Genomic DNA, 57671 nt, shown 5'->3' on the forward strand with positions numbered 1-57671 from the left:
ACCAACAAACCCGTTGCTTGAGAACCGTCAACTGAATAACAACACCACAGCTGCGGTGAAAACCGCAGAGCACATGTTGTAACCACCAGATTTCCCCACCCCCGGCAACAGGCGGTGGCGGAGCAAGGGTTACGGCGGTCATAGCGTGGGGGAAACGCCCGGTCCCATCCCGAACCCGGAAGCTAAGACCCACAGCGCCGATGGTACTGCACCCGGGAGGGTGTGGGAGAGTAGGTCACCGCCGGAACAYCATTAACGGTCGAGGACCCCCAACCACGTTGGGGGTCCTCCCGCATTTAACCCACAAAACAAAAGAATCCGGGTTATAGGACAAAACGTGAGTACATACCGGTGTGTCACGAGCGTCGTGCCGGGAATCTGAGCTGCCTGGCCTCTGAGGTACTGGGCTCGAGCGCCCGTGGTCTCGTCCGCCGGATGCCGTCCCGGGGCACTTTGACATGGACACGCCGCGGTTACCGGACCCAGGGGCCGGAATCGTGTCGAAAGGCGCCCCTGTGGGCGAGCGGCGGTGATCGGAATGGGCCTAGGCTGCGCGGGTAGGGCATCACCGTGCAAATGGCTCGGCTCTAAGCCTCCGCCAGAACATCATGGAGATCCAGGACCCCCAACCGCGTCGCCGGCGTCTTCCGGCCAGGCCCAAATACAGGGTCTCGGCCACCAGCGCTGCCCGCCGGCCGCCGGGACGGAGAGAATAGCGGCCGAGGGTTGTGAGACTTGCCACCGCGGGTCCGATAGACCTGCTGCCGTTAGCCGGTGGCGGGTTGCTCGCCTAGAATTGATGGAGATGTACGGACTTCGAAGCGCTTGATTTCGGGTTGCGTAGGAAACGAAACACGGAACAGAGCGGCTGCGAATGCGCCAGTGGTCAGCTCGCAACAGGAGGATCCCAGCATGGCTGATCACAACGATGGCAACCGCGGCGGCAAAGCCCGAGACAACTCCGGCGGAGCCCCTTTCCGCGGCACGAGCAACTCGGGCGGCGATCCTCGCGGGTTCCGTTCCAGGGAAGACCGTGAAGGCAAGCCCTACAGTGATCGTGCTCCGCGTGAGGGTGGCGGCCAGCGCAGCTACGGCAGCGGGGACCGTGACCGCAAGCCTTACAGTGGTGGTGATCGTAAGCCGTACGCCGGTGGCGAGCGTAAGCCCTATGGTGATCGCGGCCCGCGTGAGGGCGGGGATCAGCGTGGTTTCGGGGGCAGTGAGCGTAAGCCGTACAGCGGCGGCGCCGGCGGTGAGCGTAAGCCTTACGGTGATCGTGCCCCGCGTGAAGGTGGAGGCCAGCGCAGCTTCGGTGGCGATAGCCGTCCGTCTTATGGCGATCGTAAGCCGTACAGCGGTGGTGGCGATCGTAAGCCGTATAGCGGTGGTGGCGATCGTGACCGTAAGCCCTATGGTGATCGCGGCCCGCGTGAGGGCGGGGATCAGCGTGGTTTCGGGGGCAGTGAGCGTAAGCCGTACAGCGGCGGCGCCGGCGGTGAGCGTAAGCCTTACGGTGATCGTGCCCCGCGTGAAGGTGGAGGCCAGCGCAGCTTCGGTGGCGATAGCCGTCCGTCTTATGGCGATCGTAAGCCGTACAGCGGTGGCGAGCGTAAGCCCTATGGTGATCGTGCTCCGCGTGAGGGTGGCGGCCAGCGCAGTTTCGGCGGCGGCGACCGTGACCGCAAGCCCTACGGCGCCGGCGATAACCGCAAGCCGTTCGGCAGCCGCGAGGACCGTCCCGCACGCAGCTTCGACCGTGGCGAGTCGGGTCCGCGCCAGTATGGTCGCGACCGTCCCGAGGACCGTCCGGTACGCGTACCCAACGCGCGCGATCTCCGCAGCGCCAACCGTCCCGACCGGGAGCGTTCACCCCAGATCGACGAGGACGTCACGGGCAAGGAACTTGACCGTGCCACCCAGCACCAGATCAAGACCCTCGAAGGCACCAGCGCCGAATGGGTGGCCCGCCACCTTGTCATGGCCGGACGGCTCCTTGACGAGGAACCTGAGCTTGCCTTCCAGCATGCCCTGGCAGCGAGCCGCCGCGGTGGACGCCTTGCGTCCGTCCGCGAAGCTGTCGGCCTGACCGCCTACGCGGCCGGCCACTATGGTGAAGCCCTCCGGGAATTCCGCACCTACCGCCGGATCAGTGGCTCCAACATGCACCTGCCGGTCATGGCCGACTGCGAGCGGGGCCTCGGCCGCCCGGACCGTGCCCTGGACATGGCCCGATCCGAGGAAGCCAAGGATCTCGACGCCCCGGGCAAGGTGGAATTGGCGATCGTGGCAGCCGGTGCCCGCACCGACCTCGGGCAGTTCGACGCCGCGGTTTCCGAACTGGAGATCCCGCTGCTGGACATCAACCGGGCCTTTTCCTACAGCCCCCGGCTGTTCCGCGCGTACGCTGATGCGCTGACGGCAGCCGGCCGTGCGGCTGAGGCCGAGAAGTGGCAGCGCCAGGCCGTCGTGGCCGAAAACGCACTGGGCCTTGGGGAGGACGAGGACCCTGACATCATCGACCTCGGCTGGGACGAGGAAGAGGAAGCCCGTGAGGAGAACCGGCAGCGCCGGCTCCGTGAGCAGGAGAACGCCGACACGCACGCCGGCACCGAAGAGCGCGCCCCGCGTGCCGCCGGTGCTGCTGCCGCCGCGGAAACCACCGGCGCCGCAGCTGAGGCGACCGGCCTGAATGCGACCGACGGCAGCGCCATCGACCACAGCGCCATCGACCACAGCGTTATCGACCATAACGCCGACGACGCCGAAGGGGACTACTTCGAGTCCGACGACGCCGAGTCCGACCAGGATTCGGTGGAAGCCGACGTGCTGAGTGAATCAGAAGTGCTCGATAACGCCGGCGGCGAACCGGAGGCCCAAGAGGCCGAAGCGGATCAGGAACTCCTGGACGACTCCGAGGCCGCCCGGCATGACCGGGCCGAGGACTAGCCGCATGGGCGACACCGCACTGATCGCCACGTTTGATGCCCTGCTCTCCGACCTCGACGGCGTGGTGTACGCCGGCCCCCATGCCATCCCCGGGGCCGTGGAATCGCTGCGCCGGCTCGCCGGCGTCGGCGTCGGGCTGGGCTACGTCACCAACAACGCCTCCCGCTCCCCGGCGCAGGTAGCGCAACACCTGCGCGACCTCGGCGCGCCTGCCGAGGACCACCAGGTGGTGAGTTCCTCGCAGGCGGCGGCGGCGCTGCTGGCCTCGATGCTGCCTGCCGGGTCGCACGTGCTGATCACCGGCAGCGCCGCGCTGGCCCAGGAAATTGAGCTGGTGGGCCTGGTTCCCGTCCGCGGCGCGGAGGACAACCCGGTCGCCGTCGTGCAGGGCTTCAGCCCGGACATCGGGTGGAAAGACCTCGCGGAGGCGTCGTACGTCGTGGCCGGCGGCGCCCTCTGGGTGGCGACCAACACGGACTGGTCCATTCCCCAGGCGCGCGGCATTGCCCCGGGGAACGGGACGCTTGTGGCGGCCGTTGCGGCCGCGACCGGCAAGACCCCGATCGTGGCGGGCAAGCCCGAGGCACCGCTGTTCCACACGGCCGCCAAGCGGCTGTCCGCCGACCGGCCGCTGGTCGTCGGTGACCGCCTGGACACCGACATCCTGGGCGGCAACAACGCCGGCTTCGCCACGGTGGCTGTGCTGACCGGCGTGGACACCAGGGAATCGATCCTCGCCGCCCGGTCCATGGAGCGCCCGGATTTCCTCATCAATGACCTCACCGGCCTGTACGCGCCGTACCCTGCCGTGGAGCACGACGCCGGGCGGTACAGCAGCGGCACTGCCTCGGCAATCGTGCGCGGGCAGTCCGTCCACATCAGCGGCGACCCCGCCGACCTCGATTCATGGCGTGCCGCCTGTTCGGCCTGGTGGGCCGCGAACCCCGAGACCACCAGCGCGCTGGCCCCGGTCCTCGAGTGGCTCGATCACTAGGCTGGACCTATGACCGAGCTGAACCCAGAGCTGAACCCACATCCAAACCAGGATCCAACCCACGAGCCTCACGAGGCGGCTGAGGCTGGCGCCCCGGCAGAGGCCGGCGTCGCCTGGCCCGATCTGTCGTTGCAGCACGTCCAGGACCCGGCCGTCAGTGCCGTGCTGGACCGCCTCGCGGCCGTGCGGCAGGCGCCGGTGTCCGGACACGGCGAAGTCTATGCCGGCATGCACGATGCCCTGCTGGAGGCCCTGAACGAGGACGTGGCCGGCCACGCCGGCGCGGCACGCCGCATCCATGCAGCAGGGGACGGGGGAGCGTGAGCCGGCTGGACCAGGCACTTGTCAGCCGGGGGCTGGCACGGTCCCGGACGCATGCCGCCCGGCTCATCTCCGAGGGCAAGGTGAGCTCCGGCGGCGAGATCCTCGCCAAGGCCTCACAGCAAATCCCGGATGACGCGGCGCTGGACGTGCGGGCCTCCGCAGAGGACGGCTACGTAAGCCGGGCCGGGCACAAGCTGGCCGGCGCGCTGGATGCCTTTCCCGCCGTCGAAGTCGCCGGCAAACGATGCCTCGACGCCGGTGCCTCGACCGGCGGGTTCACGGATGTGCTGCTGCGGCGCGGAGCCGCCCACGTGGTGGCCGTAGACGTCGGGCACGGCCAGCTGGTCCCGGAAATCCGGCACGACCCGCGCGTTGCCGTCCACGAGGGTCTCAATGTCCGGTACATGACGCCAGGGGAAATCGGTGGACCGGCCGCTTTGACGGTGGCTGACCTGTCCTTCATCTCGCTGACCCTGGTGGTGGTACCGCTCGCCGCCTGCACGGTGCCCGGTGGTGACCTTGTCCTCATGGTCAAACCGCAATTCGAGATCGGCAAGGACCGGCTGGGCCGGACCGGCGTGGTCACCTCGGAGCGGGAGCGCAGGCTCGCCGTGACCAAGGTGGCTGCCGCCGCCGTGGACGCGGGCCTCGAATTGCGGGGCCTCGCCCAAAGCCCGCTGCCGGGACAGGACGGCAATGTCGAATACTTCCTGTGGATAAAACGCGCGATGTCGGAAGTCCCGCCTAAGATCGAGGAGCGGGACGCAGCCGTTGCTGCGTTGCTCGGAACAATCTGGCCGAACCACTAGAACCACCAGAAGGCGGAACCCGATGAGCAGGCGTGTCCTCATCCTTGCCCACACAGGGCGCGAGGAATCCCTCAAGGCTGCCTGGGAGGCGTGCGCCCTGCTGCATGAGTCCGGCCTGGTCCCGGTGCTGCAGGAAAACGAGCTCGGGGACATGGTCCGGTTCTTCGGCCGGCTCGACCACCCCGTGGAGGTACTGCACGACCACGTGAAGCTGCCCGAGGTGGAACTCGTCATGGTGCTGGGCGGGGACGGCACCATCCTCCGCGCGGCCGAGCTGGTCCGGGAAGTCGACGTGCCGCTGCTCGGAGTGAATCTGGGCCATGTGGGGTTCCTTGCCGAAAGTGAGCGGGCCGACCTCGCCCAGACAGTCGAGTGGATCGCCAGCCGTGACTACACGGTGGAGGAGCGCATGACGATCGACGTCCAGGTCTGGGTCCGCGGGCAGAAGATCTGGCACACCTGGGCCCTCAACGAGGCGGCGATCGAAAAGGGCAACCGGGAACGGATGCTGGAGGTGGTCACGGAAGTCGACGAACGCCCCCTGACCTCCTTCGGTTGCGACGGCGTGGTCCTGGCCACGCCCACCGGATCCACGGCGTACGCGTTTTCCGCCGGCGGCCCCGTCGTGTGGCCCGAAGTGGAGGCCCTGCTGATCGTGCCGATCAGCGCCCATGCCCTCTTCGCGAAGCCGCTCGTGGTCTCTCCCCGGTCCCGGCTCGCCGTCGAGATCCTGAACCGTACCGACGCCCAGGGCGTCCTGTGGTGCGACGGCCGCCGCTCGGTGGACCTGCCGCCCGGCGCGCGCGTAGAAGTGACCCGCTCCGCCACGCCCGTCCGGCTGGCCAGGACACACCAGACCCCCTTCTCCGGCCGGCTCGTGCGCAAGTTCCAGCTCCCCATCCAGGGCTGGCGCGGCCCCATGCCGCAGGCCAAGGCCATCCACACCGGACCCGTCCCGATCATCCGCACGCCCCGCCCCATGCCGCCGCTGCCCTCGCCGCACGACGCAGGACCCGGCGACGGGCCCGATCCATCGCCAGATCCCTCAACCGAGAAGTGAACCATGCTTGAAGAACTGCGAATCCGCGATCTCGGCGTCATCACCGACGCCACCCTGCCGCTGGGCCCGGGCCTCAGCGTCGTGACCGGTGAAACCGGAGCCGGCAAGACCATGGTGGTCACCGCCGTCGGACTGCTCCTCGGTGCCAGGTCCGACGCCGGAGCGGTCCGCAGCGGCGCGAAGAGCGCCTCCGCGGAGGCGGTGCTGAAGCTCGACGCCGGGCACTCCGCCATCGCCCGGTCCCGCGAGGCCGGCGCCGACGTCGAGGAGTTCGACGGCGGTGCTGAACTGCTGCTTGCCCGCAGCGTCGGAGCGGACGGCCGCAGCCGCGCCTATCTGGGCGGACGGGCCGCGCCTGTCGGCGTGCTCGCCGAAATCGGCGAAACCCTTGTGGTGGTGCATGGCCAGTCGGACCAGATCCGGCTCAAGAGCCCGGTGGCGCAACGCGGCGCCCTGGACAAATTCGCGGGCGACAGCCTCGCGGGAACGCTGGCCGCCTACCAGGACCTCTACGCCCACTGGCACGCCAGCCAGGCCGAGTTGGACTCCCTGCGCAGCGCCGCCCGTGAACGCCTCCGCGAGGCCGAGTCGCTGCAGGTTGCCCTCACCGAGATCGACGCCGTGGACCCCCAGCCGGGGGAGGACGACGCCCTGAAGGCCGAGGCAGTGAAGCTGGCCAACGTCGAGGAACTGCGGATCGCGGCCAGTACCGCCCACCAGGCGCTCATCGCCGAGGACTTTGGCGAAGATGCCGACGCCACCACACTGGTGGACGCCGCCAAGCGCACCCTGGAGCACGTTGCCGAACACGACGAGGAGCTGGGCTCAGCCGCGGCGCGTCTGGCCGAGGTCGGCTTCCTGCTCAACGACATCGCCGCGGAGCTCGCCAGCTACCAGGCCGCCCTGGACACGGAGGGCCCGGAACGGCTGGCAGAGATCGAGGACCGCCGGGCCGCGCTGGCCAAGCTTGTGCGCAAGTACGCGCCGAGCATCGACGAGGTGCTGGTCTGGGCCGAGGAGGCCCGGACCCGGTACGAGGAACTGCAGGACGACTCCACCCGGATCGAATCGCTGGAAGCCGAGGTGGCCCGGGCCGGGGCCGAGCTCAAGAAGAAGGCCTCCGCGATCACCAAGGCGCGCACCAAGGCCGCGAAGGACCTCTCCGCCCGGGTCAGTGTGGAGCTGAAGGCGCTGGCCATGGCCGATGCCACCCTGGTCATCAACCTCGAGCCCGCCGGCCAGCTGGGACCGTTCGGGGCAGATGACATCTCGTTCCTGCTGCAGCCGCACTCGGGTGCGCCGGCCCGGCCGYTGGGCAAGGGCGCCTCGGGCGGTGAACTCTCCCGCGTCATGCTCGCCATCGAGGTGGTCCTGGCCGCCGTCGATCCCGTCCCGACGTTCGTCTTCGACGAGGTCGACGCCGGCGTGGGCGGCCGGGCCGCCGTCGAGATCGGCCGCCGGCTGGCGATGCTGGCACGGCACGTCCAGGTCCTTGTGGTGACCCACCTGCCGCAGGTGGCCGCGTTCGCGGACCAGCACATCAGGGTCACCAAGACCTCCGTGCGGGGCGCCGACGGCGCTACCGCCACGGGATTCACCTCCAGCGACGTGCAGCTGCTGGATGAGGCCGAGCGCGTCCGCGAGCTGGCCCGCATGCTCGCCGGCCAGGAGGACTCGGAGTCGGCGCAGGCCCACGCCCAGGAGTTGCTGGACGACGCCAAACTCCTGCCGCAAATCTAGGCGGGGTCGCCGGGACTTCCGCACGGAGTTCCGCAGGTGCCGCTGCTAGGACAACAATCACATCGGGATCCCGCCAGGGAGCCCGTGGAAGGCCGAATTGATGATAAGCTCAAACTCCGTGGTGCAGCGATCAAACTCTCGTGTAAATTCCCGGTTCCCGGGCTCGTCCAAGACGACCAAACACATCTTCGTCACCGGTGGTGTAGCGTCCTCGCTCGGTAAGGGACTGACGGCTTCGAGCCTCGGCCACCTCCTGCGGGCACGCGGTCTGTCTGTAACAATGCAAAAGCTCGATCCCTATCTGAACGTGGATCCGGGCACGATGAATCCCTTCCAGCACGGCGAAGTCTTCGTTACCGACGACGGCGCCGAGACGGACTTGGACATCGGCCACTATGAGCGCTTCCTCGATGAAAACCTCGAAGGATCGGCCAACGTCACAACCGGCCAGGTCTACTCGACGGTCATCGCCAAGGAGCGCCGCGGCGAATACCTCGGCGACACCGTCCAGGTCATCCCGCACATCACCGATGAGATCAAGCGGCGCATGCGGCTGCCCGCCGAGGGCAAGAACGCCCCGGATGTCATCATCACCGAAATCGGCGGCACGGTGGGGGACATCGAGTCCCAGCCGTTCCTCGAATCCGCCCGCCAGGTCCGCCAGGACATCGGCCGCGGCAACGTCTTCTTCCTCCACGTTTCCCTCGTGCCGTACATCGGCCCCTCGCAGGAGCTGAAGACCAAGCCGACGCAGCACTCCGTTGCCGCGCTGCGCTCCATCGGCATCCAGCCGGAGGCAATCGTGATCCGTTCGGACCGCGAAGTCCCGCAGCCCATGCGCGACAAGATCGGCCGCATGTGCGACGTCGACATCGACGCCGTGATCGGCTGCCCGGACGCCCCGAGCATCTACGACATCCCGAAGACCCTGCACTCCCAGGGCCTGGATTCATACATCGTCCGCGCCCTGGACCTGCCGTTCAAGGATGTGGACTGGACCAGCTGGGACAAGCTGCTCGACGCCGTCCACAACCCGAAGCACGAAGTTGAGATCGCGCTCGTGGGCAAGTACATCGACCTGCCGGACGCCTACCTCTCCGTCACCGAGGCCCTGCGCGCCGGCGGCTTCGCCAACGACACCAAGGTCAAGATCCGCTGGGTCCCCTCGGACGAATGCGAAACCCGCGAGGGCGCTGTGCAGTCCCTGGCCGGCGTCGACGCCATCTGCGTTCCGGGCGGCTTCGGCATCCGCGGCCTCGAAGGCAAACTTGGCGCCCTGAAGTATGCCCGCGAAWCCAAGCTCCCGGTCCTGGGCCTGTGCCTGGGCCTGCAGTGCATGGTSATCGARTACGCCCGCAACGTGGTTGGCCTCGAAGGCGCGTCCTCGTCCGAGTTCGAGCCGGATTCCAAGTACCCGGTCATCGCCACGATGGAAGAGCAGCTGGACATCGTTGACGGCAAGGGCGACCTCGGCGGCACCATGCGCCTGGGCCTGTACGAGGCCAAGCTGGACGAAGGATCCGTCGTCGCCGAAACCTACGGCGCCACGAATGTCAGCGAACGYCACCGGCACCGCTACGAGGTCAACAACAAGTACCGCGAGCAGATYGCCGCCMRGGGCCTGRKSTTCTCCGGAACSTCGCCCGACGGCAAGCTGGTCGAGTWYGTGGARCTTCCCCGCGAMGTCCACCCGTACTACGTGGCCACSCAGGCGCACCCCGAGCTCAGCTCSCGGCCCACGCGCCCGCACCCGCTGTTCGCGGGCCTGATCAAGGCCGCCCTGGGCCACCAGCAGGTCGCCGACTCTGCGCCCGCTGCCACCATCAGCGCCAGCGCCAAGACGGACAGTGCGAAGGCCGATGCCCCGGCCGCTGCGCCCAAGCCCTCGTCGGCAGCAGTGTCCAAGTAATTTCCAACTGAATCAAAGGACGGCGCGATGCCCGGTATGTCTGAGACCCCCAATGCTGCACGGCAGGTTTCGGATGAGCCGAGCCCGCGCCGTCTTTTGTCTTCCCGGAAGGTTTACGAAGGCAGGATCTGGGACGTCGTCAGCGACAGTTTCCAGCTCAACGACGACGGCGACACCCTGGTCCGGGACTACATCGACCATCCCGGCGCGGTGGCCATTCTCCCCATGAACGACGCCGGCGACGTGCTGCTGCTGCGGCAGTACCGGCACCCCGTCGGCATGGATCTCTGGGAGATTCCCGCCGGGCTGCTGGACGTCGAGGGGGAGGACTTCGTCATCGGCGCCGCCCGCGAACTGGCCGAGGAAGCGGACCTCGTGGCGGACCGCTGGAACGTACTGGCGGACTTCTTCAACTCCCCGGGATCCTCCAGCGAAGCCATCCGCATCTACCTGGCCCGCGGCCTGAGCGAGGTGCCGGGACATGAGCGGCACGTGCGCACCGACGAGGAAGCCGAAATCGAACTGCACTGGACCCCGCTGGACGAGGCCGTGCAGGCGGTGCTTGACGGCCGACTGCACAACCCGTCCGCCGTCGTCGGCGTGCTGGCAGCGGCTGCCGCCCGCGCCGACAACTTCGAAAGCCTCCGCCCGGCCGACGCGCCCTGGCCCGCCCATCCCAGCCAGCGCCGATGACCGACGCGCTGATCGCCGAACCCCCAAGGCTGGATCCGGCGGCCCCTGCGCAACTTCCGGACCCTGCGCAATTTCCGGACCCCGCACCGGCGCCCGCGCAACCTCCGGCCCCGGCGGCGTCAGCCGCTCCCGAACGCCCGCCCGCGCGGCCGCTCACCGCGATTGACCGCGCAGTGACTGACTACCTGCAGCACATGAGCGTGGAACGCGGACTCGCGGCAAACACCCTCGCGGCCTACCGGCGTGACCTGGCCCGGTACGCGAGCCACCTCGCCCGGTCGGGACGCCAGCGCCCGTCGGAGGTCATCCGCCACGACGTCACCGGATTCGTCCAGGCGCTCTCCGACGGCTCCGACGGCGGCTCCTCCCTGGGCGTCCGGTCCGCGGCGCGCACCGTCGTGGCCGTGCGCGGCCTCCACAAATTCTGGGCGCTCGAAGGCGTCACACCCACCGACCCCGCCAGCGATGTACACCCGCCCATGCCCGGCAAACGTCTGCCGAAAGCCATCAGCGTCGGCGAGGTCACCAGGATCCTCGAGGCGGCCGGCACGGACACGGCAACCGGCCTGCGGGACCGTGCGCTGCTCGAGTTCCTCTATTCCACCGGTGCCCGCATCAGCGAAGCCGTGGGCCTGGATGTTGACGACATCTCTCTGCAGACCTCCCGGGAGGCAGGTGAAGGCGGTGGCCCGGCAATCGTCCGGCTCTTCGGCAAGGGCTCAAAGGAACGCCTCGTCCCGCTGGGATCCTATGGGGCGCGCGCCCTGGACGCCTACCTGGTCCGCGGGCGGCCCCTGCTGGCCGCCAAGGGCAAGGGCACCCCGGCGCTGTTCCTGAACGCCCGCGGCGGCAGGATCAGCCGGCAAAGCGCCTGGACCATCCTGAAGGCTGCGGCGGACAAAGCCAACATCACCAAAGACGTGTCACCGCACACCCTGCGGCACTCCTTCGCCACCCACCTGCTGGAGGGCGGCGCCGACGTGCGCGTGGTCCAGGAACTGCTGGGACACGCCTCAGTGACCACCACACAGGTCTACACGCAGGTGACGGCCGATACGCTGCGGGAGATCTATGCCGCCGCGCACCCCCGCGCCCTGGGCTAAATCCGCGCCGAGGCACGCCTGCGGCGTGGCACCGCCGGCCCCGGGGGCTGGCGCTAGGGTGGATTCATGAACTCGACAGCTGTCACTCTGTGCTTCCTGCTACGCGACGGAGCTGCCGGCACGCAGGTCCTCCTCGGTACAAAGAAGACCGGGTTCGGAGTCGGAAAGATCGTGGGGCTGGGCGGCCACGTGGAACCGGGGGAGTCCGACGCCGAGGCCGCCTGCCGCGAAGTCTTTGAGGAAGCCGGAATCGTGGTCACAGAAGACGACCTCCGCGTTGCCGGGCTGATCGAATTCGTCTTTCCCGCTCGGCCGGAATGGAACATGTCCACGAGCCTTTTCACCACGCGCCGCTGGTCTGGCGAACCCGTCGAAAGCCAGGAAATGATCCCGGAATGGTTCCAGGTCGCGGCCCTGCCGCTGGCGCGCATGTGGCAGGATGCCGAGCACTGGCTGCCGCTGGCTTTGGGGGAAGGCACGGTGGAAGCCGTCATCACCCTGAACGATGACAACGAGACCGTGGCCTCTGCGGAATATTCTTTGCGGGGCGTGTAACCCCTAGCGGGCGGCCGGAAACAATACAGTTATCCAGCAGTTTCGGACACAACATACTTGGGGGATGCGTGCTTTCGGAGCGCGAACTGGCATTTATCGCCATTCACAAAGACAGTTACCCACTGGTCTACAAATTTGTGCGGCGGCGGGTGGAATCAGCCGAGCTGGCGGAGGAACTCGCCGCGGACGTATTCCGCGTGGTCTGGCAGAAATGGGATGACGCACCACGGACGGATACGGCGTGGCTTCTGACAGTGGCCCGCAATCTGATCGGGAACGCATACCGGAGCCGGGACCGTCAGCAGGCGCTGCAGGACAAGCTGCGCTCCGCGGCCGTTGTCCGGTTCGGTGACGACTCGGACAACGTGGCGGTCCAGGACGCCTTGGCCGGTTTGCGCGAAAAGGACCAGGACATACTCCAGCTCGCCTACTGGGATGAATTGAGTATCGCTGACATCGCGGGCGTGCTGCAGTGCAGCGAGTCCGCCGCCAAGGTCCGGCTGCACCGGGCCCGGGCCGCTTTTCGCAAGCAAATGCCGGTCAGTGCTGACACCATGACACAGAAGATGGGTGCCTGAGATGGATCCGATCAAGAACATGATTTCCGCGGTGGACCCCGTGCACAACGATCCGTCCGTGCCCGACGGCGAGGCAGCACTGCGGCGGATGCTCGCCGAGCCCGGCGAATTTAGCGATCGCCTGCCGCTCAATGTCTCCTCCCTCGCGGACCGGAAGCACCGGCGGGCCAGGCTGGCCGGCGTGCTGACGCTGACCGCGGCGGCGGTCACCGCCGGCGTACTGGTCGCAACGAACCTGGGGGCACTGACCACCGCCCCCGAGCCGGCGGGCACCGTTGCTCCCACGGCGGTTGCGTTCCCGACGGCTTCCGCGACCACCTCAGAGACCGTGACGCCGTCGGCGACACCGACACCCCCGGCAATATCCGCTCCGGCGGCCTGGACTACCTTCACTGACGCGACCGGCCAGGCCACGTTTGAACTCCCCGCCAGTTGGACCGTCTCCCAGACGCCGAAAACAATTAATGGTGGCTTCTTCAACACCGTTGAGGTGAGGAATTCAGAGGGCAAGAAGATATCAACCCTGGGCCTGGTCTACGACGGAGCGGGAGGACCCGTGTGCCCGGTTCCCAAGCCGTTTTCCACCCTCGACTCGGTGGTTCTCGATATCCCGCAAAAGGCGAACAAGCTCAAGGAAAGTCCCCGGGGCCCGTCGGCGTTTGTTTTTCGGATCATCCAAGGTGACAAAGTCTATGGATCCGTGGCGCTGACTGACATGGATCTGGCTCCGGACACCACCACGTGCGCGTTGTACAACAGCATCTTGGGCCCGGACGACGTGCCTTTCGCACAGTTCGGGGATGCCCTGTGGCTCACCGCTGACGGTGAGGACGCGCCTCTGACCTTTGCTTCCGTTGCCGAGGCCAAGGGGTACATGCAGACACAGGAGTACCAGGACATCAAGCGCATGCTCGTTTCGCTTTCGTTGACGCCAACATCAACGCGTTTCACGAGCGCAGCAGCAGATGCCTCGTTCAATCTGCCCGTCGGATGGACCGCAAAGGACGTGCCTGCAGGCACCCCGGACGTTCCCGCCTCGGGAATCCAGGTCTCAGACGAGACCGGCAAGAAGGTAGCGAGCTTCTACTACGGTGCGGGCGCCGGCCTCGGAGGGGCGTGCGGTCCGGAGAAGTACAAGGCGACCGAACTGGACACAGCGTCGACGTCCCTTACTGAACAATGGGCCTTCGATGCCGGAGTCCGGTTCTCCTACCGGGTGCTTGACCAGACTTCGATCGGGAAGGGCTTCAGCTACCAGGTTGGTCTGGTGGACAAGTCCAGCGGCCAACTGACGGACAGTTGCCTCATGTATTCCGTGGTGAGCGGGGCGCCCAGGGGCTCACTGATCTTCGCCGACAGGGCTTCCAAGGGTCCTGGCGAGCCAGTGTTCAAAAGCCTCACGGAGGCTAAGGCCTACATGGGGACACCCGAGTACAAAAAGCTCAAGAACATGGTTGTCAGCCTCAGGATGCCGGCATAAGGCTTTCGAGAAGCGGCGGGGTGGCCACCTTGTGCAGGGGGACCAGCCCGCCGTCACCCGATCAGCCAGGACGGTCCGTTTGACAAGCAGTGCACCGGGGTTGCCGGTAGCCTGCGGGAACCATCCGCACACACAACTTCAAGCACCAACAGCACAACGGGGGAATCACATGGAATCGACCAACCACAGGATCACTGGAGGAGCTGCTTTCAGCCTTGAGGAAACCGCGCCGCATTCCCCCGCGAAGCCCTCCAAAAGCTTCCCCGGGCGCCGGAAGGCCGCGGTGGCGGCCCTAGCCACGGCCCTACTGCTCGGCTCCACAGCCTGCGGCCCCTCCGGGTCACCGGCCGCCGGACAGGGCGGCGCAGCCGCGCCGTCGGCCACCGCAACGGCAACGGAAACAGCCACTGCGACGCCGTCTGCGACGGCGGGGTCGTCGTCGGCAGTCGCCACGACACCGGCGGCGCCGGCAACGGAGAAATGGCAGACTTACACGAGCACAAACGGGAAAGTGAGCTTCGACTATCCTGCCGGATGGACTTTAGCAACGCCGGCAGGCCTTGGCGCGGCGCCGAACATCGACGTCGACGTGTCGGACGCCTCGGGCATGGTGGTGGCGTCACTCCACTACGGACCGTCCGGTGCCGGGCTCGGCGGCGCCTGCCAGAACCCCGTACCTTACAGCGTCCTGGACTCGATGGAGTTGTCGTTGCCGCACAACACTGCCGCCGCTGACACCATCACGCCCCACTTTGCCTTCCGTGCCCTTCTGGAAGCGGGCCGCGTCACCGCTTCGTACGGCATCGCGGGCAGTGCAGCCGGCAAGGACGGAAAGTCCTGCATGTTCTACAACGTGGTCAGTGGTCCGGCAGAGTCGCCCTTCTACTACTTTGCCGACGCCGTCCAGGTCAACAGCGGCGGCACTGAACAGAACGGAAACCGTCAGGGCGCCAAGACCTTCCCCTCGCTGGAAGCTGCGAAGGCCTACATGCAGACCCCGGAGTACGTGAACGCGAAGCGCATGATCACCTCGCTGAAAATCAAGGCCGGCTAGGCGAAACGCCGCAGGCTCAGCGCCGCAGGCACTACACGGCAGGCGCAAGACCGCAGGCAGTACAAACGCGGGCAGAAATTACGCGCACAGACCAACGCGGACCGGTCACTTTTTTTGGGGGGGTGACCGGTCCGCGTTTTCTTTGCTTGGTGCCGGGCTGATGTGCGGCAGAGCCTGCTAAGCCAGGTGCCGTTCCTCGACGCCGTTGTACTCGCTCAACGGGCGGATCAGGGAGTTCGCATCCAGCTGCTCCATGATGTGCGCTGTCCAGCCGGTGATGCGGCTGGCGACGAACAGGGGAGTGAAGGTGGCGGTGTCGAAGCCCATGAGGTGGTAGGTGGGGCCGGTTGGATAGTCGAGGTTCGGTTTGATCCCCTTCGCCTCGTCCATCGCGGTCTCAAGCCCGTTGTATAGGCCCAACAGTTCGGGGCGGCCATAATGGGCGATCATCTTGTCCAGCGCCGACTTCATGGTGGGCACGCGGGAGTCGCCGTGCTTGTAGACGCGGTGGCCGAAGCCCATGACCTTCTTCTTCTGGGCCAGGGCGTCCTCCATCCAGGCCTTCGCCCGGACGTGGGCGTCCTCCAATGACTCCTCCGGCCTGATGCCGATCTCGTCGAAGGTGTGCATGACGGCCTCATTGGCTCCACCGTGAAGCGAGCCCTTGAGGGCGCCGATGGCGCCCGTCACGGCCGAGTGCAGGTCCGACAGCGTGGACGTGATAACCCGGGCCGTGAAGGTGGAGGCATTGAAGGAGTGCTCGGCGTACAAGATCATGGAAACGTTAAACGCGTCGACTACTTCCGGGACGGCCTCCTCGCCGAAGGTCATCCAGAGGAAGTTGGCGTCGTAGCCCAGATCCTCGCGGGGTTCCACCACGTCCTGGCCGCGCCGGCGCCGCTGGTCGTAGGCCACCACGGCCGGCATTGCCGCGAACAGATCAATGGCCTTTGCCAGATTGCCCTCGCGCGAGGAGTCATTCTCGAGCGGGTGCCGTGCACCCATGACCGAGGCCGCCGTCCGGCAGACATCCATGGGATGCGATGTGGTGGGCAGGGCGTCGATTACCTGTTTGATCACCGGATCCAGCGCGCGGCCGGCACGCTCCCTGGCGGTGAACTCCGCCAGCTGGTCCGTGGTGGGCAGCTCGCCGTTCCAGAGCAGGTACGCGACTTCCTCGAAGCTGCACTTGGCGGCCAGTTCCTGCACCGGATAGCCGCGATACAGCAATGAATTGGTGTCCGGGTTGACCTTGGAGACCGCTGTGTAGTCAACTACGACACCGGCGAGGCCTTTTTTGATGTCCTGTTCAGCCATGCTGAAACTCCTTTGTCTCTGACTCCTGTACCGGCACGAGCCGGTGGTTCTGTGTGGGCTTACTTACCGGGGATCTGGAAATTGAACACTCCAGTGTCAAAACGGTTGTAAGCCTCATAGTCAACAAGATCGTACAAACGCGCACGGGTCAGCATGCTTCCAACCTGTGCCTCCTGAGTTCCGTCGGCCTTAATCGATTCCAGAGTACGCTCCGCAGCGCCCATGGCACTACGGAGCAGCGTCACCGGATAGATGACCATATTGACCCCGACGCCGGCCAGCTCTTCCACGGTGAACAGGGCGCTCTGGCCGAATTCGGTCATGTTGGCCAGGATCGGGACGTCGACGGCGTCGCGGATGGCCTGGAACTCACTCAGATCCTTCATAGCCTCGGGGAAAATCGCGTCCGCACCGGCCTCCACGAGCGCCTTGGCGCGCTCCTGTGCGGCCTCGAGCCCGTCGGTGGCACGGATGTCCGTCCGGGCCATGATCAGGAAGTTCGGGTCGCGCCGGGCGTCGGCCGCGGCCCGGATCCGCTTGGTGGCGGTGTCCAGGTCCACCACGTTCTTACCGTCGAGGTGGCCGCAGCGCTTGGGGTTGAACTGGTCCTCGATGTGGCAGCCGGCCAGGCCGGCGTTCTCGAGTTCCTGGACCGAACGGGCCACGTTCATGGGCTCGCCGAAGCCCGTATCGGCGTCGACGATTGCCGGCAGGTCCGTCATCCGGGCGATCTGCCCGGCGCGGGTGGCCACCTCGGTGAGGGTGGTCAGCCCGATGTCCGGCAGCCCCAGGTCGTTGGCCAGGACCGCGCCGGAAATGTACACCCCGGCGAAGCCCTTCTCCTCGATCAGCCGGGCCGAGAGCGGGTTGAACGCGCCGGGGAACTGCTGGATCGTGCCGGATGCGAGGAGTTCGCGGAACCGGACCCGCTTCTGCTCCGGAGTGACCTTCGAGTACAGCATCAGAAAAGTCCCTTCGGTGCGGCGGCGAGGTCGATCACGCCGTCGGCAGCCTTGATGTTCAGCTGGTCCAGCTCGCCGGCGCCGAGCTCGGGGAGCCGGGCGGCCGCGGCGAGGAAGCGCTCGATTTCCGCGCCGCCCACCAGACCGGCGGCGAGGGTGCGGAACTTGTTGACGTACTGCTCCCGCGCGAACGGCCGGGCGCCCAGCGGGTGGGCGTCGGCCACGGCGATGTCATCGGTGATGACGGTGCCGTCCTTGAGCGTGATCTCCACGGTGCCGCCGAAAGCCTTCTCCGCGATGTCCAGGGAGTGGTAGCGCCGGGTCCATTCCGGATCCTCCACCGTGGTGACCTTGTGCCAGAGTTCCACGGTGTCCGTACGGCCGGCGCGTTCCGGGGCGTAGGAGTCCACGTGGTGCCAGGTGCCGTCCTGCAGGGCGACGGTGAAAATGTACGGGATGGAGTGGTCCAGGGTTTCCCGGCTGGCCGTGGGATCGTACTTCTGCGGATCGTTGGCGCCGGAGCCGATCACGTAGTGCGTGTGGTGGCTGGTCTTGATCAGCACGGAATCGACGTTGGCCGGGTCCGTGACCTCGGGGTGTTCGCCGTGGAGCTTGCGGGCCAGGTCGATCCAGGCCTGCGCCTGGTATTCGGCCGAGTGCTCCTTGGTGTAGGTGTCCATGATGGCGCGCTTGGCCTCGCCGGGCGTCGGCAGCGGCACCTCGTAGGAGGCGTCCGGGCCGTCCAGCATCCAGGCGATCACGCCGTCTTCGCCTTCGTAGATCGGCACCGGGGAGGTCTGCCCGCGCATGGCACGGTCCGCGGATTCGACGGCCATCTTGCCGGCGAACGCGGGGGCGTGGGCCTTCCAGGTGGAGATCTCGCCCTTGCGGGACTGCCGGGTGGCGGTGGTGGTGTGCAGCGCCTGGCCGACGGACTGGAAGATGGTCTCGACGTCGAGGCCCAGCAGGGTGCCGATGCCGGCGGCGGCGGAGGGGCCGAGGTGCGCCACGTGGTCGATCTTGTGCTTGTGCAGGCAGATGGCCTTGACCAGGTTGACCTGGATCTCGTAGCCGGTGGCGATGCCGCGGATCAGGTCCTGGCCGTCGGAGCCGACGTGCTGGGCCACGGCCAGGATCGGGGGAATGTTGTCTCCCGGGTGCGAGTAGTCCGCGGCCAGGAAGGTGTCGTGGTAGTCGAGTTCGCGGACCGCGACGCCGTTGGCCCAGGCAGCCCATTCGGGGGAGACGCGTTCCTCGATGCCGAAGACCTTGGCGCCCTTGCCGCCGGTGCTGGGGCCATGGGTCAGCGCCTGCGCCCGGGCCGCGACGATCGGGGCACGGTTCAGCGACGCGATCGCCACCGAGGCGTTATCGATGATCCGGTTGATCACCATATCGGTGACCTCATCGGTGACGGCTACGGGATCGGCGGCGACCTTGGCGATCTTGTAGGCGAGCTGGTCCTCGCGGCCCAGGTTTTCCTCGCTCTTGTAGACGCGGACGTGGTGTTCCTTAACCATGGTGCTCCTTTTGCTGAGGTGTATGCGTGGCTTTGACGTGGGAAAGGCTGCGGTGCAGGTGAAGCGTGGTGGCGGCCTCCGCCAGCCGCGGATTGCCGGCGGCGATCGCCTCGGCGATCGCGGCGTGCTCGGCGGCGGCGGCGGTGAGCCGATCGGCGTCGTCGGCGGCCAGGCGCCGGACGCGCACGAGATGGACGCGGAGGCTGCGCATGGCCTGGGCGAGGTAGGAGTTGGAGATGGCGGCGTCGATGGCCGTGTCCAGCCGTCCCACCAGAGAGTAGTAGTCGTGCAGGGCCGGATCCTGCCCGCCGATCAGTTCCGGGGCCCGGAGCAGTTCGCGCCGGAGCGCATCGAAGACCGCCGGATCGCCGCGCTCCGCGGCGAGGGCGGCGGCCTTGCCTTCGAGGGTTTCGCGCAGTTCGAACAGTTCGTCGATGTCGTCCAGGGAAATGTCGGTCACGACGACGCCGCGGCCGCCCGTCGTCGTCAGTCCCTCGGCTGTGAGCCGGCTCAGGGCCTCCCGCAGCGGCGTGCGTGAAATGCCCAGCCGCTCGGACTGCTCCACTTCCGCGAGCACGGTTCCGGGCAGGAGGCGCCACTCGATGATGTCCTCGCGCAGGGCCTCGTAGGCCTTGTCGCTGGCGCGCATCCTGCCTCCTTCAGTGGTGGCCTTATCGGGTGGAACATCAACAGTGTATACACGGAGAGCCACTTTGCCCAGCAATGGCCGCCTGAATCTAGGAAATTGGTTATCTGTGTATACATGGCTCTTGTCCGCCCAGTCCGCCCCGGTCTACCATGGGCAGCAACACAACGTCGTGGACAGGATGAATGCCATGGATACCAAGAGCTATCGGGCCGCCTACGAACGCAGCCTGAATCACCCCGACGAGTTCTGGCTGGAGGCCGCTCGCGGGATCTCCTGGTCGAAGCCGCCGCGGCGGGCCCTCGATCCCGGCCGGGCGCCGCTCTATGACTGGTTTCCCGACGGTGTCCTGAACACGTCCTACAACGCCCTGGACCGGCACGTCGCCGAAGGCCGGGGTGGGCAGGACGCCCTCATTTACGACTCCGCCATGCTGGGCACCCGGCAGAGCTACACGTATGCGGAACTGACGGAGCTCGTGGCCCGGTTCGCCGGTGTGCTGCGCCGCAGCGGGGTCGGCAAGGGCGACCGCGTGGTGATCTACATGCCGATGATCCCCGAGGCCGCGATCGCGATGTTGGCCACCGCGCGGCTCGGCGCCGTGCACTCGGTGGTTTTCGGCGGCTTCGCTCCCAAGGAGCTCGCCGCCCGGATCCGGGACGCCGCCCCGGCGGCGGTGGTGACGGCGACCGGCGGCATCGAGCCCTCGCGCCGGATCGAATACCTGCCCGCCGTCGCCGAGGCCCTCGACCTGGCTGATGCCCCCGGGACCCCGGTGTTGGTCAAGGCCCGGGACGGCTTCACCGCCACGGTGGAGTCCATGGCGGCCGACCACTCCGGGTGGCTCGACTGGGACACCGAGATGGCCTCCGCCGCGCCGGCCGCGCCGGTGGACGTCAAGGCGACGGATCCCCTGTACATCCTTTACACCTCGGGCACCACCGGCTCGCCCAAGGGGGTGGTGCGGGACAACGGCGGCCATGCCGTGGCCCTGTCGTGGACGATGGAAAACGTCTACGACGTCGGCCCTGGGGACGTCATGTGGACGGCCTCGGACGTCGGCTGGGTGGTGGGCCACTCCTACATTGTGTACGGGCCGCTGCTCGCCGGCGCCACCTCGGTGCTGTACGAAGGAAAGCCGGTGGGAACCCCCGACGCCGGCGCGTTCTGGCGGGTGATCCAGGACCACAAGGTCAACGTGCTGTTTACCGCCCCCACCGCGCTGCGGGCTATCCGGAAGGCGGACCCCGAGGGCCAGCTTGTCGGCAACTACGACATTTCCAGCCTGCGGACCCTGTTCGCGGCCGGCGAGCGGCTGGACACGGACACCTTCCACTGGGCCTCGCGGGTGCTGGGCGTCCCGGTGGTCGATCACTGGTGGCAGACGGAGACCGGCTGGGCCATCTGCGCCAACCCGCGCGGCCTGGCCGAGCTGCCGATCAAGGCCGGCTCGCCGAGCGTCCCGATGCCCGGGTTCCGGCTCAACATTGTCGACGGCGGGGGCGCTGACGTCGAGGCCGGCACGGAAGGCAACATCGTGCTGGGCCTGCCGCTGCCGCCCGGCACCCTGACCACGCTGTGGCGCAACGACGAACGCTACATCTCCTCCTACCTGCAGGCATTCGAGGGCTACTACGCCACCGGCGACTCCGGCTACCGGGACTCGGAGGGCTACGTCTTTGTGATGGGCCGCACCGACGACATCATCAACGTCGCCGGACACCGGCTTTCCACCGGCGCCATGGAACAGGTGATCGGCCAGCACCCGGCGGTCGCCGAATGCGCGGTGGTGGGCCTCGCGGACCCGCTCAAGGGCCAGCGTCCCAGCGGCTACGTGGTCCTCAAATCCGGTGTGGACGTTCCCGAGGACGTGCTGGCCAGGGACCTGATCGCCCTGGTCCGGCGCGACATCGGGGCCGTGGCGGACTTCAAGCACGTCACCGTGGTGGAGGCGCTGCCCAAGACCCGTTCGGGCAAGATCCTGCGCAAGACCATGCGCCAGATCGCCGACGGAGACGACTACGTGGTGCCGTCCACGATCGAGGACGCGGGCGTGATCGACCGGCTGCTCGAAACCCTGCGCCCCGCCGCTTCGGAGTAGTTCCATCCCGAAACTCTGCGCTGCGTGACGCCCGACGGGGGAGTAACCCCACGGCCGGCGGTGCTGGCTACGGCCGCGGCCGGGTCCATCGGTATTCGTTTTCCGGCCGGCCGGGGGCGCCGTAGCGTGCCGCGCGGGAGACTGTGCCGGCGTCGGCGAGGTATTCGAGGTAGCGCCGGGCGGTGACCCGGGACATGCCGAGCGCCTCCATGACCTCGCTGGCCGAGACCGCCCCGTCCTGCGCCTTGATGTAGTCCTGGACTGATTCCAGCGTGGATACGGCCAGACCCTTGGGCAGCGAGACCTCGGACGGGGCGCGGAGGCTGGCGAAGGCCTGGTCCACGTCGCTTTGGGACGCCCGGGCCCCGGCGACGCCGGTCACCGGCGATGCCAGCTGCTCGCGGAACAGCCGGTAGCTGGCGAGTTTGTCCGCAAACGTTGCGTAGGTGAACGGCTTGATCAGGTACTGGACGACGCCGGTGGCCACGGCGCTGCGTACGATGTTCAGTTCCCGCACGGCGGTAATGGCAATGATGTCCGCGAACAGCCCGGCAGCCCGCATCCGCCGTGCGATGTCCAGCCCGTGCAGGTCCGGGAGGTTCATGTCCAGCAGCACCAGCTCCACCGGGTTGCCCGCCGCCGCGAAGTCCGTGAGCAGGCGCAGGGCGGACTGCCCGTCCGGCGCGGAGCCCGCCAGGGTGAAACCGTCCAGCCTTTCGATATAGGCGGCGTGCGCCGCAGCGGCAATGGGCTCGTCTTCGACGACGAGCACCCGGATGTCGCTCATGGCTGTTCCTCTGTTGTGGACGGCAGTGTTGTGGGCGGTGGTGTGGACGGCGGTGGTGTGGGCGCCGGTGTTGTGGACGGCGGCGGTGTGACCGGCAGGGTGACGCGGAACAGCGCCCCGGCCGGGCTGGTGATTGTCATGGTACCGCCCAGCCGCTGCACGGCCTGGCGGACCAGGGCCAGCCCCAGGCCCCGCCCGAAGGGGCCTGGCGTCTTGGTGCTGAAGCCGTGCCGGAAGACGTCCTCCACGGCCGCGGGGTCAATCCCGGGGCCGCTGTCTTCCACCGTGATCTCCACGGCGGAGCCGGTGGTCTCCACCGTCAGCTCCACCAGCCGGGGCGCCGGCGCTTCGGCCGCGGCGTCGATGGCGTTGTCCAGCAGGTTTCCCAGGATGGCCACGAGGTCCTGCACGGCCAGTCCGGTCACGGCCGTGGAGCCGCCGGCGCTGAGGATCAGTTCGACGCCGCGCTCGTGCGCCTCGGCGGCCTTGCCCATGATCAGGGCCCCGAGGACAGGTTCCTCGATGGAGCTGACAATGTCGTCCGTCAGCCGCTGGCTGAGCTCCAGGTCCTTGGTGGCGTAGTCCAGTGCCTCAGGTGCCCGGCCCAGTTCCATGAGCGAGACGATGGTATGGAGCCGGTTGGCGTGCTCGTGGGTCTGGGCGCGGAGGGCGTCCGAGAGCGTGCGCATGGTTTCAAGCTCGCTGCCCAGGGACTCGATTTCGGTGCGGTCCCGGATAGTGGCCACAGTGCCGTAAACATGCGCCCCGGAAGCCGCTCCCCGCTGGCGGCCTGTGGCGGTGGCAGGCCCCACTGCGGGGCCCTGGTTGACCACCAGGACCCTGGAATCGGTCAGGTGAAGCTCGTCGAGCGCCGTCCGCCCGGATTCGAAAAGTTCCTTCAGGCTGGGTGCAAGCGGCAGGTCCGCGAGGGAGGGGGCCATCTGGCGGCCGCCGCCCGCGTCGCCGGTGGCATTCGTCCCGGCAGCATCCGTCCCGGCAGCGCCAGCGCCGTCGGCTGACTGCTTCGGCAACCCCAGCAGGTCGGCGGCCTGGTCGTTGTACATGACCACCTTGCCCTGCGGGTCGATGAGGATCACGCCCTCACGCACCGAATGCAGCACTGATTCGTAGTACGCGAAGAGCTGGCCCAACTGCTCCGGTCCCCAGCCGCGGGTCACCCGGCGCAGGTACCGCCCCAGGAGCCAGGACGCCAGCGAACCAACTGCCAGCAGCGCCAGGGCGATGGCCAGCACCGCCGGCAGCCTGCCGGAGACCGCCACATCTACCGTCCGGACCGTCACGCCCGCGGCCACGAGCGCCCGTACGTTGCCGTCCGCATCTTTGACCGGGGCGATGGTGCGCACGGACGGGCCGAGGGTGCCGGCCGTGACCTCCGTGAAGACCTGGCCGTTGAGGGCTGCGTCGATGGAGCCGATATACGGCTTGCCCAGTTCCTCGTTGCGCGGATGGGTCCACCGCGTCCGGTCCGGGGCCATGATCGTGACGAAATCCGCGCCGGCATCGTTCATGATCTTCAAGGCATACGGCTGGAGCAGGGCTGACGGGTCGGCGGCGCTCGCCGCCTGCAGGACGAAGGGAGCGTCGGCCACCGTGGTGGCAATGCCGGCCATCCGGCGTCCGGCCTCGTCGTAGGCATGATCGCGTGCGTCGACGAACGTGGCCGTGCCCACGATGGCCGTCAGCGCCACGATGAACAGCAGATTGGCCGCAAACAGCCTGCGGGCGATGCTCCAGCGCTGGATCATCAACACCTTCCATGACCAATATGAACGTAAGGGTGATGCGCGTCACCTTGTCATCAATGATGGGGTTACACGCAAGAACGGACAGTGACCGGACCACAGAGTGGGCCTCACGAAAGTCCAGCCTATCCAAGGAGAACACCATGGCCTCTCAACGAGGAGAGTCGGCAGCACCGGCCGCAACGCTGGCCAAGAAGCGCAAGGGACTGGACAAGTCCCACTACCTTTACATTGCAGTCATCGTCGCCGTCATTGCAGGTGCCGTCATCGGTCTGATGTTCCCCGAGGTCGGCAAATCCCTCAAGCCGCTGGGCGACGGCTTCATCAAACTCATCAAGATGATGATCGCGCCGGTGATCTTCTGCACGATCGTGCTGGGCATCGGTTCCATCGCCAAGGCCGCCACAGTCGGCAAGGTCGGCGGCCTGGCGCTCGGCTACTTCGTCGTCATGTCCACCTTTGCCCTGGCGATCGGCCTCGTGGTGGGCAACCTGATCCACCCGGGCGAGGGCCTCAAGCTCGCCCCCTACGATCCGAACAAGAAGGCGGCGGTCGACAGCACCGTTGACTTCCTGCTTGGCATCATCCCGGGCGACATTCCCGTGCTGCCGACTCTGCTCGCCGCGATCCTGGTCGGCTTCGCCCTGCAGAAGATGGGCCCGCAGGGAGCCCCGATCCTCAAGGCCGTGGGCTACGGACAGGMCCTGGTATTCCGCATCCTCATCATGATCATGTGGCTGGCTCCCGTCGGAGCCTTCGGTGCGATCGCCGCCGTCGTCGGTGCTACCGGTTTCCAGGCCATCATCAGCATGGCCACCCTGATGGGCGCCTTCTACATCACCTGCGCCCTGTTCATCGTGGTGATCCTCGGCGGCCTGCTCAAGGTGGTCGCCGGCGTCAGCATCTTCAAGCTCATGAGGTACCTCGGCCGCGAATACCTGCTGATCTTCTCCACGTCTTCCTCCGAAGCCGCGCTGCCCCGCCTGATCGCGAAGATGGAACACCTCGGCGTGTCCAAGCCGGTGGTCGGCGTCACCGTGCCCACGGGCTACTCCTTCAACCTGGACGGCACCGCCATCTACCTGACCATGGCCGCGCTCTTCGTCGCCAACGCCATGGGCACGCCGCTGGACCTTGGCGCCCAGGTTTCCCTGCTGGTCTTCATGATCATCGCCTCCAAGGGTGCCGCCGGCGTTACCGGCGCCGGCCTCGCCACACTAGCCGCCGGACTCCAGGCGCATGCTCCTCAGCTGCTCGGCGGCGTGGGCATGATCGTCGGCATCGACCGGTTCATGTCCGAGGCCCGCGCCCTGACCAACTTCACCGGCAACGCCGTCGCCACCGTGCTGATCGGCACCTGGGTCAAGGAGATCGACGGACACCGCGTGGACCGTGTCCTCGCCGGTGCCGAGCCCTTCGACGAAGAGACCATGCTCGCCGGCCACACCGCTGTGCAGACCACAGAGCAGGACGTCACCGAAAAGCCGGAACAGCCGGCCCAGCCGGTCCTGGCAAACGCCTGACCCGGACGCTATCTGATCCTGTAGCTACGGAAAACTGCGCGGACGCCGACCAGCGTCCGGGCAGTTTTTTGTCCGCCCGGCCCGTGGCTGCGGAGGCCGGGCCGTGGTTACACCCTCCCGCCCCGGGCGGGAACCTTCGAGTTCTACCGGAACCTCAAGGCTCAGATGACGGCGGTTGTCAAGGTCCGTCGAATACCGCGCCGGGCGCTGTAACCTTGGGAGGAACGTGCTGGGCCCTGGGCCCGGTGGCAGGAATATGAAGCACGACAATCACCGTCATCGAAAGTGTGGATAGATACGTGAGCAGCGAACAGGGTTCAGCAACTCTGGAAGGCATCGAACTCGATCTGGAAGACGCCGTCATGGGCCCCACTGGGCGGCCCCAACGCGACTTTCCGGAGCCCGCACCGCTGTCCTCCCACGGTCCTGCGCGGGTCATCGCCATGGTCAACCAGAAGGGCGGGGTGGGCAAAACCACGTCCACCATCAACCTCGCTGCAGCCCTGGCTGAGTACGGCCGCCGCGTGCTCCTTGTCGACTTCGATCCGCAGGGCGCCCTGTCCGCGGGACTCGGCACGAATCCGCACGAACTCGACCTCACCGTGTACAACGTGCTGATGGACCGCAAAGTGGACATCCGCGACGCCATCCAAAAGACCGGCGTGGAAAACGTTGACCTGCTTCCTGCCAACATCGACCTCTCTGCCGCCGAGGTGCAGCTGGTTAACGAAGTGGCCCGCGAGCAGGTCCTGGACCGGGCCTTGAAAAAGGTCGAGGACGACTACGACGTCGTCCTGATCGACTGCCAGCCCTCACTCGGCCTGCTCACCGTCAATGCGCTGACGGCTGCCCACGGCGTCATCATCCCGCTGATCTGTGAATTCTTCGCCCTGCGCGCCGTGGCGCTGCTCGTGGAAACCATCGACAAGGTCCAGGACCGCCTCAATCCGCGCCTGCAGGTCGACGGCGTGCTCGCCACGATGTACGACGCCCGGACCCTGCACGGCCGCGAGGTAATCGCCCGCCTGGTGGAGGCCTTCGGTGACAAGGTCTTCGAAACAGTCATCAAGCGCTCCATCAAGTTTGCCGACGCCACGGTTGCGGCCGAGCCCATCACCACCTACGCGGGCAACCACGTCGGTGCCGACGCCTACCGCCGCCTGGCCAAAGAGCTGATCTCGCGCGGCGGCGCGCCCTAGCCAGGATCGTGGCAGGCGCCTTCGCTCCGCCAGCAAGTCCCGACATGCCCGCGGAGCTGGACGCACGTCCGGACTCTGCAGGGCCGGCCGGGAAGAAGCCCGGCTTCGAGGTGCGGCTGGCCAACTTCACGGGCCCGTTCGACCTCCTGCTCGGCCTGATCTCGAAGCACCAGCTGGACATCACCGAGGTGGCGCTGTCCACGGTCACTGACGAGTTCATCAAGTACATCAGGGGCCTGCAGAAGCTCGGGGAAGAATGGGCGCTGGATGAGGCCAGCGAATTCCTGGTCATCGCGGCCACCCTCCTGGACCTCAAAGCGGCCCGGCTGCTGCCCGCAGGCGAAGTCGAGGACGACGAGGACATCGCCCTGCTGGAAGCCCGGGACCTCCTCTTCGCCCGGCTCCTGCAGTACAAGGCCTTCAAGCACGTGGCCGGCATGATGGGCTCGACCCTCGAACTTGAAGCCCGGCGGTATCCCCGGCAGGTTGCCCTGGAGGGGCACATTGCCGCACTGCTTCCGGAACTGCTGTGGCGGCACACCCCCGAACAGTTCGCCGGCCTGGCCGAGGCAGCCCTCAAGCCCAAGGAGGCAGCCCCCACGGAAGTGGGCCTCGCGCACCTGCACGGTGCGCCCGTGAGCGTCAAGGAACAGGCCGAGCTGCTGGGGGCCAGGTTGCGGCTGGGTACGCCGCTGACGTTCCGGGCGCTGATCGCCGACGCCGAATCCACACTGGTGGTGGTGGCGCGGTTCCTGGCGCTGCTGGAGCTCTTCCGCGACCGCGCCGTGGGCTTCGACCAGCTCCTGCCACTCGGCGACCTGACCGTGCACTGGACGGCGGATACCCAGGAGTGGAGCAGCGAAAACCTGAGTGAAGAATACGAGGACCAGCCGTGAACGAACGATTGCCTGACCCGCAGCAGGACACGGGATCGGACACTGCCCTGGACGTTGCGAGCCTGCCCGGCGGCGCCCGCGCTGCCCTGGAAGCCGTGCTGATGGTGATCGACGAACCGGCCACGGCCACGGCGCTGGCCGCCGGGCTGAACCTGACGGTCGACGTCGTCGAGTCCCTCCTCGCTGAACTGCAGCGTGAGTATAACGGCTATACTGTTAATGCCCCGGATGCGGACGTCGCCACCCTGGCCGGCAAAAAAGTCGGCAAGAAAGTCGGCCACAATGCCGCCCCCCGGGGTTTTGAATTGCGGAATATCGCCGGAGGCTGGCGGATCTATTCCCGCGCGGAGTTCGCCGAGATTGTTGGCGAATTCGTGTTGGAGGGACAAACAGCCAGGCTGACGCAGGCGGCGCTCGAAACGCTCGCCGTCATCGCTTACCGCCAGCCCGTATCAAGGGCGCGGGTGTCTGCAATTCGAGGAGTCAATGTTGACTCTGTCGTACGGACGCTGACGCAGCGGGGGCTGATCGAGGACTCGGGAACCGATCCCGAGTCCGGGGCAATCCTGTACCGCACGACATCGTATTTCCTCGAGCGGATGGGAATTGGCTCCGTGGCTGAACTGCCGCAGCTTTCCCCCCACCTTCCAGGTCTGGAAGGGATCGAGGAATACTACGACGCAGGAAGTATGTAGCAGTATTAATTCAGGCTTTACGCAGGCACCACGCCTGCACAAAGAGTATCCAGCGGGCAGAACAATTTGCCCGGCCGGCGGGTGTTGTCGGGAGACAGCGGCCGCAGGCCAACAACGTAAGGACGGGTCATGACACAGGCGGGACGCCAGGGTTCACCACGTAACAGTTCGGGACGCAACAGTGCCGGACAAAGCAGTGCCGGACAAAACAGTGCCGGTCAAAGCAGTGCCGGACAAAACAAGTCACAGGGCTCAGGCCGGCCGCAGGGCGGCTCGGGCCGCAGCAGCGGAGCCGGATACGGCGGCAGCCGCAGCGGCGGAGCCGGATACAAGGGCGGCGGAGACCGCCCCTTCAAGCACCCCAAGCCCCGCGAAGAGGCCTTCATCGATCCGGACCTGCAGGGACAGGACGGCGCGCCGTCGGCGGCCCGCCAGGGTTCCGCTGACTGGAAGTCGAAGGCGCCCTCGGGCAAGGAAGCAGCCCGCAAGGCCGCCGCGCGCAAGCCCGGCTCCGGCAAGGCCCCCGGCACCCCCGGCGCCCTCAAGCCCAAGCCGCGCACCGGCGCCGCCAAGTTCGCCGGTCCCCGCGCGTTCGGCAGCGAACGCTTCGGCCAGAACCTCGGACCGGTACGCAAGCCCGGCCGCAACCGCGGACCGCGCCGCGAAGTGCCCCAGTCTGAGCTGCACGACGCCGACGGCACCCGCCTCCAGAAGGTCATGGCCTCCGCCGGCGTCGCCTCACGGCGCGTATGCGAGGAAATGATCGCCGAAGGCCGTGTGGAGGTCGACGGCCAGGTCGTCACCGAGCTCGGCGTCCGCGTCGACCCCAAGACAGCCGTGATCCACGTTGACGGCCTGCGCATCCAGCTGGACGAGAACATGGTCTACATGGTCTTCAACAAGCCCAAGGGCGTTGTCTCCACCATGGAGGACCCGGACGGACGCCCGTGCATCAGCGACTTCGTCCGCAACCACCACGGCGAACGCCTCTTCCACGTGGGCCGGCTCGACGTCGCCACCGAGGGCCTGCTGCTCCTGACAAACGACGGCGAGCTCGCCAACCGCCTGACGCACCCGTCCTACGAAGTGCCCAAGACCTACCTCGTGCAGGTCCGCGGGCCGTTCCCCCAGGGCGTGGGCGCGGAACTGAAGGCCGGCGTCGAGCTCGAGGACGGCATCGCCTCGGTGGACTCCTTCAAGCTCGTGGACTCCACTCCCGGGCACGTGCTGATCGAGGTCGTGCTGCACTCTGGCAAGAACCGAATCGTCCGTCGCTTGTTCGACGCCGTCGGCTTCCCCGTGCTGCGCCTGGTCCGGGTCAAGGTTGGCCCCATCGGGCTGGGCGACCAGCGCCAGGGCAGCATCCGCAACCTCGGCAAGCAGGAAGTCGGCCACCTGCTGGCATCCGTGGGGCTGTAAGCATGTCCGCCTTTCGCACCCAAGGCCGGGGCCACCTGAACGGCCCCGTGATCGTGGTGGGCTCCGGGCTCCTGGGCACCAGCATCGGGCTGGGGCTGCGGGGGCGCGGAGTGGCGGTGTTCCTCTCGGATCCGTCGCCGACCAACCAGGCTGTCGCCGTCGACATCGGCGCCGGGCTGCCGCTGGCGCGCCTCGAAGGCGAGCCGGAGCTCGTCGTCGTGGCTGCGCCGCCGGACGTCACGGCGGACGTCGTTGCCAAAGCGCTGCAGGATTACCCTGCCGCCGTCGTGGTGGATATCGCGAGTGTGAAGGCACGCATCCTTGCCGATCTCCGCAGCCGCGGCGCCGACCTGGGCCGCTACGTGGGCACCCATCCCATGGCCGGACGCGAAAAATCCGGCCCTGTCGCCGCCCGCGGCGAGCTGTTCACCTCCATGCCCTGGGTGGTGTGCCCGGCGGAAGAAACTCTGCCGGAGTCCATCCGCGTGGCGCGTGCGCTGGCGGGCGATCTTGGCGCCGTCGTGTCCGAGTTCGGCGCCGACGAACACGACGGAGCCGTGGCGCTCGTGTCCCACCTGCCGCAGGTGATGTCCTCGCTCGTGGCCAGCCGCCTGCAGGGCACGCCCCTGCACGCGCTGTCCCTGGCCGGAAACGGGTTGCGGGACGTCACCCGGATCGCCGCGAGCGATCCCACCCTCTGGGTCCAGATCCTGGGTGCGAACGCGGACAAGGTGGTTGAGATCCTGCACGGGGTCCGTGAGGACCTCAACCGGCTGATCGGCACCCTGGAGGCCCCCACCGCTCCCGGCGCCCGGCTGGATCTTGCCCAGCTGATCAGCGAAGGCAACGCCGGCCAGTCCCGGATTCCGGGCAAGCACGGTGGACCGCCGCAGGCCTACTCGTGGCTGACGGTCCTGGTGGATGACACGCCGGGACAGATCGCGAAGCTGCTGACCGAGATCGGCGAGATCGGCGTCAACCTTGAGGACCTGCGGCTCGACCACTCCTCGGGACAGAACGTGGGTATGGTGGAAATTTCCGTGCTGCCTAACAAGCACGATCTTTTGATAGAAGCCCTCAACGACCGCGGATGGCGGGTACTCCAGTAATGACTCAAGAACTCATCGAGACAGTGGACATAGTCCGCCCCGGAAAAAGCCTTGTGGTCGCCATCGACGGCCCCTCCGGCTCCGGCAAATCCAGCGTCAGCAAAGAGGTCGCCCGCCGTCTGAAACTGGCCTACCTCGACACCGGCGCGATGTACCGTGCCTTGACGTGGTTCTGCCTGGAGAACAGCACGGACCTGGACGACGCGTCGGCCGTCGAGACCGCAGCGGAGACCCTCCCGCTGGAGATCAGCACGAGCCCGCAGGAAGAGTACGTCCGCGTCGGCGGGCACGATGTCACTCTCGCCATCCGGGAACCCGCCATTTCCGCAGCGGTCAGCGCCGTTGCCACCACCCTGGGCGCGCGGACCGAGCTGATCCGCCGGCAGCGCGAACTGATCGAAAAGCACCACCGCCGCATGGTGGTGGAGGGCCGGGACATCACCACCGTCGTCGCGCCCGGGGCCGAGGTCCGGATGCTGCTGACCGCCAGCGAGGAAGCCCGGCTGCGCCGCCGCGGCATTCAGCTGGGCGGGAGCCAGAACGCCGAGCAGCTTGCCGCCCAGGTCACGCACCGCGACGCCAAGGACTCCACGGTGGTGAACTTCACCACCGCCGCCGACGGCGTAGTCACCCTGGACTCCTCGGAGCTGGACTTTGACGAGACGGTGCAGGCCGCGCTCGACATCGTGGACACCGTTGTCAATCACCCCGTTGTCAAGCAGAGCACCGCACGGCACCGGGCCGTCCCCGGTGACTGACGGCAACGGAGCACCGGCGAGCGTGCAGGCCTGCCTGCCCGGCCGGTGGACGACGGCGTGGAGCCGTCCCGTGGGATGGCTCCTGGACCACCTCGTCTACCGCACCTCCGTCACGGGACGCTCCAACGTCCCCGCCACAGGCCCCGTGATCTTCGCAGGGAACCACATCAGCTTCCTCGACGGACCCGTCATGTTCGGCGCCTCGCCGCGGCCCATGCACATCCTCGTCAAACAGGAGATGTTCACCGGGTTCCTCGGCCGTGTCCTGGCGGCCTCGGGCCAGCTTCCCGTTGACCGCCTCGGCGGCCGTGCTGCCCTGGCCACGGCCCGGAGCCTGCTCGGCGCCGGACGGTGTGTCGGGATTTTGCCCGAAGGCACCCGGGGGAGCGGCGGGGCCGCCGCGATCAACAACGGTGTCGCCTGGCTGGCGCTGAACTCCGGCGCCACCGTGGTTCCCGTGGCCATCCTGGGCACCAGAATCGGCGGCGAACACCTGGACACGGTACCCGCCCCCCGCCGGCGGCTGCATGTCAGCTTTGGCGGGGCCATCAACGTCAGCCGCAGGCCCGGTGAGACCGGCCGTGTTTCAATGGACAGGGCGGGAACCGAAATTCGGGCCGCGCTAGCGCGCCATGTCCAGGACTCAGTACTAAGAACCGGGCAGTCCCTGCCCCACGCGGAATCACCGCACGAACGTCATGAAGCAGTAGCCGGGACGCCGGCAGATCACCACCTAAGGAAAGTGCAATGAGCGATACGACTCAAACCTCCGGCAATTTTGGCGCCGGCGAAGACGAATACACGCCCACCGGCACCGACCAGGTGGCTGAACACCTTGCCGCCCTGGACGATGACGAGGCGGAGCTCCGCGCGGCCTCCCTTCGCGCCGGCCTGGACGACTACGAGCTGGACGAAGACGACGCCGCCCTGCTGAGCGGCCACTTCGACGACGAGGACTTTGACGGTCCGGTCAAACTGGACCCCGTCCTGGCCATCATCGGCCGGCCCAACGTGGGCAAATCCACCCTGGTCAACAGGATCCTGGGCCGTCGCGAGGCAGTGGTCGAGGACACCCCCGGCGTCACCCGCGACCGCGTCATGTACTCGGCGCAATGGAACGGCCGCAACTTCACGGTAGTGGACACCGGCGGGTGGGAACACGACGCCCGCGGCATCCACGCCCGCGTCGCGGAACAGGCCGAGATGGCCGTGGAACTCGCCGACGCCGTCCTGTTCGTCGTCGACTCCGCGGTGGGCGCCACCGCCACCGACGAAGGCGTCATGAAGATGCTGCGCAAGTCCAAGAAGCCGGTCATCATGGTGGCCAACAAGGTGGACGACTTCGCGCAGGAAGCGGACTCCGCAACCTTGTGGGGCCTGGGCTTCGGTGAGCCGTACCCCGTCTCGGCCCTGCACGGCCGCGGCGTGGCCGACCTCCTTGACCACGTCATGGACACGCTCCCGGAATACTCCCTGATCGAGGGACTCGAACGTTCCGGCGGTCCCCGCCGCATCGCCTTGATCGGCCGCCCGAACGTCGGCAAGTCCTCGCTGCTGAACAAGCTCGCCGGTTCCGAGCGCGTGGTGGTGGACAACACCGCCGGCACCACCCGGGACCCGGTCGACGAATTCATCGAACTCGGCGGACGCACGTGGCGCTTCGTGGACACCGCCGGAATCCGGCGCCGCCAGCACATGGCCCAGGGCGCAGACTTCTACGCCTCCCTGCGCACCCAGAGTGCGCTCGAAAAGGCCGAGGTCGCCGTCGTGCTCCTGGCCGTGGACGAGGTGCTCAGCGAGCAGGATGTCCGCATCCTGCAGCTCGCCGTCGAATCCGGCCGCGCGCTGGTTCTCGCCTTCAACAAGTGGGACCTCCTCGACGACGAACGCCGCCGCTACCTGGAGCGCGAAATCGAGCAGGACCTTGCTCACGTGGCCTGGGCGCCGCGGGTGAACATCTCGGCCAAAACAGGCTGGCACAAGGACCGGCTCGTCCCGGCCCTGGATGTTGCCCTGGAAAGCTGGGACAAGCGCATCCCCACSGGACGACTCAACGCGTTCCTGGGCGAACTCGTGGCCGCGCACCCGCACCCGGTCCGCGGCGGTAAGCAGCCCCGCATCCTGTTCGGCACCCAGGCGTCAAGCCGCCCGCCGAAGTTCGTGCTGTTCACCACCGGATTCCTGGACCCGGGGTACCGCCGCTTCATCACCCGGCGTCTCCGCGAGACCTTCGGTTTCGAGGGCACGCCGATCGAGGTCAACATGCGTGTGCGCGAAAAGCGTGGCAAGAAACGTTAATTCCGACACACCTTGCCCGTGACAGCATCAAAATGTCACAGGCACCCTCTTGGATCGTGTAAGCTTTTCAAGGTGGTTCGGCCGGACTGCTTGGAAGAAAATCTGGAGAGAATCCAGGTCAGCTTCCCAGCGGAGAACGGCAGAACCAGCGGGCTGTAGCGCAGCTTGGTAGCGCACTTGACTGGGGGTCAAGGGGTCGCAGGTTCAAATCCTGTCAGCCCGACCAACAAAAGCAGGTCATAGGCCGCTTCCGGAGAAATCCGGAGGCGGCCTTTGCTGTTTAAGCACCTTGGGTGCCTCTGGCGCCGCTAGTGGCGTGAGCGCCGCGAGTGCCTCAAGGGCCACTACGTGGCCGTGGTGGCATCGGGGATTGCATCGGGGAAGGACGCCCGCAGCGCAGCAAGGAGCCGCCCGAAAATCTCGTCCTCGTTTCCCGTGCCGTCCACGCTCAGGAGGATCCCGCGCTGTGAGCAGGCAGCGGCCACGGGCTCGGTTTCTTGGTGGTAGAGCTCCAAACGGTGCCGGATGACGTCCTCGGTGTCGTCGCTGCGTCCGGTCATGGTGGCGCGTCGGAGCAAACGGCTGACGAGTTCGGCGTCGTCGACGCTCAGTTGGAGTGCTGCGTCCAGCGCCTGCCCGTTGGCGGCAAGGATGGCGTCCAGCTCAGCCAGCTGCGCCGTGTTTCGGGGATACCCGTCCAATATAAAACCGAACCCGCCCCTGACATCGTCCTGGTCCAGGCGCTCACGCACCACACGGTTCGTCAGGGTGTCCGGCACCAGGTCGCCTGCGTCCAGATGCACAATGACTTCCCTGCCCAGCGGCGTCCGGTTTTTCACGTGGTCGCGGAAAACCTCGCCGGTGGAGACCACGGTGATGCCGAGGCGCCCGGACAATCGTTCAGCCTGGGTGCCCTTGCCGCACCCCGGGGGACCCATAATCAGCATTCGCATCAAGGCAACTCCCTCAGGCGCCGGTGAAAGGTGTCCTTGTATCGTGTTCGCCGGGAGGCGCCAGCGCAAGGGGCTGGGGGTGCGGCGCCTGTCACCGGCAGCGCGTGTCACAGAAACCGCCTATTTCAGGAAGCGTGACGTCCGGCGGTCGGCCAGGATCTTTCCCTTCGTCTGGCACGTCGGGCAGTACTGCAGGGCCGAGTCGGCAAAGGAAACTTCCCGGACCGTGTCGCCGCACACCGGGCACGCTTCGCCGGTCCGGCCATGGACCCTCATATGGCTCCGCTTGGCGTCTTTGAGCTCGTTGGGCGGCTTGCCGGTGGCTTCTTCCATAGCAGTTCCCAGGATGCTGTGGATGGCGTCGTAGAGCCGCTGGACGTCCGCCGGGTCCAGGGACTTGGCGATGGCGAACGGCGAGGTCCGGGCCGCGTGCAGGATCTCGTCGCTGTAGGCATTCCCGATGCCGGCCATCACGCCCTGGCTCCGCAGCACGCCCTTGATCTGCTGGGAACTGGACGCGAGGATCGCCGCGAAAGTGCCGACGTCGAAGCCGGGACTGAACGGATCAGGTCCGAGCGCCGCGATGCCGGGCACGTCGTAGGGATCGCGGACCACGTAAATCGCGAGGCTCTTTTTCGTGCCGGCCTCGGTCAGGTCCATGCCGACCGGGCCGTGGGCGCCGGTAAATGTCAGCCGCGCTGCGATGTGGCCCTTGCCCATTCTCAGCTGTGTGTCCGTGGGGGAGTCCGTGAACCGGAGCCACCCGGCCCGCGCCAAATGGAAGACGAAGAACAGCCCGTCTGCTTCGACGCTGACGAACTTGCCGAACCGGCGCACTCCCGTGATAGCCCGGCCCTCGAGGCCGGAATAGGGCGGGTCTGCCGTCTTGAGCACGGCAAAAGAGACCAGCTGGATCTTCGCCACCACTGCTCCGCGCAGGTGCTGGTCCAAAAAGTCCGCCAGTGCCGCAACTTCCGGAAGCTCAGGCATGGCCTAGCCCTGGCGCGCCCGGAGAATCCCGGCGCCCCGGTTGTCCACATTCCTGATGCTCAGCGGCGCATGCTCTGCCATCGCACCATCTTCTCAGATCCCTCCCCGGCCCCTGCCCGATATGCCTATACTTTCAGCGGCGGCTAGAACAAACGACTGCCGCCGCATAGGTGATTGACCCGATGAAAGGCCCGTCATGAGCATCATTCCCGAAGACCTGTCCTACACCGCAGAACACGAATGGGTTTCGGCCCCCAACGCCGACGGGGTTGTGCGCGTGGGCATCACCGATTTTGCCCAGGACGCCCTCGGGGATGTCGTCTACGCCCAGATGCCCGAGGTGGGGACAACCATCAAGGCCAACGACGTGGTCGGCGAGGTCGAATCCACCAAGAGCGTCAGCGACATCTACGCCCCGGTGACCGGCGAAGTCGTGGGCCGGAACGAGGCCCTGGACACCGATTCGGCCCTTATTAACTCCGATCCGTACGGTGATGGCTGGCTGATTGAAATCAGGCTCGCGGAAGCCGACGCGGTCGAGTCCTTGCTCAGTGCATCCGAGTATGAACAGCAGGTAGGCTAAAGACACAGGTCGTTCGGGCCGGGGTCGCCGGAAAGTGTTGTTGGGAAAACAAAACAAGCCGCACCCCGCCGAAAGGCCTCCATACCGGGACTGCGAGGCTTTCCCGGACGGCATGCGTTGTTTGCAGGGGGGACACCTGCAACGAATGAGGAGGACTCAATGTTTGGGCACGAACGGAACGACACCGGTGACGGTTACGGCACGGGTGGAGTGAAAGCTTCGGAGACCACGTCGATCAACCTCACTCCGGTGCGCGACGAACCCAACTTCACGCCGAAGCTCTCGACCGAGGAGCGGGCGGCCGTTGAGGCCCTTCCCTTCGGATCGGCCCTGCTCGTGGCGCACAGCGGCCCCAACGCCGGTGCGCGGTTCCTGCTGGATTCTGACGTCACGACGGCGGGCCGCCACCCGGACGCCGATATCTTCCTCGACGACGTCACGGTATCCCGCAGGCACGTTGAATTCCGCCGCACCGCGCGCAGCTTCGAGGTTGTGGACACCGGGAGCCTCAACGGCACCTACGTCAACCACGACCGCGTGGATTCCGTGGAACTGAAGTCCGGTAACGAGGTCCAGATTGGCAAGTTCCGCCTCACCTTCTACCTCAGCCCTGCCCGCGCAGCAGGCAACGTCTGATTCCGGGGTAGTTGCCTGTGGCCACGGCACAAGCGGATCGGCGCGGACCCCAGGTTCTGAACATCGGGGAAGTCCTGGCTCAACTGAGCGACGACTTTCCCAGCATGACGGCGTCAAAAATCCGGTTCCTTGAAGAAAAGGGACTCATCAACCCCAAGCGGACGCCTGCTGGCTACCGGCAGTATTCGGAGAACGACGTCGAACGGCTGCGCTTCGTCCTGGCCCTCCAGCGTGACCAATACCTGCCCCTGAAGGTCATCAAGGACTACCTTGACGCGATCGACCGGGGCGAACGGCCGGAGAACCTGCCAGCCGGCGTCACGGTCTCGCCGCGGATCGTCTCCGAGCAGCTCGCCACCGAGCTGCAGGGCCGTACGCGCCGGCTCAGCGAGGAGCAGCTCCGCGCCGAATCCGGGGCAAGCGTCCCGCTGCTGGAATCGCTGCTCAGCTACGGCCTGATCGGCCATGTCAACGGCAAGTTCGACGAACACGCCCTGCAGGTGGCGCGCGCCTGCGTCCAGCTGGAGAGCCACGGACTGGAACCCCGCCACCTGCGGCCGTTCCAGGCGGCCGCCGACCGCGAGTTCGGGCTCGTGGAACGCGCCGTGGCCACGCTGACCTCCCGCAAGGATGCCGCCTCCCACGCCCGGGCCGCCGAGGCCGCCCGGGAGATCAGCGACCTCTGCCTGTCCCTGCACCAGGCGCTGGTCCATGACCGGATCTCGAGGATGGACATCTGATGATTGAGGTGGAGATTGTCGGCGTGCGGATTGAGTTGCCGTCCAACCAGCCCCTTGTCCTGCTCAAGGAGATCCACGGTGAGCGCCATGTGCCGATCTGGATCGGGACCCCGGAAGCCAGTGCCATCGCCCTGGCCCAGCAGGGAGTCATCCCGCCCCGGCCGATGACCCACGACCTCCTGGTGGACGTCGTGGAGGCCCTTGGCCACACGATCGTCAGCGTCAACATCGTGGCGGTGGAGGACAACATCTTCTACGGACAGCTGCAGTTCGAGAACGGAACCACCGTGAGCTCCCGGGCCTCGGATGCCCTGGCGCTTGCCCTGCGCGCCAAGTGCCGGATCTGGTGTGCCGACGCCGTCATGGACGAGGCCGGCGTCCGGATCACCGAACACGACGAGGGCGAGGACACGCATCCCAGCCCCGCGGTGGACGAGGAAGGCGAACTGCGCCGCTTCCGCGAGTTCCTCGACGACGTCGAACCCGAAGACTTCGGTGGCTGAACAGCCGCCCGCCACTGCCGCCAGGAGAGCTGCCGGGATCGCTGGTGCTCCTGTTACAGGAGTGTTTTCTGACACTCCCGGGGCGGCTGTGGCGGCCCCAAAGGTTAAAGCCGAGGATGAAAGTTTCGACACGCCCGCCGAATAGCCCCAACGTCTTTGACCTTGGGCCCCGGCAGGCCTAACGTCGGAGGTACAAGTTCCCATTGCATACGGTAGCCGCGCAAGTCACACTGGAAAGTGCAGCCCCGGCTGAATTACACGGGTGGAATCATCACCTTGTGTCATGCAGCTGTTCATGAACATTGCTGCCGATGCAACTTACTCAGGGGAACTCACGACAAGGAGGGTCCACGTGAGTCCGAAAGGCGAAGCAGGCGAGCTGAAGCAGGCCGCAACGGCCGGCATTGCTGTGCCCGCCAGCGGTGCCCAAGGCCTGCTGTTCACCGAGGATCTTCCCGTTCTGGACGAAGACGCGGGCTACCGCGGTCCCACCGCCTGCAAGGCGGCCGGCATCACCTACCGCCAGCTCGACTACTGGGCACGCACCGGACTTGTCGAGCCCGCCGTCCGTGGCGCGGCCGGCTCCGGTTCGCAGCGGCTCTACGGCTTCCGGGACATCCTGGTCCTCAAGGTGGTCAAGCGGCTCCTGGACACCGGGGTCTCATTGCAGCAGATCCGCACCGCCGTGGAGCACCTGCGGGAGCGCGGCGTCGAGGACCTCGCCCAGATCACGCTCATGAGCGACGGCGCGAGCGTCTATGAATGCACGTCGGCCGATGAAGTAATCGATCTCGTCCAGGGCGGCCAGGGGGTGTTCGGCATCGCCGTAGGCCGTGTTTGGCGCGAGGTGGAAGGAAGCCTCGCTGCTCTTCCCAGCGAACACGCCGCGGAGCAGTCCTTTCCCGACGACGAGTTGAGCAAGCGCCGCGCAGCCCGCAAGATCGGCTAGCGCCCACCGCTACAGATACAGAACCGCTACAGATACAGAATCGCTACAGATACAGAACAGACTGAGGCCGCCTCCCAAACAGGGAAGGCGGCCTCATTCGTTGCGCTGGAACGGGGTTGGCAGTTCCAACCGTTCCGGTTAGCGCAGGCTGCGGTTGCGGACCGTGCCGGCAGGGGCCAGGCCGTTGGGGTGCAGCAGGTTCTGCAGGAGGGCGTCGAAAAGCGCGGCGGCATTCTTGGCCGAGTCCCCGGGCCAGTGGTGGATGGAGTGGGCGGCGCCCTGGATCTGCTGCCAGTTGGCCTGCTCCGGGATGTGTGGACTCAGGAGCAGGTCGCCGAACATGGACTCCATCTCCGAGAGCCGGAACGTGTGCTCGGCTGAGCCGCTGCGCACCCGGTTGGCCACGATCCCGGCGGGGGAGAGCTTGGGGGCGAACTCCTGGCGGAACAGCTGGATGGCGCGCATGGTGCGCTCCGTGCCGGCCACCGAGAAGAGCCCGGGCTCGGCCACCAGGGTCACCTTGTCGCTCGCGGACCACGCCATCCGGGTCAGGCCGTTCAGCGACGGGGGGCAATCGACCAGAACCAGATCATAGTTCTGCGCACCGGCCAGGACGGCAGAGAGCCTGCGGAGGTCGCGGCGGCCCAGATCCGGCCGGTCGTAGATACCCGTGTAGGCAGAGCCCACGGCCACGTCCAGGACAGAAGCCTGCGCGCCGGAATGCGCTGTGCCATTGGCGCCGTTGGTTCTGGCCTGTTCCACCCAGCCGCTGGGAACCACGTTGTCCGCCAGATGTGCCCGCCGGGGCGACCTGAGCATCCTGCCGATATCGAGCTGATCGTCCGGGCTCACGCCCAGGGCGGTGCTGGCGTCAGCGTGCGGGTCAAGGTCGACGACGAGTGTGGGGATGCCGGCGGCCAATGCCGCCGACGCCAGTCCGGTGGTCACGGATGTCTTGCCGACACCGCCTTTGAGGCTGCTGATGCTCACTACTTGCACTTGAAAAACCAATACCTAACGCCGGTTGCCGAGACGGGGTCGTGCCGGCTCCTGCGTTCTTCGGAGCCGGGGCGTGCATGCGCCACCCACCCACTCATCATATGTTGATGCTCCGGCGAAACCCGTTTCATCCGCCCCCGGAGCGCCAGAACCTCGTGAACCGGACAGGCGGAGAAAGCTCTCAGGCTGGGGCCCTGCCTATCGCGGCGTCCGTGACGGATAATGCTGTGACAGTGGCCACAATGATTTGTGTTTGCCCACACAGGTCCTAGACACTGTGAGCACTTACCGATACCGCCCGCGATGATGCAGGAGAAGTATGTTTTCTAAGATTCTGGTGGCCAACCGCGGCGAAATCGCGATCCGCGCCTTCCGCGCGGGCTATGAGCTGGGTGCCAAGACAGTCGCTGTGTTTCCCCACGAGGACCGTAACTCAATTCACCGCCAGAAGGCCGATGAGGCGTATCTGATCGGCGAGGAAGGCCACCCGGTCCGGGCATACCTGGACGTGGACGAGGTGGTGCGCGTAGCCAAGGAGGCCGGGGCGGACGCCATTTACCCCGGCTACGGTTTCCTCTCCGAGAACCCGCGCCTGGCGCGTGCCGCAAAGGAGGCCGGCATTACCTTCGTCGGCCCGCCGGCGGAGGTCCTGGAACTGGCGGGCAACAAGGTTGCAGCCCTCGAGGCCGCCCGCAAGGCCGGCGTCCCTGTGCTGAAGTCCAGCCAGCCGTCGAAGGACCTGGACGAACTGATTGCTGCAGCGGATGAGATCGGCTTCCCGATTTTCGCCAAGGCGGTCGCCGGCGGCGGCGGGCGCGGCATGCGCCGCGTCGACACCCGCGAGGCGCTGCCTGAGGCCCTGCAGGCCGCCATGCGCGAAGCCGACGCCGCGTTCGGGGACCCCACAATGTTCCTTGAGCAGGCTGTCCTGCGCCCGCGCCACATTGAGGTCCAGATCCTGGCCGACGCCGAGGGCAACGTCATGCACCTCTTCGAGCGYGACTGYTCCATCCAGCGCCGCCACCAGAAAGTCATCGARATCGCGCCGGCSCCGAACCTYGACGAGGGYATCCGGCAGGCCCTGTACCGCGACGCCGTCAAATTCGCGAAGGCGCTGAACTACGTCAACGCCGGCACGGTCGAATTCCTTGTCGACACAGTGGGGGAGCGCGCAGGCCAGCACGTATTCATCGAAATGAACCCGCGCATCCAGGTCGAGCACACCGTCACCGAGGAAGTCACCGACGTCGACCTCGTCCAGGCGCAGCTGCGCATCGCCTCCGGCGAGACGCTCGCGGACCTGGGCCTCTCGCAGGAGACCGTCCAGCTCAAGGGCGCCGCCCTGCAGTGCCGCATCACCACGGAGGACCCGGCGAACGGTTTCCGTCCCGACGTCGGCAAGATCACCGGCTACCGGTCAGCCGGCGGCGCCGGTGTCCGGCTCGACGGCGGCACCGTCTACTCGGGCGCGGAGATCAGTCCGCACTTCGACTCCATGCTGGTCAAGCTCACCTGCCGCGGCCGCGACTACCCGGCCGCGGTGGCGAGGGCCCGCCGGGCGCTGGCCGAATTCCGCATCCGCGGCGTGTCCACCAACATCTCCTTCCTACAGGCCGTCCTGGACGACGCCGACTTCGTCGCCGGCGACGTGGCCACCTCCTTCATTGACGAACGGCCCCAGCTGCTGAAGGCGCGGGTCTCGGCGGACCGCGGCACCAAGCTCCTGACCTGGCTCGCCGATGTGACCGTCAACAAGCCCAACGGCGAACTGAAGGTCCACACGGACCCGGCGGACAAGCTGCCGGCCCTCGATAACGCCAAGGCCCAGCCGGGATCGCGCCAGCGGCTCCTGGAACTCGGCCCGGAAGGCTTTGCCCGGGCCCTGCGCGCGCAGAACGCCGTGGCCGTCACGGACACCACCTTCCGCGACGCGCACCAGTCCCTGCTCGCCACCCGTGTACGCACCCGCGACCTCGTGGCGGCCGGTCCGGCCGAATCCAAGCTGCTCCCGCAGCTGCTCTCGGTCGAGGCCTGGGGCGGGGCGACCTACGACGTCGCCCTGCGCTTCCTCGGCGAAGACCCGTGGGACCGGCTTGCTGCCCTGCGCAAGGCGATGCCGAACCTGTGCCTGCAGATGCTGCTCCGCGGCCGGAACACCGTCGGCTACACGCCCTACCCGGAAGAGGTCACGGTGGCGTTCGTCAACGAGGCCGCCGCCACGGGCATCGACATCTTCCGCATCTTCGATGCCCTCAACGACGTCAACCAGATGGCCCCGGCCATCCGGGCCGTCCGCGAGACCGGCACCGCCGTCGCCGAGGTTGCCCTCTGTTACACCGCGGACATGCTGGATCCGGACGAGACGCTCTACACCCTGGACTACTACCTGGAGCTGGCGCAGAAGATCGTCGACGCCGGGGCACACATCCTCGCGATCAAGGACATGGCCGGGCTGCTGCGTCCGGCTGCCGCGGCGCGCCTCGTTTCGGCGCTGCGGGAGCGCTTCGACCTCCCCGTCCACCTGCACACCCACGACACCGCAGGCGGCCAGCTGGCCACGCTCCTCGCGGCCGTGGACGCCGGCGTGGACGCCGTGGATGTGGCCTCGGCCTCCCTGGCCGGCACCACCAGCCAGGTCTCGGCCTCGGCCCTTGTCGCCGCGCTGGCCCACACGCCGCGTGACACCGGGCTCAGCCTCACCAACGTCTGTGCCCTTGAGCCGTACTGGGAAGCCGTCCGCCGGGTCTACGCGCCGTTCGAGTCCGGACTGCCGGGGCCCACGGGCCGGGTATACCAGCACGAGATTCCGGGCGGACAGCTCTCCAACCTGCGCCAGCAGGCAATGGCGCTGGGCCTTGGCGAGCGGTTCGAGGCGATCGAGGACATGTACACCGCGGCAGACCGGATCCTCGGCCGCCTGGTGAAGGTGACACCGTCGTCGAAGGTGGTGGGCGACCTCGCCCTGCACCTGGTGGGCCTTAACGCCGATCCCGCGGACTTCAACGAGAACCCGCAGAAGTACGACGTCCCGGATTCGGTGATCGGCTTCCTCTCCGGCGAGCTCGGCGACCCGCCGGGAGGCTGGCCGGAGCCGTTCCGGACCAAGGCCCTGCAGGGCCGCACCATCAAGGTCCGCGACGTCGAACTCAGCGCCGAGGACAGTGCCGGGCTGAACGCCGACTCCAAGACCCGCCGCGGCACGCTCAACCGCCTGCTGTTCGCCGGTCCCACCAAGGACTACCTGAAGAGCGTCGAGTCCTACGGCAACCTTTCGGTGCTGGACACGCGCGACTACCTCTTCGGGCTGCAGCGCGGCGCGGAGCACGAGATCGAGCTCGAAAAGGGCGTCCACCTGATCGCCTCGCTCGAGGCCGTCTCCGAGCCGGACGAGAAGGGCATGCGCACGGTCATGTGCACGCTCAATGGACAGTCCCGGCCCGTCGTCGTCCGCGACCGCTCCGTGGTGAGCAACGTCAAGGCGGCCGAACGCGCCGACACCTCCCAGCCGGGCCAGGTGGCCTCGCCGTTCGCCGGCGCCGTCACCCTGACCGTCAAGGCAGGGGACACCGTGAAGGCCGGCGACACCGTTGCCACGATCGAGGCCATGAAGATGGAGGCATCCATCACGACGCCGGTGGCCGGCACCGTGGCGCGCCTCGCCGTCGGCGCGATCGAACAGGTCCAGGGCGGGGACCTGCTGCTGGTCGTTGAATAGCAGCCGAACAGCGGGGGCACAGCAACCCTCGCCGGCTTAACGCAGAAGGGTCCTTCCGGCAAAAGCTGGAAGGACCCTTCTGCGTTTCACGCACAACAACGCGTGGGCGCGGCCTAGGCGAGGGTGGTGCGCTTGGCGCTGTACATTTCCTCGATCACGTTCTCGAAGTCCTTGAGCACCTGCGCGCGCTTGACCTTCATGGAGGGGGTCAGGTGGCCCGAGGCCTCGGTGAAGTCGGCCGGCACGATCCGGAAGGACTTGATCGCCTCGGCCTGGGACACCGACTGGTTGGCGTGGTTGATGAGTTCCTGGACGGCGGCCTTGACCGCGGGGTTCTCGGCAGCCTCGGCAAGCGAGGTCGAGGCCGGGAGCCCGTGGCGGCCCAGCCAGCCGGGAAGGGCTTCTTCGTCCAGCGTCACGAGGGCGCCGATGAACGGGCGGTTGTCGCCCACCACGAGCACCTGCGAGACGAGCGCGTCCGCCCGGATCTGGTCCTCCAGCAGGGCGGGGACCACGTTCTTGCCGCCGGCCGTGACGATGATTTCCTTCTTGCGCCCCGTGATGGTCAGGAACCCCTGCTCGTCCAGCTGGCCGATGTCGCCCGTGCGGAACCAGCCGTCGTCGAACGTCGCGGCGGTCAGGTCATCGCGCTTGTAGTAGCCGCGCATGACGCATACGCCCTTGGCGAGGATCTCGCCGTCGTCCGCGATCCTGACGGAGTTGCCCGGGATCGGGGCGCCGACGGTACCGATCCTGATCAGGTCCGGGGTGTTCACGGTGACCGGCGCCGTGGTTTCGGTCAGCCCGTAGCCTTCCAGGATCTGCATGCCGATGCCTTGGAAGAAGTGGCCCAGCCGTTCACCCAGCGGGCCGCCGCCGGACACGGCGTGGGAGACGTGCCCGCCCATGGCGGCCCGGAGCTTGGCGTAGACGAGCTTGTCGAACAAGGCGTGCTTGAGCTTCAGCACGAGGCCCACCTTGCCGGCCTGCCGCGCCCGGGAGAATTCGATGGCGGTGTCCGCGGCGCGGTGGAAGATGGCGCCCTTGCCGCCGTCCTCGGCCTTGGTCAGGGCGGAGTTGTAGACCTTTTCGAAGACGCGCGGGACGGCGAGGATGAAGGTCGGTTTGTAGCTCTGCAGATCCGGCAGCAGGTTCTTGATATCCGGTGTGTGCGCCACCGTGACGCCGGCGGCCACGGCCAGCACGGAGATGAAGCGTGCGAAGACGTGCGCCAATGGCAAGAACATGATGGTCCTGGCCTGCTCGTGCACAATCGTGCCCAGCGATGTGGCCAGGGCGTTCTCGGAGAGTTCCACAAAGTTGCCGTGGGTCAGCTCGCAGCCCTTCGGCCGGCCGGTGGTTCCGGAGGTGTAGATGATCGTGGCGATGTCGCTCAGGGATGCCTGGCTGCGCCGCGCCTCGAGCTCGGCGTCGCTGATGCCGGCTCCCGCCGCACGGACCTCGTCCAGGCTGTCGCCCTCGAGCTGCCAGACGTGCTGCAGGGCGGTGAGCCCTTCGGAGGTCGCTGCCTGCCGGATGATGTCCTCGTGGTGCGCGGATTCGCCGAATGCGGCCACGGCGCCGGAGTCGCCGAGGTTCCAGGCCACCTGCGAGGGGGAGGACGTTTCGTAGATCGGGACTGAGACGGCGCCGGCGAACCAGATGGCGAAGTCGATCAGGGCCCATTCATACCGGGTGCGGGACATGATGCCGACGCGGTCGCCGGCGCCCACGCCGCTGGCCATGAGGCCCTTGGCGAGGGCCGTGACGTCGGCCAGGAAATCCGTGGCACGGACGTCCTGCCACTGGCCTGCCGCATCGAGCCGTGAGAACAGGGCCGGGTTGGAGGCCTTGGCCGCCTGGCGCACCACGAGATCGGTGACGTTGGTGTCCGGATCGACATTCACCAGGGGCGGGACAATCATTTCTCGCACGACAGCTCCTTTGGTATCCATAGGCCCGCAACGGGTACCGCTAAGCCTAGTATGCGGTCCCGGGATGGTGTGTTCTGCGACACCTACTGGCCAGTAACTTTACGGTCAGGCCCGCCGTTCCGCCAGTCCGGAGTGCCGGGAACGTCGGCGGCAGGGCCGCGTTGTTGCCTCAGGCAGTGGTGTAGTGCACCGACGTCATGCTGCTTCGCCTGCGCGGTTGTGTGGACCCCGGCGAATAGAATGGGGCACCATGCAGACACCAACACCCGGCCGGCAGCCCGGCCTGCGCCGCCGGACCGCCGCCTGGCGGAGCCGGGCCCTGGCCGGAGCGGCCGCCGCGGCCGGGCACGACCTTCGTTCACCGCTGCGGCTCGGCCGCAAGGGCCTGGCGATCGGCGTCGACATCGGGGGAACCAAGGTCGCCGCCGGCGTGGTCGATGCCGACGGCCGGATCCTCAGCCAGGCGAAACGCTTAACCCCGGGCAACGACCCGCGCGCCGTGGAGCAGGTCATTGTCGAACTGGTCAAAGAACTGGGCGCAGGGCACCGGATCTGGTCGGTCGGCATCGGCGCCGCCGGCTGGATGGACCTGGATGGCGCGACGGTCCTCTTCAGCCCGCACCTGGCCTGGCGCAATGAACCCCTGCGCGATAACCTGCAGCGGCTGCTGCGCCGCCCCGTCCTGCTGACCAACGACGCCGACGCCGCCGCCTGGGCGGAATGGCGCTTCGGCGCCGGGCAGGGACAGGACCGGCTGGTCTGCATCACCCTGGGCACCGGGATCGGCGGCGCCATGGTGATGGACGGACGGGTGGAACGCGGCCGCTTCGGTGTGGCCGGGGAGTTCGGCCATCAGATCATCATGCCGGGCGGCCACCGCTGCGAGTGCGGCAACCGGGGTTGCTGGGAGCAGTACGCCTCAGGCAATGCCCTCGGCCGTGAGGCCAGGGAACTGGCCGCCGCGAATTCCCCGGTGGCCCAGGAACTGCTCAAGGCTGTCGACGGCGACGTCGGACGCATCACGGGTGTGATCGTGACCGAACTGGCCAAGGCCGGGGACCCGACATCCCGCGAACTCCTCGAGGACGTGGGGGAATGGCTGGGCCTTGGCCTGGCCAACCTCGCGGCGGCCCTGGACCCGGGGAAGTTCGTGATCGGCGGCGGACTCTGTGATGCCGGCGAGCTGCTCGTCGCACCCGCCCGGAAGGCCTTCGCCCGGAACCTCACCGGCCGTGGCTTCCGGCCTGCCGCCGAAATCGAGCTTGCGGCCCTCGGACCGAACGCCGGGCTGATCGGCGCGGCCGACCTCTCCCGGGTCAGCAGCCGCATGCACACGTAGGTCACACCCGAGGCAGGGGCGCGGCTATGGCAGCCGGAAACGCGTGGACCCGGTGGCCGCGGGGACTACACCCGCGCGCCGTCGTCGTGCTCGTCCTTCTCGTCCGGGAGCTTCATGATCAGGAATACGACCGACGCCGCGAACACGGCCACGATGCCAAGGATCGCCAGCAGCGGTGCCGACCGCCAGAACATCGCCGCAAGCACCAGGGCAATCGGGCCGCCCACCGCGCCAAGCCAGGCCAGGACGGTCATGGGGTCCGCCCCGGCCAGGCTGGGCGGCTCCTCCGGGACGAACGCGCCGTCGTCGTCCTCGGGCTCATAGTCGCGGGGACCGGCGGCAGTGTCCGGAACGTCGCTGCTGCTGGCAGCCGCGGGCTTCCCCGGAGCAGGGGACTGCCGCTCCTTGGCCGAGAGCTCGATCGGCGCGGCACCTGCCAGGCCCAGCGGGTCAAAATCGCGGAATGTCCTGGCCGCCGGAGAACTGGAGCCGGCGCCGGTGCTGCCCGTTCCGCCGGCCAGCCCTCCCGTCGCCTCGTCCGCCTCCGCCCCTACGCCTTCCAGCCGGGCGACCAGATCCAGCCACACGGCGTCGTCATCAGCAGACAGTGCACCTTCGGAGACTGCATCTGCGGACAGCGCGTCCGCGGCGGCGGACTCCGGGTACTCATTGGCCGGGGACCCATTGGCGGGGGACTCATTGGCTTGGGAGGCCTGGGACGGGGCCTCGCCGGAGGGCTGAACGCCGGAAGCATCCGGTGCGGGAGATAGGGGATCGGCGGGGTCCGGCTCCGGTGTCTCCGGGTCGGGGGTCTCGGGGTCCGGGACGCTGGGGTCCGGTTTAGTCATTGGCCGTGTCCTTCCGGCTGGCGCGGGCGGCGTCCGGGCTGGCCGGGGATGCCACGGACCGGACAAAGTCGGCCGTGCCACGGAAGATCTCGGGCGCGTCGTTGTCCATGGTAGCCACGTGGTAGCTGTTTTCCAGCCGGACCACCTCCAGCGGGGCGTTGGTCAACCCGCGGCGCAGGGCCACCATGCTGGATTCGGACACCACGTGATCCACCGCTGAACGGTAGACCCGGACGGGCGCGGTGATGCGGGGCAGCAGCCGAACGGTGTCCTTGAACATCTTGTTGAGCTCGTGCGCGGCCGCCACCGGAGTCCGCGCGTACGCTCCCTCATCCATGCCCGGTTTGAGGATGTCATTGGCGATCGCGGGGGTGCTCTTGAGGACGAACTTCAAGACGCCGGCCAGCGGGGCGCGCGGATCATCGATGACCAGGCCGGGGTTGACCACCACGACTCCCGCCACGGGCCGGGTGGCCGCGATCCGCAATGCCAGCGCACCGCCCATGGACAGCCCGGCCACCACGACGACGTCGCATTCCCCGGCAAGTTCGAGGTAGGCCGCGTCCAGGGCTTCGTGCCAGTCCTGCCAGCGGGTCCTGGCCAGCTCTTGCCAGTTTGTTCCGTGGCCCGGGAGCAGGGGCAGCCGGACGGCGAACCCGGCCGCGGCCAGTGACAACGCCCAGTCCCGCACGCCATGCGGGCTGCCGGTGAAGCCGTGGGATACCACGACGCCGGTCCGGGGACCGGTTCCGGTGTACGGGCTGCTGAACGGCGAGTGGTCCGGGAGGATGCTCATGGGGTCTCCGAGGGTGCGGGGGGCGGCATGGTGGATCGTGTCTGGGTGGCCCGGGCGTGCTGCAGGAAGAAACGCACCGATTCCTCAAAGAGTAGCGGCGCGTCGGCATCCAGCGTGGCAACGTGCCCGCTGTTTGGTAGGGGAACCACCGTCAGGTCCCGGGATCCGAGCCGCCTGCGCAGCAGGGCCAGGGACGACGGCGGGACCACGGCGTCGGTGTCGGACTTGAAGACCAGGGCCGGGGCCTGGACAGCGGGCAGGTCCCGCAGGGTTGCGGAGAACAGCCGGCGCAGCTGGTGGACGGCGGCCAGCGGCGTCAGGGAGTAGTCGCCGTCGTCCGTACTGGCCGCCGTGGGATTCGCCTCCTGGATCGGCGTGGTGGTGCGCTGGAAGTACTTGAGCAGTCCCACCACCCTGACCCTGCGGTCATAGAAGCTCAAGCCGGGATTGACTGCGGCCACGCCGGCCACGCTGTGGCGGGCCGCCGTACGCAGGGCGATGGTGCCGCCCATGGACAGCCCGGCGACGTAGCAGGTGCTGGTTCGGGCGGACAGGTCCAGGTACGCCGTCTCAAAGCTCGTGTACCAGTCCTGCCATCCCCGCCGTGCGAGGTCGCGCCAGTGGGTGCCGTGCCCAGGCAGGAGCGGCACAGATACCGCGAAACCCTGGTCGGCAAGATGCTGCGCCCAGGGCAGGATGCTGAGTGGGCTGCCCGTGAAGCCGTGGCAGATGGCCACGCCGGTCCGGGCGTTGGGGCCGTGGCCGGGGTAGCTGAAAGCGGCGGGCGCCGGGGGAGTGCTGCTTTCAGTCATGAGCCCATCGTGTCACCCTTGGCGGCAAAACTCACTAGAGTAAGGTGTCCATTGAAGTCCTGGCCGGGCCCGATTTGGGCGGCCGGCCAGACGCCTTCCGGAGAGGTCACCGAGTGTTTTATTGGTTCATGAAGACGTTTGTCCTGGGACCAGTGCTGAAGCTGCTGTTCCGGCCCTGGGTCAAGGGCCTGGACAACGTCCCGGCCCAGGGTGCCGCGATCCTGGCCTCGAACCACCTCTCCTTTTCGGATTCCATCTTCATGCCGGTCATGGTGCCGCGGCCGGTGGTCTTCCTGGCGAAATCCGAATATTTCACCGGCACTGGGATCAAGGGCAGGCTGACCGCTGCGTTCTTCCGGCTCACCAACCAGCTCCCCATGGACAGGTCCGGGGGAGCCGCGTCCGCGCAGTCCCTGAACGCAGGCATGGAAGTGCTTAAGAACGGCTCGCTCATGGGCATCTATCCCGAGGGGACACGCAGCCCCGACGCGCGCCTCTACCGAGGCAAGGTGGGCGTTGCCCGCCTTGCGCTGCAGGCCCGGGTACCGGTCATCCCGGTGGCAATGATCGGAACGGACAAAGTCCAGCCGATCGGCAAGCGAGTGCCCAACATCCGCCGCATCGGCATGATCTTCGGCGAACCACTCGACTTCAGCCGCTACTACGGGATGGAGGATGACCGGATGGTCCAGCGTTCGGTGACGGACGAGATCATGTACGAACTGATGCGGCTCTCCGGCCAGGAATACGTGGACGAGTACGCCGCCGTCGTGAAGCTCCGCATGGCCGGCAAGGCGCAGGACGCCGCCCCGGACACTGCCCCCTCCGGCCCTGATGCTGCGCAGGAATCAGCTCCCGACACAACGCCCCAGACAAGGCCCGACACAAGGCCCGGAGAGGACAGCCCGGAGGTTCCCGGGACCGCCTGAGGGGCGCCACAGCTTCCATATGACGGCAACCGAGCTGTCAATGACAGGCCGGGCCGCTGAACTTCCGCGGGGCAACTATCCTTAGAAGGTGACCGAGCTATCTGAGAAACCAGTTTCCCCGCTGACCAGCACCGCCCAGAGCGGAGCCGCCAACTATCCCGGACTGGACAACTGGCGGGAACTCCAGGCATCGCAGCAGCCCACATGGACGGACCCGGCAGTGTTCGAGGCCTCCGTCAAGGAACTTTCCGTCCTCCCGCCCCTCGTGTTCGCCGGCGAAGTGGACATCCTGCGCGAACGGCTGGCCGCCGCCGCGCAGGGCAAGGCGTTCCTGCTCCAGGGCGGCGACTGCGCCGAGACCTTCGAGGCCGCGACGGCGGACAAGATCAGCGCCCGCGTCCGGACCATCCTGCAGATGGCGGTCGTCCTCACCTACGGTGCGGCCATGCCCGTCATCAAGATGGGCCGCATGGCCGGTCAGTTCGCCAAGCCCCGGTCCTCCAACGATGAAACGCGCGACGGCGTCACCCTGCCGGCCTACCGCGGCGACATCGTCAACGGCTACGACTTCACCCCCGAATCCCGCGCCCACGATGCCGGCCGGATGCTGAAGGCGTACCACACCTCCGCCTCGACCCTGAACCTGATCCGCGCCTTCACCCAGGGCGGCTTCGCTGACCTGCGCCTGGTGCACCAATGGAACAAGGGCTTCACCGAGAACCCGGCCCACGCCCGCTACGAGTCCCTGGCCCGGGACATCGACCGCGCCATCAAGTTCATGTCCTCCTGCGGCGCCGATTTCGAGGCACTCAAGCGCGTCGAGTTCTTCTCCAGCCACGAGGCCCTGCTGCTGGACTACGAGCGCGCCCTGACCCGCATCGACTCGCGCACCGGACTGCCCTACGACACCTCGGCGCACTTCCTGTGGATCGGGGAGCGCACCCGCGAGCTGGACCACGCACACGTTGACTTCCTCTCCCGCGTCCGCAACCCGATCGGCGTGAAGCTCGGCCCCTCGACCAGCGGAGACGACGCCCTGCGCCTGATCGACAAGCTGGATCCGGAGCGGGAACCGGGCCGCCTCACCTTCATCACCCGCATGGGCGCCAGCAACATCCGCGAGAAGCTGCCCGCGATCGTCGAGCGCGTCACCGCCTCCGGGGCACAGGTCCTGTGGGTCACCGACCCCATGCACGGCAACACGGTCACCTCGCCGAACGGCTACAAGACCCGCAACTTCGACGACGTCATCGACGAGGTCCGCGGATTCTTCGAAGTCCACCACGCGCTGGGGACCGTTCCCGGCGGCCTGCACGTGGAGATGACGGGCGACGACGTCGCCGAGTGCCTCGGCGGGGCAGACCCGATCGACCAGGAAGCCTTCCTTGACCGCTACGAGTCGGTCTGCGATCCGCGACTGAACCACATGCAGTCGCTCGAAATGGCGTTCCTTGTGGCCGGCGCCCTCGCCAAGCGCTAGGGAACAGCCGCCCACCACATAGAAAAGCTCCGCCCAGCTGGATCCAGCCGGGCGGAGCTTTTCTGTGTGGCGGGCCTGTGCGGTGGGCCTGTGCGGTCTGTTTCGCCAGCTCGGGGCAGGCTGTCGACGGCTGGCGCCTCCGGTCAGACGACAGTCAGCGTGATCAGTGAGCCTTCCGGTACGCTCGTGTTGACCGGATCCTGGGCGCGGACTGTTCCGAAGAATCCGCCCAGGATCTCATCGATCTTGACCTCGAAGCCGAGCTGTTCGAGGGCTTGCTTGGCTTCCTTGGCCTGTTTCCCGATGAAACTGGGTACCTCGACGAGCTTGGGGCCCTTCGAGATGGTCAGCGTGACGGCACCGCCCTTGGTCAGGTTGCCGGAGGCCGGGTCCTGTGCCAGCACGGCTCCCTTGGGCACGTTCTTGTCGTTGACGGGCTCGGGGGCCACCACGGCCTTCAGCCCGGCAGCCTCGAGGGCCTTGACTGCGGCACCCTGCTCCTGGCCCCGGACGTCCGGAACCGGAATGGGCTGCGGGCCCTTGGAGACCGTGAGGCCCACGGGCGTCCCGTGCTTGACCGGGTTGCCGCTGCGCGGCGCCTGGGCCAGGACGGTGCCGGCAGGTGCCGATTCATCGAACGTCTCGGTAACCGGGCCCAGCGCCATCTGGGCGCCGTTGAGGGCTGTCTTGGCCTCGTCCAGGGTCTTGCCGGTGAGCTCCGGGAGCGGGAACAGCTCTGGCCCCTTGGACACGGCAAGGGACACCGGCTGGAACTTGCGGATGACTTCTCCGGCGTTCGGTTCCGAGCCGACCACCAGGCCCGGCGAGACGTCGTCGTCGTAGACATCCTTGACGGTGGATTGGAATCCGGCGGTGCGGAGCAAATCCTGGGCCTCGGCAACGGTCTTGTTGGCTACCGGGGGAATCGTGCCGGGCGAGCCCGGACCCATGCCGAAGAACCAGCCGGCGACGGCGGCGAGCAGCGCCGCGACGACCAGCAGGACAATCCACAGCAGTCCGCGGCGCCGCGGGTTCCCCTCGTGCAGGGTCTTGGTGGGCGTGGCCGCAGCGCGCTGGCGCGCCTTCTCCTCGTCGCGGTCCAGCTTGCGCTGGATACGCTTGCTGGGCGGAACTGCGACTTCCGCCGGATCCTCATATCCGCCGGCGCCGTCGTAGGCCGACTCGTCCGGGGTGGACAAGGGCCCGTACGCCGGCCGCCGCGGGGCATTGGACATCACGGTGGTCGGGTTGCCGCCGGCGCGGGCGATCATCTCCGTGGGCTGGGCGAAGCTGCCGTACATCTCGGTGGGCATTTCCGTGGGCGGCTGCACATGGGCAGTGTCCTGGGCGGTGTCCTGCGCGTCCGACGCCGRGACCGCGCCGCCGGGTGTCCGGCCCGGCGGGGCTGCCGCCACCGCGGGCAGCGGGTTGCGGACGGCGGCCGGAGGCTGGAGGTCGAGTTCGGCGTCGCTGAGGTTGGTCCTGATGTGCCGAAGCTCGGACAGCAGGGCGCTTCCGTCCACGGGGCGTTTGTCCGGGTCCCTGTCCGTGCACCACTGGACAAGTTCGTCGATCTCCGCGGCCAGCCCGGGTACGGCAACGGAGGGAGCCTCCACGGTGGCATTGACGTGCTGGTAGGCCACCTGGATGGGCACCTCGCCGTCAAACGGCTGCCGGCCGGTGATCATTTCGTAGAGCATGATGCCCACCGAATAGATGTCGCTGCGGGCGTCTGCCTGCTTGCCCAGGACCAGTTCGGGGGAGAGGTAGGCGACAGTCCCGATCAAGGCCCCGGTGCTTGTGGACGTCGAGATGGCGCGGGCCAGGCCGAAGTCGCCGAGCTTGATCCGCCCGTCGTCGGCGATAAGGACGTTCTCCGGCTTGATGTCCCGGTGGATCATGCCGGCGGCGTGCGCGGCGCCCAGTCCTTCGACCACCGGATCGATCAGCGCCAGGGCCAGCCGCGGCGACAGGGCACCCTTGTCATTGAGGACGTCCCGGAGCGTGTGGCCCTTGATGAATTCCATGACCAGATAGGCGAGCCGGCCGTCCTCGCCCTGGTCCAGGACACCCACCACATGGGGGTGGGAGAGGCGGGCGGCAGCTTTGGCCTCGCGCCCCAGCCGGTCGAGGAACTGCGGGTCGTCGGCCAGGTGGGGATGGAGGACTTTCAGCGCGACATCGCGCTCAAGGCGCTGGTCCGTGGCAAGGTACACGGTGGACATCCCACCGCGGGCGAGCCTGGATTGAACCCGGTAGCGGTTGTCCACCAGGTTCCCGACGAGAGCGTCCGACACGTATTCTTGCACCTTACAATCGTAGTCGCTGAACGGAACGGGCCCGGATCACCATGCGATCCGGGCCCGTAGCGTCACGCTCCGCCGTGCTGGAGCGTGGGGTGGCTATGCAATTTAGCGGAACAGCGTCCGGTTGGCATTGATGGCAGCGACATAGCCCTTGGTGTCCTCGAACATGCCATTCTGGCTGACCGAGTACTGGCCCTGGTAGTAGCCGGCGATCGCCGAATCCAGGTCGGGGCTGGTGCGGACCAGCTGGCGGATGATCGCGATGCCTGCCGTGGCGTTGTCGTACGGGTCCAGCAGATTCAGCTTGCGGCCCACGAGGTCCGAGGCCCACTCGCCGGAGGACGGGATGACCTGCATGGTGCCGATCGCATTGGCCGGTGACACCGCGCGCTGGTCGAAGCCGGACTCCTGGAAGGCAAATGCCAGCGCGAGGCTGGCGTCCACGCCCATGCGGCGCGCCGTGTCCGCCACGATCGACTTCATCTGTTGGCGGCTGGGGACCGGAGAGGCGTTGAGCAGCGCCTTGTTCTGGTTGGCCGAGCTGACCACCGCGGCCGGGTAGCTGAACCCGAGGAACGTGCTGGGCACCAGGGGTGCGGTTGCAGTCGGGGTGCTCGACGCCGGTGCGATAGTCGACGCGCCGGGGATGGCAAGCTTCTGGCCCGGGTAGATGATGCTCGACATCGTCAGCCGGTTGGCCGAGAGCACATCCGAGAGCCTGACGTTGTTGCGGGCCGCGATGCCGGAGAGGGTGTCGCCTGCCTTGATCGTGTACGAGCCAGAGCTTGCCGGCTTGGGCGCCGACGTCGCCGGTGCTGTGGCAACCGGAGCGGAGGGCGCCGGGGTGCTGGAACCGCCGCCGACCTTGACCTTCTGGCCGGGATAGATCACCGAACCCATGCCAAGCCCGTTCCACTTGAAGACCTCGGACAGCCCGACGCCGTGGCGGGCGGCGATGCCGCTCAGCGTGTCGCCCGGCTTCACGACGTAGACCGTGCCGCCACCGGAGGCGGCCGTAACGGGGGCGGACGTGGCCGGGGCGGCCGGAGTGGCTGCCGGCGCCGGAGCCGAACCCGTGAGCTTGATCTTCTGCCCCGGGTAGATGATGGTGTTGGCCTGCAGATTGTTCAGCTTCAGCACGGCAAAGGTGTCCAGGCCGTAGCGGCCGGCGACAGCACTGATGGTGTCGCCGCGGGCAATCGTGTACACGGCGGGAACGGCAGACTGAGCGGGCCGCATGGCGCTTGGCAGTGTTGCCGGGACGGAGGCCGCGGGGATCACCGCCGCCTTCAGGGCTGTTGCCGTGTCTGCCTTCGCCTGGGCACGCATGGCGGCCGCGAGGGTGGCCGGCACCGTACGGGTGCGCGATTCGGCCGCGGCAGGCTGGGCGATCGCCAGGGAGGAAAGCACGACGGCGGGAAGCGCCGCCGTCGTCGCCGCGATCAGCGGCAGGCTGCGCCCCGGACGGAGCTGTGGCGAACGTGAGGTTGTCATTGGAAAGATCCTCTTCTCAGCGGCAACGCTGCGGTCAGGCCGGTATAACTGGTGTTACCAGTGTGACAAAAGTTATTTCTGTTACAAATGTGATCTATGTGAATGTCTCATGAATTGGCAATTAGCACAAGAACCCTTTGACATTCCGCAAACCAGCCTCCGGCGGAGTGTCGGCAAAAAGACGTCCCGCGGAGTCCCGTTTGGACCCGGGCGGCATTCCGGCAGGCGGGGTGAAGCACGGCCGCGGCCGTCATTACCGCGGCTGCCGACTAGGCGGCGGGGCACCGGCCGTGGCAATCTTTATCCGTGAGTAATGTAGAAAGCCTCGTGGGCGAATGGCTGCCCCTGCCCGATGTCGCACAGCTTATGAATGTATCTATTACCAAAGTCCATGCACTTCTGGACGAGCGTGCGCTGGCGGCTGTGAGAATCGGCGACCGGCGCATCCGGTCCGTGCCTGCGGCTTTCATCCAGGACGGGCACGCAGTGGAAAGCCTGAAGGGCACCATCGTTGTCCTCTCGGACGCCGGATACTCGGACGAAGAACTGATCAGTTGGCTCTTTACCCCGGACGAGTCCCTCCGCGGCCGGCCGATCGACGCCCTCCGGGAAGGGCGCAAGACCGAAATCCGCCGCAGGGCGCAGTCACTGGCCTGGTAGGGGCCGGCCGGCGCCTTCAATAAGCCGGCAGCATCCCTGCAGGGTGCCATTGCGGGCCGTGTACAGCTCATGTCGCTGTGCACGGCCCGCTGCGTTTTAAGCTGGTGTTTGGCCGGTTTCGTCCCTGGTTTTTTGTCCTGGTTTTTGCCCTGGGCTTGGCCCGGGCTAGGCGGCGCGGCTCACCGTTGCCTCGGCCAGCCTGCGGAGCGCGGTCTTGGGCAGCTCCTCCAGTGGCAGGAGGTCCAGGGCGGCGAAGGCCGCCTTGCCGAACTCCTCGATCAGTACTTCCGTGGCGTTGAGCGCGCCGCAGTCCACGATGATCCGCCGGATCTCCTCGATGTCCGCATCGCTGAGATCGGGGCTGCCCAGCTTGGCGTCGATGAATTCCGATTCGTCCGCCGATGCCTGGTCCAGGGCGAAGGCCACCAGGACGGTGCGCTTGCCCTCACGGAGATCGTCACCGGCAGGCTTGCCGGTAGTGACAGGATCGCCGAACACGCCAAGGACATCGTCCCGCAGCTGGAACGCCTCGCCGAGCGGCAGCGCAAAAGCGGAATAGCCGCGCAGCAGTTCGTCGCCGGCGCCGGCCAGGGCGCCGCCAAGCGCGAGTGGATGCTCGGTGGAGTACTTGGCCGACTTGAACCGGATGATGGACTGGGCCCGGCTGACCGCACCCGCACGGTCCCGCCTGGGCCCGGCGACCTCTTCCAGGATGTCCAGGTACTGCCCGGCCATCACTTCGGCGCGCATGAGGTTGAAGATGAGCC

The 57671-nt window shown here is 67.3% G+C and carries 49 protein-coding genes, 1 tRNA gene and 1 rRNA gene (1 of these 51 running past the window's edge); 35 read left to right on the forward strand and 16 right to left on the reverse strand.

Annotated features, from left to right (window positions below):
• The first annotated feature begins 130 nt into the window (after positions 1–130).
• From rrf to AC1DEY_RS11160, 14 genes are all read left to right on the forward strand, one after another.
• Positions 131–247 (forward strand): 5S ribosomal RNA (gene rrf, locus AC1DEY_RS11095).
• A 665-nt stretch (positions 248–912) separates the two neighbouring features.
• Complete coding sequence (locus AC1DEY_RS11100) at positions 913–2946, forward strand: hypothetical protein (protein ID WP_476867983.1); 2034 nt, start codon at positions 913–915, stop codon at positions 2944–2946.
• Positions 2947–2950: 4 nt separating this feature from the next.
• On the forward strand, positions 2951–3940 hold the full coding sequence (locus AC1DEY_RS11105; protein ID WP_476867984.1) for an HAD-IIA family hydrolase: 990 nt from the start codon (positions 2951–2953) through the stop codon (positions 3938–3940).
• A 9-nt stretch (positions 3941–3949) separates the two neighbouring features.
• The gene (locus AC1DEY_RS11110) at positions 3950–4264 is read left to right on the forward strand and encodes a hypothetical protein (protein WP_476867985.1); all 315 of its coding nucleotides are present in this window, start codon (positions 3950–3952) and stop codon (positions 4262–4264) included.
• Positions 4261–5073 carry a TlyA family RNA methyltransferase gene (locus tag AC1DEY_RS11115; RefSeq protein ID WP_476867986.1) on the forward strand — a complete coding sequence of 271 codons (813 nt, stop codon included), beginning with the start codon at positions 4261–4263 and terminating at the stop codon, positions 5071–5073. Before AC1DEY_RS11110 ends, AC1DEY_RS11115 begins: the two co-directional genes overlap by 4 nt.
• Positions 5074–5095: 22 nt before the next feature.
• Positions 5096–6133, forward strand: coding sequence for an NAD kinase (locus AC1DEY_RS11120; RefSeq protein ID WP_476867987.1), 1038 nt, complete (start codon positions 5096–5098; stop codon positions 6131–6133).
• Positions 6134–6136: 3 nt separating this feature from the next.
• Positions 6137–7873 (forward strand): DNA repair protein RecN, encoded by a 1737-nt coding sequence (recN, locus tag AC1DEY_RS11125; RefSeq protein WP_476867988.1) that lies wholly within the window; start codon positions 6137–6139, stop codon positions 7871–7873.
• 100 nt (positions 7874–7973) lie between these two features.
• A complete protein-coding gene (locus tag AC1DEY_RS11130; RefSeq protein WP_476867989.1) occupies positions 7974–9782 on the forward strand; it encodes a CTP synthase in 1809 nt (602 codons plus the stop codon).
• A gap of 27 nt (positions 9783–9809) precedes the next feature.
• The gene (locus AC1DEY_RS11135; RefSeq protein ID WP_476867990.1) at positions 9810–10475 is read left to right on the forward strand and encodes an NUDIX domain-containing protein; all 666 of its coding nucleotides are present in this window, start codon (positions 9810–9812) and stop codon (positions 10473–10475) included.
• Positions 10476–10636: 161 nt separating this feature from the next.
• A complete protein-coding gene (gene xerD / locus AC1DEY_RS11140; protein WP_476868046.1) occupies positions 10637–11578 on the forward strand; it encodes a site-specific tyrosine recombinase XerD in 942 nt (313 codons plus the stop codon).
• A 66-nt stretch (positions 11579–11644) separates the two neighbouring features.
• Positions 11645–12133, forward strand: coding sequence for an 8-oxo-dGTP diphosphatase (locus tag AC1DEY_RS11145; protein WP_476867991.1), 489 nt, complete (start codon positions 11645–11647; stop codon positions 12131–12133).
• Positions 12134–12201: 68 nt separating this feature from the next.
• Entirely contained in the window at positions 12202–12711 is a 510-nt protein-coding gene (locus tag AC1DEY_RS11150; RefSeq protein WP_476867992.1) for an RNA polymerase sigma factor, read from the forward strand.
• The gene (locus AC1DEY_RS11155) at positions 12704–14191 is read left to right on the forward strand and encodes a hypothetical protein (protein WP_476867993.1); all 1488 of its coding nucleotides are present in this window, start codon (positions 12704–12706) and stop codon (positions 14189–14191) included. The genes AC1DEY_RS11150 and AC1DEY_RS11155 overlap by 8 nt, the downstream gene beginning before the upstream one ends.
• Positions 14192–14702: 511 nt before the next feature.
• On the forward strand, positions 14703–15245 hold the full coding sequence (locus tag AC1DEY_RS11160) for a hypothetical protein (RefSeq protein WP_476867994.1): 543 nt from the start codon (positions 14703–14705) through the stop codon (positions 15243–15245).
• Between the two features lie 177 nt (positions 15246–15422).
• Here AC1DEY_RS11160 and AC1DEY_RS11165 read toward each other — a convergent pair whose 3' ends face one another.
• Genes AC1DEY_RS11165 through AC1DEY_RS11180 form a run of 4 tightly spaced genes read right to left on the reverse strand, consistent with a single transcriptional unit; the run spans position 15423 to position 19693 of the window.
• Positions 15423–16562 (reverse strand): bifunctional 2-methylcitrate synthase/citrate synthase, encoded by a 1140-nt coding sequence (locus AC1DEY_RS11165; protein WP_476867995.1) that lies wholly within the window; start codon positions 16560–16562, stop codon positions 15423–15425.
• Between the two features lie 59 nt (positions 16563–16621).
• Positions 16622–17524 (reverse strand): methylisocitrate lyase, encoded by a 903-nt coding sequence (gene prpB, locus AC1DEY_RS11170; RefSeq protein WP_476867996.1) that lies wholly within the window; start codon positions 17522–17524, stop codon positions 16622–16624.
• Positions 17524–19044 carry an MmgE/PrpD family protein gene (locus tag AC1DEY_RS11175; RefSeq protein ID WP_476867997.1) on the reverse strand — a complete coding sequence of 507 codons (1521 nt, stop codon included), beginning with the start codon at positions 19042–19044 and terminating at the stop codon, positions 17524–17526. The genes prpB and AC1DEY_RS11175 overlap by 1 nt, the downstream gene beginning before the upstream one ends.
• Positions 19037–19693, reverse strand: coding sequence for a GntR family transcriptional regulator (locus AC1DEY_RS11180; RefSeq protein ID WP_476867998.1), 657 nt, complete (start codon positions 19691–19693; stop codon positions 19037–19039). Before AC1DEY_RS11180 ends, AC1DEY_RS11175 begins: the two co-directional genes overlap by 8 nt.
• Before the next feature lie 187 nt (positions 19694–19880).
• On the opposite strand from AC1DEY_RS11180, the gene AC1DEY_RS11185 reads away from it, so the two are divergent.
• Positions 19881–21791 (forward strand): AMP-binding protein, encoded by a 1911-nt coding sequence (locus AC1DEY_RS11185; RefSeq protein WP_476867999.1) that lies wholly within the window; start codon positions 19881–19883, stop codon positions 21789–21791.
• A gap of 67 nt (positions 21792–21858) precedes the next feature.
• On the opposite strand, the gene AC1DEY_RS11190 is transcribed toward AC1DEY_RS11185, so the two are convergent.
• Entirely contained in the window at positions 21859–22578 is a 720-nt protein-coding gene (locus AC1DEY_RS11190; RefSeq protein ID WP_441410405.1) for a response regulator, read from the reverse strand.
• Positions 22575–24344 (reverse strand): sensor histidine kinase, encoded by a 1770-nt coding sequence (locus AC1DEY_RS11195; RefSeq protein ID WP_476868000.1) that lies wholly within the window; start codon positions 24342–24344, stop codon positions 22575–22577. Before AC1DEY_RS11195 ends, AC1DEY_RS11190 begins: the two co-directional genes overlap by 4 nt.
• Positions 24345–24484: 140 nt before the next feature.
• On the opposite strand from AC1DEY_RS11195, the gene AC1DEY_RS11200 reads away from it, so the two are divergent.
• The 10 genes from AC1DEY_RS11200 (at position 24485) to AC1DEY_RS11245 (ending at position 34464) form a co-directional block, all read left to right on the forward strand.
• A complete protein-coding gene (locus tag AC1DEY_RS11200; protein WP_476868001.1) occupies positions 24485–25864 on the forward strand; it encodes a cation:dicarboxylate symporter family transporter in 1380 nt (459 codons plus the stop codon).
• Positions 25865–26163: 299 nt separating this feature from the next.
• The gene (locus AC1DEY_RS11205; protein WP_476868002.1) at positions 26164–27063 is read left to right on the forward strand and encodes a ParA family protein; all 900 of its coding nucleotides are present in this window, start codon (positions 26164–26166) and stop codon (positions 27061–27063) included.
• A gap of 44 nt (positions 27064–27107) precedes the next feature.
• Positions 27108–27959 carry a segregation and condensation protein A gene (locus AC1DEY_RS11210; protein ID WP_476868003.1) on the forward strand — a complete coding sequence of 284 codons (852 nt, stop codon included), beginning with the start codon at positions 27108–27110 and terminating at the stop codon, positions 27957–27959.
• 101 nt (positions 27960–28060) lie between these two features.
• The gene (gene scpB / locus AC1DEY_RS11215) at positions 28061–28654 is read left to right on the forward strand and encodes an SMC-Scp complex subunit ScpB (RefSeq protein WP_476868047.1); all 594 of its coding nucleotides are present in this window, start codon (positions 28061–28063) and stop codon (positions 28652–28654) included.
• Between the two features lie 129 nt (positions 28655–28783).
• Complete coding sequence (locus AC1DEY_RS11220) at positions 28784–30073, forward strand: pseudouridine synthase (protein ID WP_476868004.1); 1290 nt, start codon at positions 28784–28786, stop codon at positions 30071–30073.
• 2 nt (positions 30074–30075) lie between these two features.
• Positions 30076–31182, forward strand: a complete 1107-nt coding sequence (locus AC1DEY_RS11225; RefSeq protein ID WP_476868005.1) for a prephenate dehydrogenase — start codon at positions 30076–30078, stop codon at positions 31180–31182.
• Positions 31182–31940: a (d)CMP kinase gene (cmk, locus tag AC1DEY_RS11230; protein WP_476868006.1), complete on the forward strand. Its 759-nt coding sequence runs from the start codon at positions 31182–31184 to the stop codon at positions 31938–31940. Before AC1DEY_RS11225 ends, cmk begins: the two co-directional genes overlap by 1 nt.
• Positions 31941–32010: 70 nt before the next feature.
• Positions 32011–32691: a lysophospholipid acyltransferase family protein gene (locus AC1DEY_RS11235; protein ID WP_476868048.1), complete on the forward strand. Its 681-nt coding sequence runs from the start codon at positions 32011–32013 to the stop codon at positions 32689–32691.
• Positions 32688–34238, forward strand: coding sequence for a ribosome biogenesis GTPase Der (gene der / locus AC1DEY_RS11240; protein ID WP_441410396.1), 1551 nt, complete (start codon positions 32688–32690; stop codon positions 34236–34238). Before AC1DEY_RS11235 ends, der begins: the two co-directional genes overlap by 4 nt.
• 149 nt (positions 34239–34387) lie before the next feature.
• A tRNA-Pro gene (locus AC1DEY_RS11245) sits at positions 34388–34464 on the forward strand.
• A gap of 118 nt (positions 34465–34582) precedes the next feature.
• On the opposite strand, the gene AC1DEY_RS11250 is transcribed toward AC1DEY_RS11245, so the two are convergent.
• Both AC1DEY_RS11250 and AC1DEY_RS11255 read right to left on the reverse strand, forming a co-directional pair.
• Complete coding sequence (locus AC1DEY_RS11250) at positions 34583–35185, reverse strand: adenylate kinase (protein WP_476868049.1); 603 nt, start codon at positions 35183–35185, stop codon at positions 34583–34585.
• A gap of 126 nt (positions 35186–35311) precedes the next feature.
• Positions 35312–36181 (reverse strand): Fpg/Nei family DNA glycosylase, encoded by an 870-nt coding sequence (locus tag AC1DEY_RS11255; protein ID WP_476868007.1) that lies wholly within the window; start codon positions 36179–36181, stop codon positions 35312–35314.
• Between the two features lie 196 nt (positions 36182–36377).
• Here AC1DEY_RS11255 and gcvH point away from each other — a divergent pair, with 196 nt between their 5' ends.
• From gcvH to AC1DEY_RS11280, 5 genes are all read left to right on the forward strand, one after another.
• Positions 36378–36764, forward strand: a complete 387-nt coding sequence (gcvH, locus tag AC1DEY_RS11260) for a glycine cleavage system protein GcvH (protein ID WP_441410394.1) — start codon at positions 36378–36380, stop codon at positions 36762–36764.
• 159 nt (positions 36765–36923) lie between these two features.
• Positions 36924–37400: an FHA domain-containing protein gene (locus AC1DEY_RS11265; protein ID WP_028275906.1), complete on the forward strand. Its 477-nt coding sequence runs from the start codon at positions 36924–36926 to the stop codon at positions 37398–37400.
• Between the two features lie 17 nt (positions 37401–37417).
• Positions 37418–38140, forward strand: coding sequence for a transcriptional regulator FtsR (gene ftsR, locus AC1DEY_RS11270; protein ID WP_476868008.1), 723 nt, complete (start codon positions 37418–37420; stop codon positions 38138–38140).
• Positions 38140–38643, forward strand: a complete 504-nt coding sequence (locus AC1DEY_RS11275; protein ID WP_441410392.1) for a bifunctional nuclease family protein — start codon at positions 38140–38142, stop codon at positions 38641–38643. The genes ftsR and AC1DEY_RS11275 overlap by 1 nt, the downstream gene beginning before the upstream one ends.
• Positions 38644–38995: 352 nt before the next feature.
• Positions 38996–39592 (forward strand): MerR family transcriptional regulator, encoded by a 597-nt coding sequence (locus AC1DEY_RS11280; RefSeq protein ID WP_441410391.1) that lies wholly within the window; start codon positions 38996–38998, stop codon positions 39590–39592.
• A 138-nt stretch (positions 39593–39730) separates the two neighbouring features.
• On the opposite strand, the gene AC1DEY_RS11285 is transcribed toward AC1DEY_RS11280, so the two are convergent.
• Positions 39731–40591 (reverse strand): ParA family protein, encoded by an 861-nt coding sequence (locus AC1DEY_RS11285; RefSeq protein WP_476868009.1) that lies wholly within the window; start codon positions 40589–40591, stop codon positions 39731–39733.
• A 319-nt stretch (positions 40592–40910) separates the two neighbouring features.
• On the opposite strand from AC1DEY_RS11285, the gene AC1DEY_RS11290 reads away from it, so the two are divergent.
• Positions 40911–44306: a pyruvate carboxylase gene (locus tag AC1DEY_RS11290; RefSeq protein ID WP_476868010.1), complete on the forward strand. Its 3396-nt coding sequence runs from the start codon at positions 40911–40913 to the stop codon at positions 44304–44306.
• 113 nt (positions 44307–44419) lie between these two features.
• On the opposite strand, the gene AC1DEY_RS11295 is transcribed toward AC1DEY_RS11290, so the two are convergent.
• A complete protein-coding gene (locus AC1DEY_RS11295; RefSeq protein ID WP_476868011.1) occupies positions 44420–46240 on the reverse strand; it encodes an AMP-dependent synthetase/ligase in 1821 nt (606 codons plus the stop codon).
• A 250-nt stretch (positions 46241–46490) separates the two neighbouring features.
• Here AC1DEY_RS11295 and AC1DEY_RS11300 point away from each other — a divergent pair, with 250 nt between their 5' ends.
• A complete protein-coding gene (locus AC1DEY_RS11300) occupies positions 46491–47579 on the forward strand; it encodes an ROK family glucokinase (protein ID WP_476868012.1) in 1089 nt (362 codons plus the stop codon).
• 65 nt (positions 47580–47644) lie between these two features.
• Here AC1DEY_RS11300 and AC1DEY_RS11305 read toward each other — a convergent pair whose 3' ends face one another.
• From AC1DEY_RS11305 to AC1DEY_RS11315, 3 genes are read right to left on the reverse strand one after another with little or no spacing between them, the layout of a single operon-like run.
• Entirely contained in the window at positions 47645–48427 is a 783-nt protein-coding gene (locus AC1DEY_RS11305) for a hypothetical protein (protein WP_476868013.1), read from the reverse strand.
• Positions 48420–49223 carry an alpha/beta hydrolase gene (locus AC1DEY_RS11310; protein ID WP_476868014.1) on the reverse strand — a complete coding sequence of 268 codons (804 nt, stop codon included), beginning with the start codon at positions 49221–49223 and terminating at the stop codon, positions 48420–48422. The genes AC1DEY_RS11305 and AC1DEY_RS11310 overlap by 8 nt, the downstream gene beginning before the upstream one ends.
• Complete coding sequence (locus tag AC1DEY_RS11315) at positions 49220–50035, reverse strand: alpha/beta hydrolase (protein WP_476868015.1); 816 nt, start codon at positions 50033–50035, stop codon at positions 49220–49222. Before AC1DEY_RS11315 ends, AC1DEY_RS11310 begins: the two co-directional genes overlap by 4 nt.
• 113 nt (positions 50036–50148) lie before the next feature.
• Between AC1DEY_RS11315 and AC1DEY_RS11320 the strand changes: the two genes are divergently transcribed.
• Entirely contained in the window at positions 50149–50964 is an 816-nt protein-coding gene (locus AC1DEY_RS11320; RefSeq protein ID WP_476868016.1) for a lysophospholipid acyltransferase family protein, read from the forward strand.
• Positions 50965–51052: 88 nt separating this feature from the next.
• Positions 51053–52444, forward strand: a complete 1392-nt coding sequence (locus tag AC1DEY_RS11325; protein ID WP_476868017.1) for a class II 3-deoxy-7-phosphoheptulonate synthase — start codon at positions 51053–51055, stop codon at positions 52442–52444.
• Positions 52445–52587: 143 nt separating this feature from the next.
• Here AC1DEY_RS11325 and AC1DEY_RS11330 read toward each other — a convergent pair whose 3' ends face one another.
• Together AC1DEY_RS11330 and AC1DEY_RS11335 are read right to left on the reverse strand one after the other, a co-directional pair.
• The gene (locus AC1DEY_RS11330; RefSeq protein ID WP_476868018.1) at positions 52588–54753 is read right to left on the reverse strand and encodes a Stk1 family PASTA domain-containing Ser/Thr kinase; all 2166 of its coding nucleotides are present in this window, start codon (positions 54751–54753) and stop codon (positions 52588–52590) included.
• Between the two features lie 102 nt (positions 54754–54855).
• On the reverse strand, positions 54856–56244 hold the full coding sequence (locus AC1DEY_RS11335) for a lytic transglycosylase (protein WP_476868019.1): 1389 nt from the start codon (positions 56242–56244) through the stop codon (positions 54856–54858).
• A gap of 306 nt (positions 56245–56550) precedes the next feature.
• Between AC1DEY_RS11335 and AC1DEY_RS11340 the strand changes: the two genes are divergently transcribed.
• Positions 56551–56904 carry an Rv2175c family DNA-binding protein gene (locus AC1DEY_RS11340; protein ID WP_441410379.1) on the forward strand — a complete coding sequence of 118 codons (354 nt, stop codon included), beginning with the start codon at positions 56551–56553 and terminating at the stop codon, positions 56902–56904.
• Between the two features lie 165 nt (positions 56905–57069).
• Here AC1DEY_RS11340 and AC1DEY_RS11345 read toward each other — a convergent pair whose 3' ends face one another.
• Positions 57070–57671, reverse strand: partial view of a polyprenyl synthetase family protein gene (locus tag AC1DEY_RS11345; RefSeq protein WP_441410378.1) — the 3' portion only. 493 nt of this gene lie beyond the right edge of the window; the window shows 602 of its 1095 coding nt (coding positions 494–1095); its start codon lies off the right edge, out of view; its stop codon occupies positions 57070–57072.

The sequence above is a fragment of the Arthrobacter sp. 05T47 genome, assembly GCF_056395825.1.

Bases quoted from the DNA above. Each gene is read 5' to 3' on its own strand.
- AC1DEY_RS11310 (WP_476868014.1), bottom strand. From the start codon at position 49,223: ATGAGCATCCTCCCGGACCACTCGCCGTTCAGCAGCCCGTACACCGGA.
- AC1DEY_RS11335 (WP_476868019.1), bottom strand. From the start codon at position 56,244: ATGACAACCTCACGTTCGCCACAGCTCCGTCCGGGGCGCAGCCTGCCG.
- cmk (WP_476868006.1), top strand. From the start codon at position 31,182: ATGACTCAAGAACTCATCGAGACAGTGGACATAGTCCGCCCCGGAAAA.
- AC1DEY_RS11210 (WP_476868003.1), top strand. From the start codon at position 27,108: ATGCCCGCGGAGCTGGACGCACGTCCGGACTCTGCAGGGCCGGCCGGG.
- AC1DEY_RS11165 (WP_476867995.1), bottom strand. From the start codon at position 16,562: ATGGCTGAACAGGACATCAAAAAAGGCCTCGCCGGTGTCGTAGTTGAC.
- AC1DEY_RS11100 (WP_476867983.1), top strand. From the start codon at position 913: ATGGCTGATCACAACGATGGCAACCGCGGCGGCAAAGCCCGAGACAAC.
- AC1DEY_RS11185 (WP_476867999.1), top strand. From the start codon at position 19,881: ATGGATACCAAGAGCTATCGGGCCGCCTACGAACGCAGCCTGAATCAC.
- AC1DEY_RS11305 (WP_476868013.1), bottom strand. From the start codon at position 48,427: ATGACTAAACCGGACCCCAGCGTCCCGGACCCCGAGACCCCCGACCCG.
- AC1DEY_RS11105 (WP_476867984.1), top strand. From the start codon at position 2,951: ATGGGCGACACCGCACTGATCGCCACGTTTGATGCCCTGCTCTCCGAC.
- AC1DEY_RS11315 (WP_476868015.1), bottom strand. From the start codon at position 50,035: ATGACTGAAAGCAGCACTCCCCCGGCGCCCGCCGCTTTCAGCTACCCC.
- AC1DEY_RS11300 (WP_476868012.1), top strand. From the start codon at position 46,491: ATGCAGACACCAACACCCGGCCGGCAGCCCGGCCTGCGCCGCCGGACC.
- AC1DEY_RS11220 (WP_476868004.1), top strand. From the start codon at position 28,784: ATGACACAGGCGGGACGCCAGGGTTCACCACGTAACAGTTCGGGACGC.
- AC1DEY_RS11265 (WP_028275906.1), top strand. From the start codon at position 36,924: ATGTTTGGGCACGAACGGAACGACACCGGTGACGGTTACGGCACGGGT.
- AC1DEY_RS11120 (WP_476867987.1), top strand. From the start codon at position 5,096: ATGAGCAGGCGTGTCCTCATCCTTGCCCACACAGGGCGCGAGGAATCC.
- scpB (WP_476868047.1), top strand. From the start codon at position 28,061: ATGGTGATCGACGAACCGGCCACGGCCACGGCGCTGGCCGCCGGGCTG.
- gcvH (WP_441410394.1), top strand. From the start codon at position 36,378: ATGAGCATCATTCCCGAAGACCTGTCCTACACCGCAGAACACGAATGG.
- AC1DEY_RS11225 (WP_476868005.1), top strand. From the start codon at position 30,076: ATGTCCGCCTTTCGCACCCAAGGCCGGGGCCACCTGAACGGCCCCGTG.
- AC1DEY_RS11175 (WP_476867997.1), bottom strand. From the start codon at position 19,044: ATGGTTAAGGAACACCACGTCCGCGTCTACAAGAGCGAGGAAAACCTG.
- prpB (WP_476867996.1), bottom strand. From the start codon at position 17,524: ATGCTGTACTCGAAGGTCACTCCGGAGCAGAAGCGGGTCCGGTTCCGC.
- AC1DEY_RS11275 (WP_441410392.1), top strand. From the start codon at position 38,140: ATGATTGAGGTGGAGATTGTCGGCGTGCGGATTGAGTTGCCGTCCAAC.
- AC1DEY_RS11195 (WP_476868000.1), bottom strand. From the start codon at position 24,344: ATGATCCAGCGCTGGAGCATCGCCCGCAGGCTGTTTGCGGCCAATCTG.
- AC1DEY_RS11250 (WP_476868049.1), bottom strand. From the start codon at position 35,185: ATGCTGATTATGGGTCCCCCGGGGTGCGGCAAGGGCACCCAGGCTGAA.
- AC1DEY_RS11110 (WP_476867985.1), top strand. From the start codon at position 3,950: ATGACCGAGCTGAACCCAGAGCTGAACCCACATCCAAACCAGGATCCA.
- AC1DEY_RS11145 (WP_476867991.1), top strand. From the start codon at position 11,645: ATGAACTCGACAGCTGTCACTCTGTGCTTCCTGCTACGCGACGGAGCT.
- AC1DEY_RS11135 (WP_476867990.1), top strand. From the start codon at position 9,810: ATGCCCGGTATGTCTGAGACCCCCAATGCTGCACGGCAGGTTTCGGAT.
- AC1DEY_RS11180 (WP_476867998.1), bottom strand. From the start codon at position 19,693: ATGCGCGCCAGCGACAAGGCCTACGAGGCCCTGCGCGAGGACATCATC.
- AC1DEY_RS11255 (WP_476868007.1), bottom strand. From the start codon at position 36,181: ATGCCTGAGCTTCCGGAAGTTGCGGCACTGGCGGACTTTTTGGACCAG.
- AC1DEY_RS11190 (WP_441410405.1), bottom strand. From the start codon at position 22,578: ATGAGCGACATCCGGGTGCTCGTCGTCGAAGACGAGCCCATTGCCGCT.